Raw genomic sequence first — 48,109 nt, forward strand, 5'->3', positions numbered from 1 at the left:
GGGTGGGTCAATTTTAAATGCAATTGGTGGGTCAGTTATTAATGCAATTCAACAGACTAGTTCATCGTTGGCTGTGCTAAGTAATATTTCTGAATCCAATAAAGCATTATTTGCAATATCTAGCTTGGTTTGTAATTCTTTATCGGCTGGCATGTGAGCCCACTTTATATTGAACTTATGTTCAAAATCTAGGGCGGTAGCCTTAGTAGGCACTAAGGCAGCTCGGAGAGTATTTGTCTTTACGATAGCATGGTTGCGTCACTTAATGTTTTATTTGTTAGCTATAAGTCAAACTCATTAACTGACTAATGTCCACTATTGGCCCGATTCAGAAGTAGATGGGGTCAGCCGGAACGTCCGCTTTGTCCCCCGTTGCTGTCGGACGCACTTGATTGATGAACTTCTGGTTTGGGCCCTTTCTTGCCCACCGACCTACAAAACAGCTTGCCACAAAGCAGACTCTCAAAAAGTTGAATCAACATTATTTGGTAATACTCAAAACGTTACGAATGCCCATTCAATAAAAAGCCCGTACTTGATAACACTCTCAAGTACGGGCTTTGAATAGTAAAGTTTAGGTTACTAAATGGACATTAACTTACAAGCCTAACGCTTTAGCAACACCAGCACTGTAAGCAGGATCTGCTTTTGCAAAGATTGCCAACATGCGTTGCTGAATGGATTCATTTGCTTGGCTTAATCCGCCTGCAATGTTGCCGAACAATTGCGCTTTTTGGTCATCATTCATAATGCGGAATAAATCACCTGCTTGTGTGTAATAGTCTTCTTCATCTTGGCTGTGGTAGCCAATCCAAGCGCTCTCTAACACAGGCATAGGCGGCGCTGCAACACGGGGCGTAGGCACTGGTGCACCGTCAGCAGCTCTATCGTTAGGATAGAAGTTACTCGCTGCAATATGGCTAGCTGCATTTGTGTAGTTAGCTTCACCGCTAGAATGCCCAACAGGACAACCCGTTCCAGCAAAAGCGCCATCACGTTGATAATGGTTCACAGGGCATTTTGGCGCATTCACTGGAATTTGGTTGTAATTCGCGCCAATGCGGTAGCGATGTGCATCTTGATAAGCTAGCAAACGACCTTGCAACATTTTGTCTGGTGACGCTGCAATACCAGGCACGAAGTTACTTGGTGCAAAGGCTACTTGTTCAGTTTCAGCAAAGTAGTTATTCACATTTTTGTTTAACTCTAATCGACCAATCTCAATCACTGGAAAGTCTTTGTATGGCCAAATTTTGGTTAAATCAAACGGATTAATGTGGTAATTTTTGGCTTCATCTTCCGTCATGATTTGCACTTCAACTTTCCAGCTTGGAAATTCACCACGGTCAATCGCATTCACTAAATCTTGTTGCGCACCGAAAGCTGGCATTTTTGCCGCTTCATCGTTGGTTAAAGTTTTAATACCTTGGTTAGTTTTAAAGTGCCATTTACACCAAAAACGCTCACCTTTAGCATTATAAAAACTCAAGGTATGGCTACTAAAGCCATGCACATGGCGATATGACAATGGAATGCCACGATCGCTCATCAATATAGTCATTTGGTGTAATGACTGTGGATGGTTCGCCCAAAACTCAAACGCATTGGCTGGGTTTGGCAAGTTAGTGCGAGGGTCTTTTTTCTGACTGTGGATGAAGTCAGGAAACTTAATCGGGTCATTTAAAAAGAATACGGGTGTGTTATTGCCCACCATGTCCCAATTACCTTCTTTGGTGTAAAACTTCACTGAAAAGCCACGTGGATCGCGCGCATAATCGCTAGAATCTTGACCACCACCTACGGTAGAAAAGCGTAAAAACACTTCTGTTTGTTGACCAACTTCTTGCAAAAAGTCTGCAATGGTGTGATCTTTTAAGCTTTTTGTGACAGTAAATGTGCCGTAAGCAGCTGTACCACGCGCATGCACTACACGCTCAGGAATACGCTCGCGGTTAAAGTGCGCTAATTTTTCAAATAAATAATGGTTATCAAACGTCAATGGTCCGCGATTACCTACAGAAATGCTGTTGTTATCGTCTGCAACTGGTGCACCTGCTGAGGTCGTTAAAGTAGTTTTGCTCATATTTGCTCTCCTAAAATAAAATTGGTTTTCTAATTTGCTGCTGCGTAATTGGCTAGTAGTTCTATCAGTATCTGGCTGGTGGTCTCAAAATTCATATTCATCGTTTTTCTCCTTAAAAAATAATGCATGAATTGCATTTTAGGGAACATAGGCCTATTTGTATAATTGTTTGTTTTGATGAAATTGATAAATATAACTTATCAATGTATGATGGACGTAATTGATAAGCTGCGAGTTAAATGATGAGTCTAACAGAATTAAAATTTATTGTAGCTGTGGCACAAGAGCGCAATTTTAGGCGCGCTGCTGAAAAGTGTTTTGTTTCACAACCCGCACTTAGTCTGGCGATTAAGAAGCTTGAAGAAGAGCTCAATGTGATTATTTTTGAGCGTAGTAGAAGCGAAGTCAGCATGACTGAAATTGGCGAAAAAATAGTTGAGCAGGCTTCAAAAGTATTAGAAGAAGCCGCTTATATTAAACAATTAGCAGAGTTAGGTAAAAATCAGCTGAAAGGTACGTTAAAGCTTGGCATGATTCATTCAGTTGGCCCTTATTTATTGCCAGAGATTATCCCCATATTACGCTGCAGCGCACCCGATATGCCTTTGGAGGTAGAAGAGAACCTGACGGCTAATTTAGAAGTGCAATTGCGTAATGGCGTCATAGATGCGGCCATTATTGCACTACCGTTTAATGTGCCAGGCTTGCAATACCGTGCTTTATATGACGAAGAGTTTGATGTGGTTGTACCTAGTGACCATCATTGGGCAAAGCGTAAGCATATTAAGCCTGAAGAGTTGTCTGATGAAAAAGTACTGTTATTGAATAGCGGTCACTGTTTCAGCAACCAAGTAACACAGGCATGCCCAGAACTCTCCCGTAAAGGTGAAATTTTGCAAGGCAACTCATTAGAAACTATCCGTAATATGGTGGCTTCAAACCTTGGTATTACCGTATTGCCCTGTTCAGCAACAGCGGAGCGCTATAATAATCCGCTGATTAAAGTGATTCCGTTTGCCAGCCCGGCTCCAACACGGCGTATAGCGATTGCGTGGCGTAAGAGCTTTATGCGATTGGAGGCTGTAGAAAAAATAGCCGAGGCGATTAAAGCGATTGATTCAAATTACATGCTGTTGATTAAGTAGTGATATGGCGCGAATAATTAAGCAAATAAAAAAGGCGCACTAGGCGCCTTTTTCGGTACTTAAGAACAATTATTTGTTCATTACGTACATTGTTACTTCAAAACCGAAACGCATTTCAGTAGCTGCTGGTGTTGTCCACATAATAATTCTCCTATAAGTTAATTAATTAAGTCGTACACAATCTATGACTCACATAATACAGAGCGGTTACAATTACCAGCTATGTAAAGCAACTAAATTAGACTAATGATTTTCATTAGTTCAACGTTACAGTCAATATTAATAACTCACTGAAATTCGATAGCCAGCTACCGGTTCATCCTGCGCGGTCAGTGCTAGCTTGACTTTGATTTCAGCGCCAGCTGGCAAGCCGCTTGCAACATCAGTATGCTCAGGTAAATATTCTGCGGGTGTGAATATGCGTCTTAACTTGGGTTTATCTTCAATATCGGTCAGTGTCAGTTCTATATTCGGATAAGTTTGAATAAAACCAGCTTGATTAATCAAGGTGCTCGAAAAATGGATTAAGCCTTCGTGATCAGCATCTTCTTGCATGTCGGAATCATCAATGATGATAAATTCAATTTTCTTAGGTAGCTGGATGCTGCAAGAAAGTTTCTCACACACTTGAGTTAGCAAAGGTTTTAGTTTTGGATAGTAAATAGTAATATCACTGCGCCAAAAATAAATGCTTTGTCCAACTGCGGCGATTAACAAAAGAATAGCAAACAGGCTCATTAGCCATTTGTATAAGTGGCTTTTACGCTCGGCTTTTTGGTCAATTGTTTGAAAGTAGGTAGCTTGACTGTCTTTAAGTAAGGCTTTATTAACAATCTCATTTGCTTCGTCACTTATTTGCGAGTTTTCGTGATCTTCAACGTGGCTATCTTGTACTTGAGTTTCGTCATTGATGTCGGCTAAATCAGCGTCACCTATAACTTCAGCCGCATTTACATCAACTAACTCTTTTGTTGCATCAAACACATGTAAACAATGCCCACAACGTACTTTACCGTTATGTTGATTAAGTTGTTCATCAGTAACAATAAATTGCGTTTGGCAATTGGGGCAATTAGTGACGTTGGTCATTTTTTACTCTATTTTTTAGTGCCGGTGAGCAACACCCAAGAATCCATGGTTTGTGGTGCTTGCATGTTAAACCATTCTGCGTAAATAGCGCTAACGTCAGCGGCTTGCTCTTTCAAAATACCCGAAAGTGCAATCTTACCACCAGTTTTGCAGGATTTTGCCAGTGCAGGCGCCAATACACTTAGTGCGCTTGAGAGTATATTAGCCACTACTATATCAAATTCACGCGATTGGTATTTGCTTGCATGATAAAAGTCAGCCGACACGGCATTCTGTTCGGCGTTGTACACGCTAGATTGAATGGCTTGCGGGTCAATATCTGTACCGATGACTTCAGATGCACCTAGTTTCTTAGCGGCAATCGCTAAAATACCTGAGCCGCAGCCATAATCCAGAACAGAATCTTGCGCTGATACTGTTTCAGTCAGCCATTTCAAGCACAGATGTGTGGTAGGGTGACTGCCTGTGCCAAAAGCTAAGCCCGGATCTAATACGATGTTAATCGCGTCTACATTTGGCGCGCTATGCCATGTAGGCACAATCCACAAATTATCGGTAATTTTAATCGGCTCAAACTGGGATTGCGTGGCGCGCACCCAATCTTGCTCTTGTATTATTTCAGTAGAGTATTGCAGATTGCTTAATTTGGTTTCACGTTCCAAATCAGCGATTACTTTTATAACATCAATACCTTCGTCAAACAAAGCACTGACAAGGTTTTGTTGCCAAATACCGGGCGGCGGGTCTCCTGGCTCACCGAATATTGGCTGCTCGTCCAATGTGTCGGCGTTTGCATCCTCAATAATGGCAGAAAGCGCACCCTGTGCCATTAGCGTATCGCTAATTAGATCCGCCGTATTATCTTGTGCTTCAATTTTTAACGATACCCACGCCATGCAAAACCTACTAACTAATGAAATTATTTATTGTAAATACCGAGCTTTTGTTCAAGGTAATGAATGCTTGTACCACCTAGATGAAAAGCCGCATCCGCCATTAGGTCCGCGTGCAATGCCACATTGGAGCTAATTCCACCAATCATCATTTCCGACAAAGCAATACGCATACGAGCAATGGCTTGTTCACGCGTGTCACCATAAGTAATCAACTTACCTATCATAGAGTCATAATTTGGTGGCACAGTGTAGCCCGCGTAAGCATGCGTATCAATACGCACACCAGGGCCGCCTGGCATGTGGAACGTAGTAATTTTGCCTGGAGATGGTACAAAAGTGTATGGATCTTCTGCGTTTAGACGACACTCAATGGCATGGCCTTTAAGCACAACGTCTTTTTGACGGAATTTGAGTTTTTCACCAGCGGCTACAAAAATCTGTTGCTGCACCAAATCAATGCCAGTAATCATTTCAGTCACTGTATGCTCAACCTGTAAACGAGTATTCATCTCAATGAAGTAGAACTCATTGTTTTCATACAAGAATTCAAAAGTACCCGCGCCACGATATTTAATTTTACGGCAGGCTTCAGCACAGCGTTCGCCAATTTTGTCACGTAATCTTGGATTAAGTAATGGCGCAGGCGCTTCTTCAAGAATTTTTTGGTGACGGCGTTGCATAGAGCAATCACGTTCACCTAAAAATACTGCATTGCCGTGTTGGTCAGCCAATACTTGAATTTCAATGTGGCGTGGTTTTTCTAGGTATTTCTCCATATAAACCACTGGGTTACCAAAGGCTGCTTGCGCCTCGGCTTTTGTCATATTCACTGAGGCAATCAATGCAGCTTCAGTATGCACCACGCGCATACCTCGTCCGCCGCCGCCGCCAGAGGCTTTAATAATGACAGGGTAGCCGACTTTTTTAGCGATTTTAATGATTTCAGCTGGGTCATCTGGCAATGCGCCATCAGAACCTGGTACACAAGGTACGCCGGCTTTTTTCATTGCATCTTTGGCGGATACTTTATCGCCCATTAAGCGGATAGTTTCAGCGCGAGGGCCGATAAATACGAAGCCGCTTTGTTCTACACGTTCAGCAAAGTCAGCATTTTCAGATAAGAAACCGTAACCTGGATGAATTGCTTGTGCATCGGTCACTTCAGCCGCACTAATCACAGCTGGAATATTTAAGTAACTTTGACCAGAAGGTGCAGGGCCAATACATACAGATTCATCTGCTAATTTTACATATTTAGCTTCTCGGTCTGCTTCAGAATGAACAGCAACCGTTCTGATACCAAGTTCGCGACACGCACGCTGAACGCGAAGGGCGATTTCGCCTCGGTTAGCAATTAAGATTTTGTCAAACATAGCCATGTTGTTAACTACCTTTTAAATTTTTATTAGCCAATAATAAATAGTGGCTCGCCGTATTCAACAGCTAAGCCGTTTTCGACTAAGATTTTCTTAACAACGCCAGCTTTATCTGATTCAATTTCATTCAATAGTTTCATGGCTTCAATAATACAAAGCGTATCACCTACAGCTACTGTATCGCCCACTTCTACAAATGGTTTTGCATCTGGTGAAGATGAACGGTAGAACGAGCCTACCATAGGTGATTTAACGGCATGACCTTCTTCAACCACTGGAACTTCAGCCACGGCTGCTTGTGGCGCTTGACCTTGCGGTGCTACAGCATATTGTGCAGGCGCATAATTTGCGTAGTGCTGCTGTGCTGGTGCGCTAGATGTAAAATTACGGCTAATACGTACCGTTTCACCTTCCTCTGTCAGTTCAAGTTCAGCGATGCCCGATTCTTCAACAAGATCGATTAGTTTTTTAAGTTTGCGTAAGTCCATAATAACCTCTAAAAATCTAGGAAAATTTTAGTTAATAACAAGAGTAAATTTAAGAATGATTGATGCGACGAATCGCATAATCAAGCGCTAATGTATAGCCATGTGCGCCTAAGCCGCTGATGACACCAACTGCAATATCCGTAAAATACGAATGATGGCGGAATGCCTCACGTGCATATACATTGGATAAATGCACTTCAATAAATGGTACTTTAACAGCAGAAAGCGCATCGCGCATTGCTACTGATGTATGTGTAAATGCAGCAGGGTTAATAATTACAAAGTCCACTTTTGTAGTTGCAATGGATTGAATTTTAGTCACAAGATCGCCCTCAGTATTGCTTTGAAAGGCTTCTAAAGCTATTCCTGCTTGTGTTGCAATATCCGTTAACGTTTGATTAATTGAACTTAGCGTGTCGCTGCCATAATGCTCAGGTTCACGTAAGCCCAATAAATTAAGGTTTGGACCGTGCAATACTAATATAGATTTAGCTGACATCTTCAACCAATTTTTTGAACGTTTTATATTGTAAATTCGTGTAACTCATTATTGCAAGTTTGCCGAAGTTAGCTGGTTTTGTCCAGCTACTTTAGTGAATTTAAACGAAATTAGATGGCATTCACAATTTAAGTGATTGATATTACAAGCTTAAGTTTAGCTGTAAAATTGAGGTGTTATGGTGCCAATAAAGGGCGTATTGCAGCCTCTAAAAGGGTTTTGTTGATGCGTCCGAAGTAGGTGTCAACGACTACGCCTTGCTGATTAATGATGACGGTATAAGGTAATACACCTTTATCGTTGCCTAAATCATTGCCTAGCACCATGCCATCGTTCTCCGCTGCGAATAAGGGATAGCTTACAGGAGTGGCGACTGAAAACTCTTTCACTAGCGCTAATTCATCTACAGCTAGACCTAGCACCACCACATTTTTATTTTTGTATTCTGTATATAATTCAGAGAGTTCAGGCATTTCTTCGCGGCATGGTGGGCACCAGGTCGCCCAAAAATTAAGCACGATGATTTTGCCTTTGTATTGGCTTAAATCTTGATTGATGCCATCTGGATTAGGAAGTTTGCTAGAAAATAGCGCTTGTGTAGAAAGCTTGCTGTAATCTGCAGCAGAGTTTTTTAATGCGGCATTTGGGCTTAAAACATAATAGTAAATCGCGAAACCAAGCGCCAGCATGATGGCTAAGTAGCCAACAGTAGAGAGTATTTTTTTTAACATAATTTGATGGTGAGTTTGATTAACACTGCGTAGTTGTTTCTTGTTGATTTTTTGGAGCGATAATACAGCTATCGCGTCTAGCTAGCGTCGTGCTAAAACGCTCAGCATCTTGAAATCCGACGGTTTTTAGCGTGGTCATTTCTTTGCCATTACCATTAAAAAAGGCAATACCAGGCGGGCCAAATAAGCCAAAGCGTTTTAGTAGCGCTTTATCTTCATCGGAGTTGGCGGTTACATCTACTTGCAATAGCGTGGTGTTTTTAAGTTGTTGCTGCACTTTGGGGTCGCTGAAAGTCAGCTGCTCAAGTTCTTTACAAGCTACGCACCAATCGGCATAAAAATCTAACATGACAGGTTGATTAGTTGCAGCCAGTTTTTGCTCTAATTCAGCGATGCTAGTAATGCGGGTAAAGCTTAGTTGTGAAGGACTTTTTGTTTGGTTAGCGCTGCTAATCGTAAAATTGCTTAGTGGGTGCAAGGCTGATTTCGCGCCAGAAAGCGCTCCTATAAATAAGGCTACGCCAAATATCAATAGCATAACGGCAACACCTTTCCATAGTTTGGCAAAGTTAGTTGCATGTATAGGTAGGTTGTCTAGCGCACTGTGATAAACCGCTGTCACTATTAATAATATCGCCCATAGCCCCAATTGAACACTCACAGGAATAACTGGCGAAATTAGCCAAATAGCCATGCCTAACATCAACACACCAAAGAAGTTACGCACCGCGTTCATCCAGTCACCAGTTTTAGGTAATAAGCTGCCTGCTGATGCACCAATCAGCAATAAAGGCACACCCATGCCAATGGCGAGCGCAAATAAGCCAACGCCACCTAAAAATACGTTGTGCGTTTGACCAATGTAAATCAGAGCGCCTGCTAGTGGCGCCGCCACGCATGGGCTAACAATTAAGGCTGAAAGCGCACCCATGACGAATACACCAAAAAAGTGCCCACCTTTAAGTTTGTTGCTAGTGTTGAGCATTTTGTCTTCAAAACTTTGCGGGAGTTTTAGTTCATAAAACCCAAACATTGAAAAAGCCAATAAAATGAATATCAAGGCGCTTGCACCAAGCACCCAAGCATTTTGCAACGACTGGCTAAGCAGGTCGCCAGAGAGACCTGCCGCGATTCCAGCCAAGGTGTAGCTTAGTGCCATGCCCAATACATACGCCACAGATAAGCCAAAGGCATGTAATTTTGAAGGCTTCACTTGCTGACTTTGACTACCTACAATAATACTCGACAAGATTGGTATCATCGGCAGCACGCAAGGCGTAAGTGAAAGAAGCAAACCTGCGGCAAAAAAGCCTGCGATAACTAACCATAAATTGCCTGATTTAAGTATTTTTGTCGTGTTATCTGCTTCGTTATCATTCGCGAAAATGGTTTCTTCTGTGGCTTTTTCTGGAGTGTTGACAATATTTTTAGCTGTAGCCAGATCTACAGTAAATGTTTTGGTCATCGGCGCGTAACACAAGCCCTTTTCACTGCAACCTTGATACGTTGCGGCAATCTTAATAGCATTATTTTTAATATTAGCTAAATTGATTTTGGCACTAAAATCATGATGATAGACTTCCATTTTGCCAAAGTTCTTATCGTTTTTAATCTCAGCAATTGGAAACTCAACGTTAGAAATCTCGGCTGGAGTTCCAGGTGCCAATACAAACTTGATGCGCTCTTTGTAAAGATAGTAGCCGGGCGTTACAGTAAAATTGGCTTGAATGCTTTGGGCGTCTTTAGCGGATAAATCTAACTGGAAAGCGGCTTCAGGCGATAAAAAAGTCTCTTCGCTATTCGTTTCAATCAGTGAGTTTGCAAATGAACTGAATTTGTTTTCAGCAGCATAGACGTTAGGTAAAACTCCAATGAAGGCAACAAGGCAGAAAACCAAAGGTTTAAGAAATACCGAATGTTTGAGAAATAAAGGTTTCACTATTTTTTTCACTAATGTTTTTTAAAATGATGGCGCTTTAATGACGTAAGGCTAAATTTTAGCAATTACAATTAAACTATCTTGTATTTTAATTGCTCAGACTCCATTACATAGAGAGTTAATTAGCATCATACGTTCAATATTACTTGTAATCCATTAAGGATAATATACCAATGCGTTTAATACTTACACTGGCCTTGCTTGCCTTTCCGATTGCGGAAATCTGGATTTTAATCAATCTGTTTCAACAATATGGTTGGTGGGTATTATTATACTTAGTCGCCATGTTTTTGCTTGGCTTACAACTTATTCGTGATGAAAAGCTATTATTTTCAGGCCGAATGATGCAAAGCCTTAGCCAAGGTGGCAATCCCATGAAAGCGATGTTTGGCAGTGCGCGTAATATTGTTGCAGGCATACTGCTCATTATTCCGGGCGTGATGACGGATTTAATCGCCGTGGTGTTATTGTTAATACCTGTGGATAAAAGCGCAATAAAATCGACTACATTTAAGCAACAAGCTGCTAATGATGATGTCATAGAGGGTGAATTTCACCGCGAAGATTAATAGAGATCCCAAGTACTAAAGAATAAAAAGAGAGCCTAAATATGAGTCATCAAATCACCATTAAATCTACTCAACATACCTACACCGCAAAAGCATCAGAAACCGTTCTGGAGTCAGCCATAGGTGCGGGTGTGAATATTCCATACGGTTGCCGTAATGGTACTTGCGGTAGTTGTAAGGGCGATATTATTTCAGGCGAAGTGGATTATGGCGATTACGCCTCAAGCGCGCTGACTGAAGCTGAAAAAGCAGCAGGCAAAGCGCTGTTTTGCTGTGCACATCCACTGACAGATTTAACCATAGAATGCCGTGAGATTCATGCAGATGTCATTCAGCCAAGAATTTTGCCTGCACGTGTAGAGCGTAAAGAGCAACTTTCACACGATGTGATGGCATTATTTTTAAAGCTGCCAAGTACTGAACATCTCAAATTTATGGCAGGGCAATACATCGAGTTTTTGCTTAAAGATGGTAAACGCCGCGCTTTTTCACTGGCTAATGCGCCGCATATAGATAACCTATTAGAGCTGCATTTACGTTTGATTCCGGGCGGGCAATTTACCGAATACGTCTTTAACGAAATGCCAGACAAAGCTATCTTGCGCATAGAAGCTCCATTCGGCAGCTTTTTCTTAAGGGAAGAGTCAGACAAACCCATCATCATGGTTGCTGGCGGCACAGGTTTTGCGCCGATTAAAGGCATTATTGAGCATATGTTGCATAACAATATCAATCGCCCGGTGACTTTATATTGGGGGGCACATAGTTTGAAGGATCTTTACATGCCAGCGCTGCCAGAGGCTTGGGCAAAAGAATATCCCCACATTAAATTCATTCCAGTATTGTCTGACGCTACCTCAGAAGACAACTGGCAAGGCCGCACAGGCTATGTGCATCAGGCCGTGCTAGAGGATTTCGCCCGAACAGGTTTAGCTGACTATGAAGTATATTGCTGTGGCGCACCAGCCATGGTGGAAGTCGCGCATGCCAGTTTTGTTAAAGCAGGTTTGCCAGAAGATGAATTTTTCTCAGATGCCTTTAATTATGCAAAGCCAACGCCTAAGGTAGCAACTGCTTAGATTGAAGTACGTAGAGTGCGGCACTGGTGACTTACGCTACAAGACTGGTTGTTAGTTAGTATAATTTGGTCTAATGTGTAACTTATACAATGCGCGGCTATCTAACAATAGTTAGGGTGTAGTGTTTAGATATCTGATTCTAGTGAGGTGCTGATATGAGTGACTTATCTGCTCTAAAAGGTATTTTGTTTGATTTGGATGGTGTGCTTTACACAGGTTCTAGCGCGATTGAAGGTGCTGTAGAAGCAATTGAAAAGCTACGCGCCAGCCATATATGCCGCTTTGTTACCAACACTAGCACCTTATCTTTGACTAGTCTTCAGCAAAAAATCAATAAGCTAGGCTTTGCAATTCCCATCAATGAAATTATCAGCGCCCCGCAAGCGACATTATTTTATTTACAGCGCCAACAAAATCCAGTTTGTCGTTTGTTATTAGCTGATGATGTAAAACAGGACTTCAAAGAATTCCATCAATCTGAGATGGCTGCAAATTATATCGTCATTGGCGATATTGGTAGCACGTGGTCTTACACGCTTTTAAATCAAGTGTTCAATGATTTGATGCAGGGCGCGAAACTCATCGCGATTCATAAAAATAAGTTTTGGCAGACTGAACATGGTTTACAGATGGATATTGGCGGGTTTGTTGAGGCTTTAGAATACGCCAGCGGAGTCAAAGCCATGATTATTGGTAAGCCTTCTGCTGATTTCTTTCAAATTGCTTTAGATGATATGGGGCTTAAATCGTCTGAGGTTGCCATGATAGGCGATGATATTGATGTGGACGTTGGTGGAAGCCAACAAATTGGACTAACAGGCATATTGGTGAAAACAGGTAAATATCGCCAAAATTATACCGAGGCATCTCAAGTTAAACCTGATTTACTGATAGATTCGATTGTCGATTTACCTAAATTACTTGGCTTATGACACTTTGTTGAGCTAAGCGCGTTCGACAAGATTAGCCATTACTTAAATAAAAATCCCTGCTTATTTTTTTCTAAAGCTAGTGCTGCCAGTAGCTTTTCATGGTCGGCATTTTGAATTAAATCATGCGCATTTGTAATGGCAGTTTCAGCGCTTGCGAAATCACCTTCTGCAAGTGCATGCATGCCTTCCAGCAGCCAGTCGTTGCTGGCTTTTAGGCGTTGTGCTTCTTGTTTGTTGCGTCTATTGGCGGGTAAGAATCGTAAAAAATGCACAAATCTTAAAAAGTAATGGAGTAGTAAAAACCCCAATACAATCAAAATTAGTAAAAAATTGAATGAAAATTGCAGGCGGTAGGGTGGTCGCACAATCAGCACGTAACCTTGATTATTACTGGCTATTAACACCACGGCTATTAGCAGTAACGCCATGAATAACCACCAAAATATTTTGCGTTTTATCATGATTGATTGCTGATTTAATCGGTTTTTTCTAGGCTTAATTTGTAACGGTTCACTGCCGCAATGCTTTCGGTCAGTTGTGGCAACTGAATATCAATGTTGTTGCCAGATAGTTTCTTTAATAACTTAAATGCTTGTGTGGCATTTGGATGTTTGGCGTCAAAATATTGATTGATCCATGCAGTAACCGTTGCAAGATCGGCTTTATAGCTAGTTTCGTCATGTTGCAATAAGGCAATTCGGGCTGTGAGTAAGCGCAATTTTAAATTCTCGCGCAGATAAAATGCGTGATCTGTTGATAATAGTGGCGGCTCTGGTTTATCAATGCGCTCTACCGTGACTAGATTTTTAATATCGTTCCAAATGGGGTAGGCGACTTTTTGCAAAGCGTTTAGGGGTGTAGTTTTGGCCACATTTTGCTGAGCCGCTTTTGCATTGAAAGTAGGTTGGCGCTCGCTGATTAACGGTATGGTGGCACATAAATCAGCCAAAGTTTCTAGTTGGGCACTCATGCTTACAACATCTACTTGTGGTAATTTTCTTAGATTTTCAATTTCAAGTGCGAGTGTTTCTCGTAGCTGATTTGCTCGCGGTAAATTGAGTGGCTCCAAGCGTTTATCCGCCGCCTGTAACGCTAATAAAGCAGTTTTTACATTGCCTACAAGTTGTAGTTGTTGATTGGCAATTGTTAATAGCTGCTCAACTTCAGCCACAGCAGTAGCTTCGCGGTTCTCAGCGAGCTGATCATACAATGTTTGCAATACATCTTGTTGGTCGCGTGACTCTTCTAGCTTTTGTTCTAAAATCACCGTGCGGGCGTTGGCTTCAGTACTTCGTTCTTCTGCTTGTTTAGCAAGTGCCAAGCTTTGTTGGTTGTTTGCTTGGTAGTCTTCAAGTTTTTGGCTAAGCGATTTTTCCACTTCATTAAATCGCTGGCGTGTATTTATCCATTGCCATGCCAGTGTTAGTAAAGCGATTACAACCAGTATCAGCGCGGTATTTGCGAAGAGTGAGGGCTTACGTCTATCTGAGGTTGGTGTGTTTGAAGTGTCAGCCATTATAATTAATCACTTATTTAATTCACTACTTGAGCTAAAGCTAATTTTGACAAACATTTAATCATAGCATCATCGCCCGGTGCTTCAGTCACTAATACTTTAAAACCAAATTGCAGGGGCAACTCGGCGATTCTGGCATGATTAACACACAGCGTGACGTGGCGCAGCCATTCGGATTCGCCTGCCATGCTTAGCAAATTGCGCATGGCTTCACTGCTCGTCACGATGACTGCATTTAAATGACCTTGCTGCCATTCACTATTAAGAAATTGTGCGTCAGTTTGTGGGTTAATGCGGCGATAACATTCTGCAAACGTGACGTTAGCGCCGCGAGATTTAAGTGTATTTGCCAATACGTCGCGCCCGCCAACTCCACGAAAAATGACGATATTCTTATTTTCAACATCGTGCATTTCAGCCAGCGCCAATAAAGTTTCGCTGTCAAAACGGGTATGTGGTATCAGTACTTGATGGACACCATACAGACTGAGTTCTTTAGCCGTTTGATGACCAATGGCGGCAAATTTCAGATTTTCAGGCACATTGCCAAATTTTTTGAGGATTCTCGGTAATGAGTTATCAACCGCATTGGTGCTAATGAAGATTGCCCAGTCAGTTCGCTCAAGGTCAGCAATGGCATTTTCAAACTCATGATAATCGTCTAAAGGCGAAATGGCGAGCAACGGAAATAAAATCGCATCACCACCATGATATTCAATCGCCTCGCAGATACTTTCAGCTTGATTGACTGGTCTAGTGACCGCAACATGCAAACCTTTTAGTAAGTTATCTGCCATCATGAATAATGACTACTTTCGCTACTTACTTATGACCGTCAAGCGCAGAGAGAATCTCGTTAGCGCCTTTTGCCAACAATTGGTTGGCTAATGCTTTGCCTAAAGCATCGGCTTGGTTTCTGTTGCCGCTGGCAGTTTCTATTAGCATTTGCTTGCCATCTACACTCGCAACAAAGCCAGTAATGTGAATATCTTCACCTTTGCAAGTAGCATAAGCCCCAAGCGGCACTGTGCAGCTGCCTGCAAGCGCACGGCTCATGGCACGTTCTGCTTCAACACACACTTGTGTATCTGGGTGATTTAAAGGCGCTAAAACCGCTAACAAATCAGGGCGGTTTGCATTGATTTCTATGCCTAAAGCCCCTTGGCCAACTGCAGGAATACTTAATTCAGGTGAAATCACATTGCGGATTCTGGCGCTAAGGCCTAAGCGAATCAAACCTGCTGCGGCGAGGATAATCGCGGCGTATTGACCTTCATCCAGTTTGCGAAGGCGCGTTTGCAAATTACCACGTAAGGATTCGATTTTTAAATGCGGTAAACGTGCTTGTAATTGGCTCTGACGGCGTAGGCTAGAGGTGCCAACAATGCTACCTTCAGGCAGGTCTTCAAGCGAGTTAAAGTCATTTGAAACAAAGGCATCGCGCGGGTCTTCACGCTCACCAGTGGCAGCCATCATAAAACCTTCTGGCAGATTCATAGGTACATCTTTCATGCTATGAACAGCCAAGTCTGCACGGCCATCTTCTAGTGCAGTTTCTAACTCTTTTACAAACAAACCTTTGCCGCCGACTTTTGCCAATGGCATATCTAAAATTTGATCACCAGTAGTGGTCATGCCTAAAATTTCCACAATAGTGGAAGGGTAAAGCGCTTGCAAGCGGCTTTGAATATGCAAGGCTTGCCACATGGCTAATGGGCTTTCACGCGAGGCAATCACAAGTTTACTCGGGGTTTGAAAAGAAATAGGGCTAGAAGTGTTCATATGCTTAAAATGGGCAGTTTAATGGGTAGGTTTTATTTTAGCACAAGCCGCGATATCGCTTTAGTTTGCGCGGATGAGATGTTGTTGCCGACGGCTGACTGCAATCGTCTCATCGGTATTTTTTAATAAGGCGACCCAATGTTTTTCGCAGCTTTTATTGCCATCTTCATCAAACTCTTGATGGCGTTTTTCATAGCCTAAAATATAGGCTTTTGCCACCAAACAGTTGCGATGTAAGCGAATAAAAGTATTCTTAAATTCGTGCTCTAAATTATTAAGCGATTCCTCCAGAAGGTACTCTTTTTCTGCGGTGCGTACGGTGATGTACTTAAGCTCAGCACGCAAATAAATTACATCAGTAACAGGAATCAATAAAATTCGCCCACGCTCAGTAATGCTGAAGTGAGTCTTTTGCGGACTCAGTGGCACTATTGCCTCTAGTTGACTAGGCAATAAAGCACGTGCTTTTTGTATGGCGGTTTGCAGTCTCTCCGAGCGGATTGGCTTTAATAAGTAATCTACTGCGCTCATATCAAACGCTTGTATGGCGTAGCTATCAAAAGCCGTGGTAAAGATAATAGCTGGCGGTTTAATCATTTTTTGCAAATGTTGAGCCGCTTCAATACCGTCTATGCCTGGCATGCGAATATCGAGTAACACAATGTCAGGCTGATACGTGTTGGCTAAGCTGAGCGCCTCTTGTCCATTTTTAGCTTCTGCAACAACGTTAATGTGGCTCATGTCGCTTAAAAGTTCACGTAAGCGATTGCGCGCGGGCGCTTCGTCGTCTGCGATTAGTATGCTTAGCGAGTTTGTCATTTAGTCGTATGTGGCAAAATGATATGGACCTGATACTCACCATTTGACAGGCTGCTTTTCAATGACGCTTCAAGGTCAAAATGCAAAGTTAAACGCTCCTTAATGTTCTTCAGCGCCATTTGGTTGCCAATATGTTTAGTGTTTTTGATGCTGTAAGGGTTGCTGAGTACTAAATGCACTTCATTACGTTTGGTGTAGATTTGAATGGTAATTTTGCCACCGGTCGCTAACGGTTCTATGCCGTGATAGACCGCATTTTCAATCAGCGGCTGTAATAGTAACGGCGGTATAAGTGCATCCGGTGGCATATCATCCACTTTCCACTCAATAATCAGCCGCTCTTCTAGGCGTAACTTTTCTAACGCCAAATATTGTCTACATAAAGCGATTTCTTGCGCTAAAGGGACTAAATCACGATTATCTGCCATCAGTACGCGAAATAGATCCGCCATATCTTCGAGAGCGGTTTCAGCGCGCTTGGGCTGGCTGCGAATCAATGATAATACTGCGTTGATGCAATTAAATAAAAAATGTGGGCGAATGCGTGATTGCAGGGCTTGTAGTCTTGCTTCATCAATCGCTGGTGAATAAGCGCGCTCTTGAAGGTTGAAGTAATACAAGATGATCGTACATAGAATAAATGCATAAAAAAGCGAGCGTTTAACCGATAATAGATTGTCGAATATCAAGGCTTGCGTCAGCAGCCAATGTAAACTAAAACAAGTGAATAAAACGATGGTAAAAATGACGATTATGCCGTGCCAATAGCGTAGTTTTTTGAGTAGTGGGTAGCTTGTGTATAACATTAACAAGCTCAATAACAGCATGGGTTGCGCAATCGCTGAAATGTTTGTCACAAGTGTTACAAACTCAGCAGCATTAGTGCTTAAGATGATCGTAATGAGTGCTAGTAACGTATTAGTGATGACTAAAATGCGTAACGCTACGCCTAAGTTACGTAAATTAGGAAGGCGGTTACTTTTTCTCATGGCATGATTCATGCATATGAAATTGTGTTGTTTGGTCTTTTTTGATCATTAGTTAAATCGTAATCCTTGCAATATGCATTATACTAATCACATAAGTGTATTATTATTAAGCAATAATTGATATAAAAAGTCAAAGTAGTGATTAAAAGTGGTGTCATACACCGCACTAAAAATTAATCTGGAAAATTGAAACAGACATTCAAGTAGCACGATAAGAAAGAAAAAGTGAAAGTGACAAAAAAGACAAGCGCATTAAATAACAAAAATACCAGTTGGTCAGGCAGATTTAACGAGCCTGTCGCTGAGTTAGTAAAGAAATACACAGCTTCTGTAAGTTTTGATCAACGCTTGGCGGCGTTTGATATTCAAGGCTCTATTGCCCATGCGCAAATGTTGGGCGCACAAAAAATTATTAGTTTGGATGACGTTAAATCAATCGAAACAGGCTTAGCGGAGATTTTGCAAGAAATCGAGAGCGGTCAATTTGAATGGTTGTTAGATTTAGAAGACGTACATTTAAATATTGAAAAGCGTTTAACCGACAAGATTGGTGACGCAGGTAAGCGCTTACATACTGGCAGAAGCCGTAACGACCAAGTGGCAACAGATGTCAGGTTATGGTTGCGAGCCACTACAGATGATGTCATTGCCGGCTTAAAAGGTCTGCAACTTAGCTTGCTAGATTTAGCTGAAGCACATTTCGACACGGTGATGCCAGGTTTTACGCATTTACAAGTAGCGCAACCAGTAACCTTTGGTCACCATTTAATGGCTTATGTTGAGATGCTGACACGTGATATTGGACGTTTTGTCGATTGTAGAAAGCGTATCAATAAACTGCCTTTAGGCGCCGCGGCACTAGCGGGCACTAGCTACCCAATTGATAGAGAGTTAGTTGCAAAAAAATTGGGTTTCGATGGTGTTTGTGAAAACTCACTAGATGCGGTTTCTGACCGTGATTTTGCCATTGAATTTACTTTTGCTGCTTCATTGGTGATGACGCATTTATCACGATTATCCGAAGAGCTGATTTTGTGGAGTTCGCCAAGATTCGCTTTTATCGACATTGCCGATAGATTTTGCACCGGCTCATCTATCATGCCGCAAAAAAAGAACCCAGATGTACCAGAATTGGTACGTGGTAAAACAGGTAGAGTTTATGGGCATTTAACCGCGCTACTCACTTTGATGAAAGGCCAGCCACTAGCCTACAACAAAGATAACCAAGAAGACAAAGAGCCGTTATTTGATACGGCTGATACTTTGTTAGTCACTCTGCAAATTTACGCAGATATGCTGCGTTTGCCAGTGGTAGAAAACGGCGTGGTAGTTAAAAAAGGCTTTATAGTCAATAAAGACAATATGCGCCAAGCGGCTTTTGAAGGTTATGCCACAGCTACAGATTTAGCCGATTATTTAGCTAAAAAAGGCATGCCGTTTAGAGATGCGCATGAGGCCGTAGCTTTGGCTGTGCGATACGCGGTAGATAAAAAGGTAGATTTAAGCGATTTGCCACTGACAACTTTACAAGAATTTGCAATTGAAATTGGTGAAGATGTTTATGCTGTATTAACTTTAGAAGGTTCATTAAACAGCCGTAACCATATTGGTGGCACTGCACCTGTGCAAGTTAAAGCAGCCATTGCTCGCGTTAGAAAATCAATGAGTTAAAAGATTATAAAATGAAGGTGTGAATTGATTTTTAGCGAAAAAAAATTTAAAAAAACTAACCTAGCATTGGCTTTATTAGTCGCAATGCATGCTAATTTTTCGCTGGCACAAGATCTTCCACAAGAAATACCCGCACCACAAGATACCACGTTGCAACAGCCAGATGACCGCGAATCAACTACAATTACTTGGCCGCTGTTATCTGGTGAAAGTGTGCAAAGCTTATCTCGTCTGTTTTACCCAAAAAACAAAAGAATGCAGCGTTTATTTATTCAGAGAACGCTACATTTAAGCCAAGAAATTCGCCCTAATCTGAATGCTTATACCACGACCAATCAGGCTAGCTTGATTGTGATACCCAATATTAAATATTTGGCTAAGCATAGTGGCAGAATTAGGCATGCATCTACAAAAGCAGCGCATCACAACAAGCCTGCAACTCAGCCAGAATTACACATGAGCTATGGCCTGAAAGATGCTAATCAATTTGCGCTCACTTCAGAAATGCAGACTAAATATGTAGATTTGGTGAAAAGAAATGAACAGCTCAAGCAGGATTTAGAAAAGCTAAATGCAAAGTTGGCGCATTTGCAAGAGGTGATGGCGGCACTTAACATAGAAGCTAAACGTGTGCAAAGCTTGCCTGCAGCACCTCAAATACCTAAAGTATTACCAACACCAACACCAACACCAACACCAACACCAACACCAACACCAACACCAACATCAGTCGCGCCAGTTGTAGCTCAAGCCCCTGTGGTTGTTGCAGACGTGCCAGAACTAGCAAAACCAAAGCCTAAAGTCATTAAGCACGTGGTATCGCCAGCTACTCAAACGCCGGCTAGTACAACAACAGCATCAATGACAGAGCAAGAAACTCTTATTTCTCAATATGGCTTACTAATTCTTTTAGCATTATTTGTTTTTGGCTCAATATTTGCTGCCTATCGATATAGACGTAAACAAACAGAAGCTTTTAGTTATTTCACCGCAGATAAATTAGAGCCTATGGATAAAAAAGAATTCATGAGTGCGGTTGATGAAGATGACGAACCGCCCGCTACAGTAGACTTTTCACTAACGTCGAGTGAGTTCTCAGGCAGTATTTCAGATAACGATTTAGATGCCATCATGTCTTTGAAAAACAAAGAAGAGGGCGATTTGGTGCTTGAGCAAGCTAGAATTTACGTCAATATTGATCGTGAAAAAGAAGCGATTCTGATATTGAAGGCACAAATTCAATCTGCACCTAAAGCGTCTTTAGATCATTGGTTGGCATTGTTAGATATTTACAGAAAAACTAATCAAAAAGAAGCATTTTCAGAAAGCGCACACCAATTCCATCAAACCTTTAATGTGATTAAGCCCACTTGGGATAACTTACCGCTACCGATGGTCATCGCGACCAGTTTGCTAGAGTTTCCGCACATTATTGAGCCTTTAATGAAGCTTTGGAGTGAGTGTGATAAGAGCTTAGAAAAGCTGATAGAAACCAAAGTTTATCTAGATACGCTATTAACAGATAATCGTGACAGTGAACGCGGTGGCTTTGGTTTAGAAGTGCTGTTGGAAATTAAGTTATTGCGTGATATTTTGGATCTTCGCGACAAATTTTCTAATCAAGAATAACTCTGAATTTAAGCCTCAATTAAGGCAGAAACAGTTCTAAAAGCTCATTCAAAAAGCGCTGGCCTAATAAAGTCGGTCGCATATTGCCAGCTTCAATGATTAATAATTTCTTGCTTTGAGCGGATTTAATCGTGGCTTCTAGTGTGTGAATATTTAAACCTGTGCGCTGCTGAAATAAAGCCACAGGTACGCCATCAATCAGCCTTAGCGCATTCATCATAAACTCAAAACCGAGTTCATCTTGCGGTATTAGCCATTCGCGCTCGACGGCCTTGCCTTGTAACGCCTGCTCCATATAAGCTTTTGGATGCTTAGGGCGAACTTCGCGGGTGATTTTATCGTGATAACTGAGCTTGCTGTGCGCGCCTGCACCTATGCCTAAATAATCACCAAACTGCCAGTAGTTAAGATTATGTTTGGCCTGTTTGCCTTTTTTTGCAAAAGCAGAGGTCTCGTAATGTTCGTAACCATTTTCAGCCAACAGTGCTTCAATGGAAATTTGCATATCGCTGCTAGTGTCATCATCAGGCAAGCTAGGCGGTGTGCGGTAAAACGGTGTATTTGGCTCTAAAGTTAAATGGTAAAAAGACAAATGTGTCGGGCTTAAGCGCACCGCAGCTTCTGCGTCCTGCATGGCATCTTCCAAGCTTTGATTGGGCAAGCCATACATAATGTCGCAATTGACTTGCTCGAAGGTTTTCATTGCAAGCTCAACAGCTGCAAAAGCCTGTGCGCTGTCGTGAATGCGTCCTAAAGCTTTTAAATAGTCACTATTAAAACTTTGTATGCCTAGCGACAGTCGAGTTACACCTGCTTGCTTGTAACCAACAAAGTTGGCAGCATCGACAGTGCCGGGGTTGGCTTCTAGCGTAATTTCAGCATCAAACTCTAGCGGTGTAAGCATGCGCACATGGTTCAAAATTCGGTCTATCGCTTCCGCAGAAAACAGACTAGGCGTGCCGCCGCCAAAGAATACACTTTTGATTTTCCGCCCCCACACTTTAGGCGTAGCAAGCTCCAAATCTGCAATTAATGCATCCACATAAGCGCTTTCTGGAATCTCGCCATCTTTATGCCGACTTTCATGCGAGTTAAAATCGCAATAAGGACATTTTTTAACGCACCATGGAATATGGATATATAGAGACAGCGGCGGTGGGTTCATCAGGCCAGATAAAGTCGCCTCGCCTGCTAATGGCGCAATGGTATTAATCGGCTTTGGATCAAACGATGCCGCAGGTTTTATTTCAATGATTTTTTTGATAAGGATTCACCAGCATATCAACAAGACGATGCAATGCCTCACGCATCTGCTCTTCAGAAACTTCCATCAACAAGCCATCTTCAAATGCGTCTTGGGCGATTTGTTTAATTTCATCAAAGTTTTCAGTCATCACTTTGACTTTTTCGGTGCATGCAACAACGCTGTCGTCGTCGCGCACCCATTTTGGCCATACAGATTTTTCAGGCGTACTCATGTGCTTAATCGCTCTATTTTTTGCAATAATTTTGCCATTGCGTGTCCACGGTGGCTGATGCGGCTTTTAATTTCCATCGACAATTCAGCCACAGTTTTACCCGTTTTGGCATCTAAAAATATTGGGTCGTAACCAAAGCCTTCATTGCCACGATACTCGCTTAATATCTCGCCTACCCATTGGCCTTCTGCGATAATAGGCTCTGGATCATGCTCATGGCGCACTAGCACCATCACACAGTAAAAATGTGCATGGCGATTTTTTTCGTTTGTCATGACTTCAAGTAGTTTTTGGTTATTAGCTTCGTCTGACTTTGGTTCGCCTGCATATCTAGCAGAAAGCACACCAGGTGCGCCTTGTAGCGCATCAACGCACAAACCAGAGTCATCAGCTAGTGCTGGTAAGCCTGTGTGTTTACTGGCGTGACGTGCTTTGGCAAGTGCATTTTCTATAAAGGTACAAAAAGGCTCATCGCACTCAGGTACATTAAGCACGTTTTGTGGAATGATTTCAATTTTTAGCGGCGCAAGTATGTGCTCAATTTCGCGCAACTTGCCTTTATTGCCTGATGCGATGACCAGCTTGCTAAACACTTAATACCTCATTTTGTTTGATAATGAGTTGATTGATGCCGTGCGCAGCTAAATCTAGCATGGCGTTCATTGCATCGCGGCTAAATGGCTCACCTTCTGCGGTGCCTTGAATCTCAACAAAACCGCCATCTGCAGTCATCACTACATTCATGTCAGTATCGCAGTCAGAATCTTCTATGTAATCTAAATCAAGTACTGGCGTGTCTTTATAAACACCTACAGAAATTGCCGCTACGCCTTGTTTTAGTGGGCTTGTAGTAAGTTTGCCACTTTTTAATAAGGTTGAAATGGCATCATGCAAGGCTACATAAGCACCTGTGATGCTGGCGGTGCGGGTGCCACCATCGGCTTGAATCACGTCGCAATCCATATGAATACTACGTTCGCCTAGTTTTTCTAAATCAATAATAGCGCGTAGTGAGCGGCCAATTAAACGTTGAATCTCTTGCGTACGGCCAGATTGCTTGCCTTTTGCGGCTTCTCTATCCATGCGGCTACCAGTTGAACGTGGCAACATACCATATTCAGCCGTCACCCAGCCTTGCCCTTTGCCTTTTAAAAAGCCTGGTACTTTTTCTTCTACACTGGCTGTGCATAGCACGTGCGTGTCACCAAATTTTACTAATACTGAACCTTCAGCATGCTTAGTGTAATGGCGAATGATTTCGACATTGCGTAATTGATTATTAGCGCGTTGGCTAGGTCTTGAGTTGCTTGATTGCATGCTTCTAAATCCTGATTAATCTTTTGAGGTACGTATTATACGTTTAGTTCTATATTCGTTTGGTTTTAAGCAACGCACGTTGAATTTCAGCAATGGTATTTTCAATTTCATCATCGGTAAAATCGCCATCCATCGCCCCGTCTTGAGTATTTTGCGGATTTGGGTATGTGGTTGGATTCATGATGGTCGTAGTTAAGCCCATTGCCATCGAGATGGTTGAAACGGCAAGGCCATTGCTTTGTTTATCACCCCATTGCAAGCCGATAGCACTCATATTATCGCCTTGGTCTTGACTGGTATTCTCGGCGACATCTAACAGGGTAGTTACGCCGTCAGTAATAGAAGGGCTGTTGAGTATGCGTTTAATCTGTTCGTCCGTCACTGCCCCCCAAACACCGTCAGTACACAATAAAATGGTATCGCCTTCAGCTAATTCTTGTCGATCAGAAAGGTCGATTTTCGGTGGCACATCACCGCCTAGGCAGCTATAAACTTTGTGTCGATAAGGGTGCGTAGACATATCATCTTTATTGATAATGCCTTTTGAATAGAGGGATTGCACAATGGAATGGTCTTCGGTGCGATATAGCAAATGCCCATCTCTAAAATGATAAAGCCGCGAATCGCCAACATGCGCGCAATACAATACACCGCGCTGCACTACCGCAGCGACAATGGTGGTGCGCGGCGCTTCAATCAGTTCTCGTTCTTGCGTGAGCTGGTCTATCATGTCGTGAATCTGTTGCATGTGGTCAATTAAAAACTTAGCTGGGCTAGAAAGCATAGGCACTGCTAAACGCTGAAAAGCATCTGTCATTGTGGTTACGGCTAATTGTGCGGCTATTTCGCCGTGGCGATGGCCACCCATACCATCAGCCACCACTAGCAATAGCGCATCTTTACTATATGAGTAAGCCAGCCTGTCTTGGTTATATTGGCGTGGACCCTGACGGCTATTTTGAAAAATAGTAAATTTCATGATGGTTGATGAGCGTTAAATAGTTGTTGTATGCGTAATAGCCGCTTTTTGAGGGGGTGTTTTTTTCATCAAAATAGGTTTATTGAGCGCAAGCACTATTTTATTGACCAAACTAGACTTTTTCTTAGGAAGTGGTTTAGATTCAAGCAAAGCCTTTTGCAGCGAAAACACACTTTGTGGGCGTTCAAGATAATCTAAACTCAAGCAGCTATCGATAATTTCAAGCAAGCTTTGCGAGTAGTTGTCTTTACCTAATTTGACTGCTGGAATAAGCAAATCATTTTTAATGCGCTGATTGGCAGCAGGTGGCGAAGTGCGCGTTAAGCATGAATACATGGTTGCGCCTATGCTGTAAATATCGCTCCAAGGCCCAAGTAATTTTCTGTCGTAATATTGCTCAGGCGAGGCAAAGCCGGGTGTGTAACTAGGTGAGAATTTTGCTAAATTCTCACTCAAAGCTTGTCTTGCCGAGCCAAAATCCAGTAGAACAGGCGAACCATCTAGCCGAATGTAAATGTTGGCGGGTTTAATATCTAAGTGCAAAAGTTTCTGTGTGTGCACTTCTCTTAAGCCATTGGAAAGCTCACCAAAAACGCGCCTGATAAACTGCTCAGAAACCAAACTTTGCTGACCTAATATATATTCTTGTAATGATTTTCCACGCTCGTACTGCATCACCATGTAAACGGTTTCATTAGCCCGAAAAAAGTTAAGCACTCGAACGATATTTTTGTGGTCAATTTTAGCGAGTGATAAGCCTTCATCAAAAAAGCATTTTAGGCCACGCCTAAATAAGGCTACATCGTCAGCATTTGGTTGAACTGTTGCGCTCTCTGTACGCAAAGCTATTGAGGTAGGCAAATACTCTTTAATGGCTACGGTATTTTTATCTTTATCTCGCGCCAAATAGACAAAGCTAAACCCACCAGAGCTCAAGACTTTTCTAATTTCGTAATCTTGTAACTGGTAACCAGTAGGTAACGCTAAATTATCGGCAGATGACACTATATATATTTTTCTATTTACTTGTTTTATTAAGGGTAAATTAACTCAAATAATGCATTCAGGCTTGGAATATGTCCAGCAATATAACGCGTAATTGATTGTACTTAAAGTTATTTGTGAAGTTATTTAGTGGTTTATTTTGGCATCTATTGGCTGGTATTTGATAACATGCTGTTAATTTATTAGTTTTAGCTAACGCAGCTTCAGGAATTTCCATTATGACTTTCAGTATGACGGGCTTTGCAGCCCTTGAGCAATCGATCAATTCACCTATAGATAATGCAACTTTAATACTAGAGTTGCGCGCGGTAAATAGCCGTTATTTAGATCTACACTTTAAGCTGGATGAAAATTTAAGAAGCTTCGAACCCGCTATTCGTGAGCTGATTAGTGCAAAACTCAGTCGCGGTAAAATTGAATGCAAAGTTAATTTAATTCAACGCACTCAAGCAGGACAGGCAACACAGTTGGATGATGCCTTAATGCAGCAATTGGCTGCGATGCAAATTAAAGCGCAGCAATATTTTCCGCAAAGCCGACCGCTCAGTGTTGCGGATATTTTGCGTTGGCCTGGCGTAGTGTTAAGCGATGCGTTGAGCCAAGACTCATTGTTGGAAGATGTGAAAAAGCTACTCCAAAAAGGCTTGCAAGATCTGAATGCATCGCGCGCGCGTGAGGGTGAGAAATTAAAAACGCTAGTGCTAGAACGGTTAAGCCAAATTGAAGCTTTAGTGATTAAAGTCAAGCCGTTATTACCTGCGCTCACCAAAGAGTATCAAGCAAAGCTCGAAAATAAACTGCAAGAAAACTTAAAAAGCATTGACCCAGAACGCGTTGCACAGGAGCTTGTGATGTTTGCGCAACGTATTGATGTCGATGAAGAGCTCACTAGATTAACTGCACATATTTCAGAAGTGAAACGTATTTTGAGTAGTGATGCACCCGCAGGAAAACGCCTAGACTTTTTGATGCAGGAACTTAATCGTGAAGCGAATACTTTGGGCTCAAAATCTGTTTCAGTGCAAACCACCCAAGTATCCATGGAGTTGAAAGTGCTTATCGAGCAAATGCGTGAGCAAATTCAAAATATTGAATAGGCAAAACACATGATTCAGCTAAATTTAGAATAAAATACGGGTATGACGACAGGCAATCTTTTTATTATCACTGCAGCTTCCGGCGCAGGCAAAACTAGCTTGATTAAAGCGTTGCTGGCTAAAGACGAGCATTTGAAACTTTCCATCTCTCACACCACGCGCAAGCCGCGGCTTAGTGAGGCGAATGGCGTGGATTATCACTTTGTGGATGACACGACATTTTTGCGTATGCTGGGCGAGGCGCAATTTTTAGAAAGTGCAGAAGTGCATGAGGCGCGTTATGGTACTTCGCAATCAGCCATTGAGGCGCCATTAGCAGCAGGCTTTGATATTATTTTAGAAATTGACTGGCAGGGCGCCGAGCAAGTACGTCGTTTGTATCCGCATGCCGTGAGTATTTTTGTGTTGCCACCCTCTATTGAAGCACTAGAGCGCAGGTTGAATGGCCGAGGCCAAGATAGCGCAGAAGTCATTGCTAAGCGAGTAGCTGCGGCGCGAACTGAAATGCGCCACGTGAGCGAGTTCGATTATGTTACAATCAATGATGATTTTGATGTGGCATTACAAGACATTACCGCAATCATTCGAGCACAACGGCTTGTAGGTTCAGTTCAACTACAACGTTATGCAGATTTAATTCAAACACTTACATAAATTTCTAGATTGAAGTGCATTAGACTCTTTCAATATAGAAGCTTTATTTCTCATTATTAATTAGGAAACACCATCATGGCACGTATTACAGTAGATGATTGCTTAGACCAAATTCCAAATCGTTTTCAATTGACATTAGTTGCTGCGTACCGCGCACGTCAATTACACAATGGCGCAGAGCCACTCATTAATACACAAGGTTTGCGTGACAAAACAACTGTATTAGCTTTGCGTGAAATCGCCGCTGGTAAAATTGGCGTAGAAATTCTAGCGCGTATCCATCCTTAATATCTGGCGTCATTTAGAATTTTATTACCTAATTTCTTAGAAAAAGCCTAGTGAAAGTGGTATGTCAAAAACCGCAACACATCAAAACGCGGAGTTATTCAAACCTAGTTCAGCACTAGCTTCAGCCCCCTTGCTGCCTGCGGACAGCGAGGATTCGGCGCTTAGTTTACGTCTTAAAGAATATTTAAAGCCACAAGATATTGCCCAAGTTTGGGAGGCGTATCGTTACGCCTATCAAGCGCATGAGGGCGTGGTGCGCAAAACGGGTGAGCCTTATATTACGCATCCCGTTTCTGTCGCATGTATTTTGGCTGATTTACACTTAGATGTACCAACACTACTCGCGGCTTTATTGCATGATGTAGTGGAAGATACTGACGTTTCCACACACGACATTAAAGAAAAATTTGGCCTGCAAGTGGCTGAATTGGTCGATGGCGTGACCAAGCTAGATAAAATTGAGTTTCAAAGCGCCAGTGTTGCGCAGGCAGAGAACTTCAGAAAAATGCTGCTCGCCATGTCGCAAGATGTGCGGGTGATTTTGGTGAAATTGGCAGATCGTTTGCACAATATGCAAACTTTGGAGGCCATGCGACCAGAAAAGCAAAAGCTCATTGCTAAAGAAACGTTAGAGATTTATGCGCCGATTGCCAATCGGCTCGGTTTAAATGATATCTACCAATCGCTTGAAGATTTAAGTTTTCAGTATCTTTACCCAATGCGGTTTCGAGCGATTTCAAAAGCCATTTTAGCTGCACGTGGTAACCGTAAAGAAGTCGTTAGCAAGATATTAGAATCCATTAAGCAGCAACTGATTACCTTGAATATTGACGCGGAAGTGTCTGGACGTGAAAAGCATCTTTACAGCATTTACAAGAAGATGTCGGGTAAAACCACAGCGTTCTCGCAAATTTACGACATTTATGGCTTTAGGGTCGTTGTTAAAGATTTATCGAGTTGTTATGTAGCACTAGGCGCTTTGCACGCTTTATATAAACCCATCCCAAGCAAATTCAAAGACTATATCGCCATTCCAAAAGCCAATGGTTATCAGTCGTTGCACACCACTTTGTTTGGCCCATTTGGAACGCCTATTGAGGTACAGATTCGCAGCACCGAGATGCACAACATTGCCGATGCCGGCGTGGCCGCACATTGGCTATATAAAGCCAGCGATGCGCAGTTAACCGCATTGCAGCAGCAAACCCATCAGTGGTTGCAGCGTTTATTAGAAATACAAAGTGAAAGTGTGGATTCACTCGATTTTCTTGAACATCTTAAAATTGATCTGTTTCCAGATGAAGTGTATGTATTTACGCCTAAAGGTAAGATTTTTGCTTTGCCTAAGGGTGCAACCGCAGTTGATTTTGCCTATGCCGTGCATTCAGATATTGGAAATAGTTGTGTGGCAGTACGTATCAATCAAGAATTGGCGCCACTGCGTACAGAGTTACATAATGGCGATCACGTAGAAATTATCACGGGCTCACTCGCAAAACCTAACCCTGCCTGGCTGAATTATGTAGTGACAGGTCGTGCGCGAGCGCATATCCGACATTTCTTAAAATCGCAACAATCGACTGAGTCAGCGCACCTTGGTGAACGTATGCTCAATCAAGCGTTACGCGCCTTACATGTTGAACCTAGCCAAGTCACTGAAGAGCATTGGCAAAAGCTGATACGCGATTATGGATTGAAAAAGAAGTCACAAATATTGACTGAAATTGGTTTGGGCAAACGCCAAAATGTCATGGTTGCGCACCAATTATTAGCCATGCTCGAGGTGCAAGAAGTGCCAGAAGAGGGCGCCATAGGTAAGTTCTTGGGTGGCAAGTTCTTCGACAAGATTTTTGGCAAAACAGTTAAGCCATTAGATACCATTACCATACGCGGTTCAGAAGGTATGGCTGTACAGTTTGCGCAATGTTGCAGGCCGATACCTGGTGACCCAATTCTAGGCTTTATTAATAAAGATAAAGGCTTAGTGGTACATACGCACGATTGCCCAGCGATACGTAAATTCCGTTTAGACCCAGACAAATGGCTAGATGTGGAATGGGAGCCAGAAAGTCAGCGTCTGTACAAAACTAACCTTAACCTCACCGTGGCCAATCAGCCCGGTATGTTAGCAAAAATCGCTTCAGGCATTGCCGATGCAGGCTCTAACATTGATAACGTGAGTGTTGAAGAAGAAGATGGCAGCGCTTATGCTAATCTTTACTTCACGGTGCAAGTGAAAGACCGCATCCATTTGGCTGAGCTCATGCGTAGCTTACGCAAAATACCTGATGTAGTGCGGATTAACCGAACTAAAGGTAATGCTGCTGGCAATGGTGCGAAAAAATCCTCTCAATAAACTCGGGTAAAAGATTCATTTCAGATGAATATTAACCTAAACACTTTACCCGAAGGCTTACCAATCCCTTTAGATGACGGTTTGGCGGCACATTTAGAAGGTTTGCAATTACCTGAAATATCATTAGCATCCACAAATGGTAGTGATGTTAATTTAAGCGCTATCCAAGGTCGGTTGGTAATTTATATTTACCCCTTAACTGGCCGCCCAGGCGCCGCATTGCCTGATGGATGGGATGAAATACCAGGGGCGAGGGGTTGTACGCCGCAGGCTTGCGATTTCAGTAATCATTATCTTGAGCTACAGCAGCTCAACGCGACAGTTTTTGGGCTTAGCTCGCAAACCACAGATTATCAGTTAGAGCTTAAAAAGCGTTTGCATTTACCCTTTGATTTGCTGAGTGATGATGCATTTCACTTAAAAAGTCATTTGAATTTGCCAGTATTTAAAGTGGGTGATTTATTGCTGTATAAGCGCTTAACCATGATTGTCGAAAATCGCATGATTAAAAAAGTCTTTTATCCAGTTTTCCCGCCCAATCAAAATGGTTTACAAGTAGTAGACTGGCTGAAAATTAATCAGCTGGTATGACAAATCTTTCTGAAATAAAAACCTTTAGCAAACCGCTAGTGGCCAATCTGAATAAGCTTGGCGTCAATACCATTCAAGCTTTATTGCTGCACCTACCTTTACGCTACATCGATGAAACGCATATGACTAGTGTGCGCGATTTACGAGTTGGCGAGCCATCACAGGTTGAAGGCGAGATTGTCCATGCGGAGGTCACTTACAAGCCGCGTAAAGCTTTAATCGCAAGGCTGGAAGATGCAAGCGGGCAACTCACTTTACGTTTTCTGCATTTTTATCCTAGCCAAATTTCCGCACTTAAAGTTGGTAATAAGCTGCGAGTGTATGGTGAGGTGCGCAGTGGTTTTTTCGGTTATGAGATGGTGCATCCTACATGTAAAGCTGTCGGCGAGAAAACTACGGTGGCTGACACATTAACGCCTGTTTACCCAACGGTGGCAGGGTTGACGCAAGTGAATTTGCGCAAAGCGATTGCGACGGCATTAAAGCAAAATGTGCTGAATGAAACCTTGCCAGTTAGTGTCTATCAGCAGTATCAATTTCCAAGTTTTTCTGCAAGTTTAAAAGCTTTGCACAATCCCTCACCAGATGCTGATTTACAAGGTTTGGAAGAAAAAACTACACCAGAATGGCAACGCCTCGCCTTTGATGAGTTGCTTGCACAGCAGCTTTCTATGCGTAAACACTATGCGCGCCGTCGTAGTGTGGATGCGCCACAGTTTAAGCAATCCAAACAGTTGGTTTCAGCTTTGCTTAAAAGCTTGCCGTTTGCCCTAACGCAAGCGCAGCAAAAAGTCGCGGTTGAGATTCAGAGCGATTTAACGCAACCGCACCCCATGCAACGCTTATTGCAGGGCGATGTGGGTAGCGGTAAAACCATAGTCGCGTGTATGGCGGCATTGCAGAGTATAGAAAGCGGTTGGCAAGTAGCGCTGATGGCGCCAACTGAGATTTTGGCAGAGCAACATTTTCGCAAAATGATAGGCTGGCTAACGCCTTTGAATATAAAAATTGCTTGGCTCACGGGCAGCCAGTCTAAAAAAGACCGTGAAGCTTCGATGCAAATAATCGCTGATGGTAGCGCGCAATTAGTCATTGGAACGCATGCGCTGTTTCAAGAAGCGGTGCAGTTTAAAAAATTGGGTTTAGCGATTATTGATGAACAGCATCGATTTGGCGTACATCAGCGTTTGGCTTTGCGGCAAAAAGGCCAGCCTGAGCCACACCAACTGATGATGACGGCCACGCCAATTCCGCGCACTTTATCCATGAGCTATTACGCCGATTTAGATGTTTCAGTGATTGATGAATTGCCGCCAGGGCGCACGCCGATTGTGACTAAGCTGGTGTCAGACGTGCGTCGTGATGAAATTCTGCAACGTGTGCGCGAAGCCTGTGCGCAAGGTAATCAAGCCTATTGGGTATGCCCGCTGATTGAAGAGTCTGAAGCTTTGCAGCTTGCTACAGCCAATGACACCTATGCATTAATGCAGAGCGAATTTCCGGAATTAAAAATTGGGCTAGTGCATGGCCGTATGAAACCAGCAGAAAAGCAAGCCGTAATGGCAGCTTTCAGCGCAGGTGAAACGCAATTGCTGGTGGCAACCACAGTGATTGAAGTCGGTGTAGACGTGCCCAATGCCAGTTTGATGGTCATAGAGCACGCCGAACGCATGGGTTTGAGTCAGTTGCATCAATTACGCGGCCGCGTCGGTCGTGGCGCCGCAAAAAGCACCTGTATCCTGCTTTATCAAAACAAGCTTTCCGAAACTGCCCGAGCAAGGTTAAAAGTGATTTATGAAAGCAATGATGGATTTGCTATCGCCCAAGCTGATCTCAATTTACGTGGACCAGGTGAATATTTAGGCACACGTCAAAGTGGCGTGCCTATGCTGAAAATCGCAGATTTAAATCGTGATGCAGATTTGTTAAACGTCGCTAAAACTATCGCAGATCGCTTAATTAAAGAGCATCCGTCTGCAGTAGAAAAGCATTTGGAAAGATGGATGGGACGAGCAGATGAACTGGTCAAGGTTTAATATCGATAATGTCTGCCCTAAGTGGCGCATGGATATTGGCTCGTAGACCATCCCATTTATGCGATAATTCCTTTCGTGAAAATTCAAAAAAATCTTTCTAGCACCCGCCAGCGCTGGCTTAATAGGCCTATACAAGCTTATAAGCTGCAACTCTGGCTAATTGATAATGGCTCTCTTACTGCGCGCCTACAGCAGCGTTTCAACAAATTTGCAGTGGAGGCTATCGAAGTAAAATACGCCAAGATAATTCAAGATGAAACTGCTTTATTGCGCCAACCAAATTACCAATATGCTTTAATACGCGAGGTTTTACTCATGGGTAATAATCAAGCTGTCGTGTTTGCGCACAGCGTATTACCTAGAGCTAGCCTGAGAGGCGCATGGAATGGGCTTGGTAGGTTAGGTAATAAGCCACTTGGCGCGACTTTATTTGCTAATCCTAAAGTTAAACGTACGGCTTTGAGCTATAAGAAACTCACGCCAAACCATGCGCTTTATCAACATACAACGCGACATTTAGCGCAAGAGCCTGATGTGAGGAAGCTAGGTTACTTGTGGGCGCGACGTTCCATTTTTAGCTTAAGTTGCGCTAATATTATGGTCACCGAGGTGTTTTTGCCGCAATTGCTCATTGAAGATTTAGACAAAAATTAAAATACCGGTCATGCTAAAGCGGAAGTGACTAGGGAAGAGTTGGGCTATCAAATTATGAATATACAAAATATCATCAAGAAACTAGACGCCTATGAACGCCTAATGCGTTTAGATAAGCCCATCGGTATTTTATTGCTGCTATGGCCAACGCTTTGGGCGTTGCTGATTGCAGGGCACGGCAAGCCAGACTGGATAGTTGTAATGATATTTGTGACGGGTACCGTGCTAATGCGCAGTGCAGGTTGTGTGATGAATGATATTGCCGATAGTGAATATGATGGCTTGGTCGAGCGGACGCGGCATCGACCTTTAGTGAATCACGAAGTGAGCAAAAAAGAAGCTTATCTTTTGGCTGCGTGCTTAAGTTTGGTTGCGTTTGGCTTGGTGTGTACGCTCAATACATTAACGATTAAATTATCTGTGTTAGCCTTATTCTTGGCTGCGAGTTACCCTTTTACCAAGCGATTTTTTGCGATTCCACAAGCTTATTTAGGCATTGCTTTTGGTGCAGGAATCCCAATGGCATTCGCAGCTATTTTGGGCTATGTGCCGCCAGTGGCGTGGCTGTTATTGTTAGCCAACGTATTTTGGGCGATTGCTTATGACACTGAATATGCCATGGTGGATAGGGAGGACGATTTAAAAATTGGCATTAAATCTTCTGCTATTACCTTTGGTAAGTTTGACGTAGTGATAGTGATGATTTGTTATGCACTCACGTTGCTTATACTTGTGATGTGTGGCATTTGGTTAATCATGGGATACGCCTACTATATTGGCTTAATAGCCGCGGCGGCAGTGGCTATTTACCATTATTATTTGATACGAGCGCGTGAAAAAACTAACTGCTTTAAAGCTTTTCTAAATAACAGTTGGTTTGGTTTTGCGGTGTTTGCTGGGTTGGGTGTGCAGTACTTAGTCAAATAATTACTGATTAGACTTAGGATCTATTTCAGGCTCAATAGCTGGCAAATCCCACTCAATCTCGTTTGATTCAGATTGATTTTTGGCAGAGCTGGTTTTGGTTTTGTTCTTGGTTTTTGGTTTATCTTCATTTGGAAACTCTAGAGAAAAATCTAGGTGACCGTTTGTATCTGTAGTCAGATTCTCGCTGTCACCTAATACAATCTCTTCATTCAGTATATTGGCTTTTAGCCCTGTCGCATACTCAACCTTTTCTGTAGGCAAGCTAAAGTTGATTTCTTCGGCTGCAAACAATGGGTCATCATCTTTAGCAATAACGACCTTCTCAGGCATTTCAAACGCTAATGCTTCATCTTTAGTGTTGAGCGCTGGCTGTATTTCATCATGCGGTATCATATTCACTTCGTATGATGTTTCATCACCAAATGAATTAAAGTTAGCTTTAGTGCCGATCTGGCTATTGCTAAATTCGGCTTCAGACTCAGCGCTGACGTCTGTAAGCGGCTCAATATCAGTAAACAATGCATCATTAAACTTAGTATTTTCAATATTAACGGCAGTTACGCTAGGCTGATTAGCTTTAATCGGGCTTTGTTGATATGCGCTAGATTGATTCGAATCAGGCTGGTCTGAGCTGGCCTTAAATATCGTAGGGTTGGCATACTCTAGATTTTTGGCGATATTTTTCAGGAAGAAAAGGTCATTAAATGCGCGTTGATCAAGGCCTTCTCTCGGCTGTGAACGTTTGTTGAAAATTAAGTCATTTAAAAAACCAACTGCATAAGGAGAGCCCCAAACGCCCTCTAAGCGTGTGACGATGTGTGGGTAGTCTTCTATCGATGCGCCATCTGTAGCTGGGTCAACACCAAATTTGGCGGCTTTAATATTAAAGTGTTTGTTACATTCAATGACCGCTGAGTCATATTCAGTTTCTGAACCTTCTTTAGACAATAAGCTTAGCAGTTTGAGCCAGATTGCAGGCGAGTCAGCCGGTGAGTCGCTCAAGTGGTTTTGCAACAGCTGAATAGCCAGCGCAGGCCGTCCATGCTCAATAAATACGTCGGCGTCTTCAATAATGCTGCCGTGCTCCTCTTTTTCTGCGATGCCCATTGCTTGAGCGTCAGCAGCATTAAGATGATGCATTGGAGTTTCGTTAAAGTTAGGTTCGTCAAAAGACGGAGCATTTGCATTAAGTGTGCTAAATACGCTTGCAGAATTAGCACTTAATTTGTTAGGTTTGCCATCAGTGTCATCGGGATTTTCATCGTCAAACCAAGTATCTTTAACGTGAATTTCTCGGTTAGCAAATTTGCGGCGTAGCCATTCAAATAAAGCAATAGCTACAAGAATGACAAGCGCTATTTTCAAGAATTTCAACCAATCAAAACGCTCGTTTTCCTCTTTAGCCATTTGAGCTTCTGTAACTAGTTGTGCATTGCGTGATTGCAAGCTGGCAATTTGTTTTTCTAAGTGAGCTAAACGATTGGACATTACGGTCACTTCATCCATCGTGTCTGTTGAAGTTTGCGCAAGTGCCACTTCATCTGGCCTAGCTACATCGATTTCAGTCGCTAATCTCAACGATAAGCCAGGTTTATCGCTACCCTCAGCCACGTTGGTATTGCCCGTAGAAATCACCAAAAATGGTTTATCGACCGATGGCTTATGTTCATTCACATCTACACTAACTTTACTTTCTGGACTCGAGCTAGACTGAGAGGCTGGGCTAGTGTTTTGTTTGCCGGTATAAGCCTCACTCAGTTTTTCATCAACTGAACTGATCTTTTTAGGTTTCTTTTTCTTAGGGAATTTTTTTACTACAGCTTGCTCTGGAATGGCTTCGTCAACTTGTTTTGCTGCTTCGGGTGATTTCTTGCTGCTGGTTTGCTGTGATTTGCGATTTTGCTTTTTTGTATCGCTAGCGTTTGGTTCGATATTAGTGCTGTCATCACTAGCGCTGGCTTTTTCAGTAGCCGAAATTGGTGCTGGATCGAGCAGTAACACGTATTCACGATTTACATTAGGCTCGCAATGAAATGAAACACGTAAATTGACAATCGGTTCTGTAATCACGTCATTAGTACTAATCGTCAGCTGGTAGTTGCCATTGACCACTTTCAGATTAACTGACGCTCGCTTGAAAGCCGGAGCATCGCCAACATCGGTTGCACTAAAGCAACTAGATTCAGGTGCAGCCTCAATGTCTGTCACATTAACTTTAGCTAAAAATCTTTCACCTAAATTAGATTTAAGTTCAGCATCACCCAAACCCAAGGCGAAACTCAGGTTTGCATAACAAAATAATGATAAAAGCGTGAAAAATCTCAATTTGTAAGTATGCTTCCAAAAATGTGTATTACTTTAGATTAAAGCTGAGTATAAAGAACGACTTTACCTATAAACTTAAATATTATTTTAATATCCTAGCATAAGTCACGTAAAACAATATAATAATGCTGGCTAAAACACCCAAAAGGGTTATACTTTTTTGAATGAAATTCACCGAATATGTTAGTGAGATTTTCCAGTGAAAAAGTAATAGCTCATTAATTTTGGCAAACTAGACTGCCTTTACGTTACAAATTTCGTTAAATCTAAAATATTTAATAAATTTCATTCATATACTGAACATATTGTTTGACAAAGCACTAGGCTTCAGCATAAAATCCGCCTCTTAATTTTTTTAGCTCATAGTATTGGTTACATGATGAAAACCTTTTCAGCAAAATCACATGAAGTGAAGCGTGACTGGTTTGTGGTAGATGCCACAGACTTAGTGCTAGGCCGTTTGGCTAGTGGCATTGCGCATCGTTTACGTGGTAAACATAAAACTATTTATACACCTCACGTTGATACAGGTGATTATATTGTCGTGATTAATGCCGACAAATTAAAAGTAACTGGTAATAAGGCTGATGGTAAGCTTTACCACAGTCACTCTGGTTACCCAGGTGGTATCAGTACAACAACATTCTCTAAAATGCAAGACAAGTTTCCAGGTCGCGCTTTAGAAAAAGCAGTAAAAGGTATGTTACCTAAAGGTCCTTTAGGTTATGCAATGATCAAAAAAATGAAAGTTTATGCTGGCGACAAGCATGAACATGCGGCGCAACAACCGCAAACATTGAAAATCTAAGGGTATATAAAGATGATCGGTAAATATAATTATGGTACAGGCCGCCGCAAGAGTTCAGTAGCGCGCGTGTTTTTAAAAACAGGTAAAGGTAACATCGTTGTTAACGATAAACCTGTTGATGAATATTTCTCACGTGTAACTGCACGTATGATTTTACGTCAACCACTTGAATTGACTAACAACTTAACTAGCTTTGATATCATGGTTAATGTTATCGGTGGTGGTGAATCCGGCCAAGCTGGTGCAGTGCGTCATGGTATTACACGTGCTTTGATTGACTTTGATGCTAATTTGAAAAGTGCATTGTCACACGCTGGTTTCGTAACACGCGATGCTCGTGAAGTAGAACGTAAAAAAGTTGGTTTCCGCAAAGCGCGTCGTCGTAAACAATTCTCTAAACGCTAAGCTTTTAATAAGTTTTGGGCGGTTGAGGTACGAAAAGGTCGCTATTGCGACCTTTTTTGTTTTGGTTTTTGCACATAGTTTTGTTATGCTAAGTTTATTATGATGCTCTAATGAGTGATAAAAATTGACGAATAAAAAATTAAAAGTTGGTATTGTTGGCGGCACTGGTTACACGGGCGTAGAGTTGTTGCGTCTGTTGAGTATTCATCCCGGTGTTGAGATAACAGCAATCACCTCGCGTGGTGACGCTGGCTTGCCTGTTGCTGACATGTTTCCTAGTTTGCGTGGTTATATAGATTTGAAATTCACAGACCCAGCACAATCAAACCTAACTGAATGCAATGTGGTATTCTTTGCAACTCCGCATGGTGTAGCGATGAGTCAAGCGCAAGAGTTGTTAGATGGGAATGTGAAGGTGGTTGATCTGGCTGCAGATTTCCGTCTGCAAGATACAGCCATTTTTGAAAAATGGTACAAAATGCCACATAGCTGCCCTAATATCCTTAAAAAAGCAGTGTACGGAATCCCTGAACTGTATCGTGAGCAGATTAAATCAGCAGAAGTGATAGGCAACCCTGGCTGTTATCCAACCACTGTATTATTAGGTTTGGCACCGCTGCTAGAGCAAGGCTTGATTGATTTTACTGCGCCGATTATCGCTGACTCGAAATCTGGTGTTTCTGGCGCTGGTAGAAAAGCTGAAGTGGCGACTCTGTTTGCTGAATCTAGTGACAATATGAAGGCTTATGGTGTGAGTGGGCATAGACATCACCCAGAAATTCACGCGCAGTTGATGCAATTGGCGGGTGAAAACGTGCAATTTATTTTTGTGCCGCATTTGATACCGATGATACGCGGTATGCTTTCTACTATTTACGTTAAACTGTCAGAAAAAGCAAAATCACTGGACCTGCAAGCGCTGTTTGAGCAACGTTATCTGCACGAGCGTTTTGTTGATGTATTACCAGTTGGCGTACTGCCAGAAACTCGTTCAGTGCGTGGTTCGAATCAAATTCGGATCGCGCTGCACAAGCAAGATGAAGCTGGTTATTTAACGCTCATTGTGGTGCAGGATAATTTAGTCAAGGGCGCTGCTGGTCAGGCTGTTCAGAATATGAACATTATGTTTGGTATTGCTGAAAATACGGGCTTAGAGGTTGTGCCACTTTTACCATAAGTGTCAGAATATTAACTAATGAAGCCAGTCAGAAGAAGAATTCGTCGCCACTTTGGTTTAACCGCCAAACAGGTGGCGGTGCGGTCGCAACGTCCTTGGTATTTCCAGTGGGTTGTGGCTACACTATTTGTGATGATAGGTTATTTAGCTGCATATTGGCAGTTTACTGGCGGTGAAAATTTAACTGTAAAATTAAATCAGGCTATACTTGAAAATCAAGCATTTCAGACCAAGATTATACAAGTGGAGCAACAAATTAAGATTGAACAAGCTTCACAAAAGAATCTTAATGAAGAGCTGAAGCTCGTGCATGATGAAAACATCAAGCTTAAGGAAGATTTGTTGTTCTACAAAAATATGTTGGGTAAAAAGTAAGCACCTAGTAAACTTGATATGAGTGGCATTAAGCTATTGAATTAAAATAGGAAATTAAATGTTTTTTAAAAAAAGCAATCGAATTCAAAATAGCATAGATACACTAATAGGTGCGGATACACGCATAGAAGGCGACATTCATTTTTCTGGTGGTTTGCGTGTTGATGGCACGATTCGCGGTAAGGTTAGTGAACCAATTGCGAGCCCTAGTACACTAATACTTAGTGAGCATGGCAGCATTGAAGGTGCGGTGAGCGCATCTAAAATTGTCATCAATGGCAAAGTGACAGGTCCAGTAAGAGCGGGCCAGTTTATAGAGCTGCAACCGAAAGCGCATATTACTGGCGACGTTTACTATAAATCCTTAGAAATGCATACAGGCGCGGTGATTGAAGGCAGGTTAGTGTATTTAGGTGAGAGTGCGCAAGAACAAGACAGCAGCGCGAATTGAGATTGATTTTAAATATTGATTGACCTTGCTACCACACAGTAGCACAATGATTTTATTAAGAAATTTAGGAGTACGTAATGAATACAGTAACTGATGTACAAAATTTAGATTTGGGCGAAATGCCAGCACCATTGGTGTTTACTGATAATGCGGCGAAAAAAGTGAAAGAGCTGATTGAAGAAGAAGGCTCTCCTGACCTTAAACTGCGCGTATTTGTGAGTGGTGGCGGCTGTTCAGGTTTTCAATACGGGTTTACTTTTGAAGAAGAAGTGAATGACGATGATACACAAGTGCAAAAAGACACGGTGACATTACTAATCGATCCGATGAGCTTGCAATACTTGATGGGTGCTGAAATTGATTATCAAGATAGCTTACAAGGTTCACAGTTTGTGATTCGTAACCCACAAGCGACGACGACTTGCGGTTGCGGTTCATCATTCTCAGTTTAATAATGAGTTGTACTCGTTAACAAAAAAGCCAAGCTGATGCTTGGCTTTTTTGTTGCCATAATAGACCTATTTAAAATAACAGCGGTGCAATAAAAGCAAAGAATCCGCCTACTAAAAATATCAACACCGAGAATACGTAGACTCTAAACGAAGTTTTACGTGTCGCTATACAAGTTGCTGCTAGTGCTGGGTCTGCTGGACAGGGTAAGCTCCTTGCTCGCCATTGCATGATGCCAGAAACTAGTAACATCAAAGTGGCAAAGGTAAATACACCTAGCTTATGTTCAGAAAACCAAACAAGCTGCGGCACATTTGATACCAAAGTTGACATCGCCGCGCCGACGCCTATGCCGACTAATAAAGCCGGCAGGGCGCAGCATATTAGAGTGCCTCCGCTGGTAAATAGTGATAATACAGATGCAGCTTTAGTTTGTTTGAGACTAGTCATTTCATCCGCGCTATATGCTGCCATTTACTTTGCCTCCTTTTCCGTAGCTTCGTAGCCAGCTTTAATATGTGCGATAGGGTGTTCAGTGATTTCAATAGATGTCACTTCGTAGCCTGCATCTTTAATTAAGTCTTTCACGGTGTCATTCGATAAAGTTTGACCTTCTTTAAGCTCAACGGCTACTACACGTTGTTTCAAGTTGACGTATACATCTTTAGTTTGTGAAAGTGCGCGCATTTTTTTCTCGATGCCCTGTGCGCAAAATGCACACACCATGCCGTTTACATTGGCTTTAATGGTTTGTGTAGCAAACGCCACATTGCTTAATAGTGTAGATAAAATGAGTGAAGTGAATAATAATTTTTTCATGATAAAAATCCTTAAATAATGGTTTTTAATGGTTTAAAAAATATACATAAAGTTAAATCGTGGTTCGCGCGAGTTATTTACGCCGGCCTCGACAAAGAAGTTTTTGTTAATGAAACGCAACATGGGTGTGATTTCAATTTTTTCAGATAAGCCGTTCATATTACGCGCTTCCAAAATGAACCACGGCTGGGTTTTATCGTACTCAGTCTCATAAAATGAAAAGCCAGTACGTACTGCGCTGTAATCATGGTTAATGTCAGATGCACGATAGAAGCGATGCGTTGCAGCAAAGTAAACGCGCGTGGTTTCATAATCAAACTGCACCCCAGGGGTTACCATTATTTTGTCAAAACTCTGGTCGTTGCCTGCTTGCTTGTCTTCGCCTTGTAGCATGCCTAGCCCACCCATAAACCATAAATTGGCTTGAGCGTGCGGCATATTCCAGCGATTGAGCAAGCGTGTGTAGGTCACCTCTTCTAAAGTGCGCGTTTTGGATTTGTCATCAGCGCGCATATAGGTCGCGCTCACACCAAATGCATCGCGTGGTGTAATGGCGTAGTTAATAAACGTTTCACGCCAGTTATTGTTGAAATCACCCATGGTCATGGCTGATCCACTAAATCCCATAGGCCCAGCAGTGGCATATTGATTGCTTAGTAATAATCCCAAGCAAGGTATTATTACGTTTAATGGTTTGATAAACATGGTTATCCTTTCTTAACTAGTAGCTAAAAAATCACGCCTATTTGAATGCTACAGGCGTGACAAGGCTTAGTCTAAGAAAGGCGTATGGGTGGGCGTTGCAGGTTGGGAAGTGTGATTGAAGCGTAAGGTTGGTAAGCTGAACTAAACGTTTGTGCTGAAGGTTCTAAAGCTTCAGATTTCAAATGACTAGGCAATGCCGCCATTGCACACATACTGGCGCAATGAGCGCAGTTGGCTTTGCAGACATCTTTATATTTTCTGCTATGACTAGCATCACTGTCATGTTTCTGGCTGATGCTATTTGAAACCATGCTATTCATATGCTCGTGGCATGGCATTATTTGCGATTTTTCGCTAACTTTACCCATATACATCATGCTGTTACAGATAAGCATGTTTGCCGCAGCGATGCTTTGCAACGGCATTAAAACCAATAGCAGGTAAATTGCAAAATTTGAAAAACGTTTTAACATGCAATTTAGGATAGTTGAAGTAAATTAAAAGTTCAATTTATTTTAGGCATGGCGATTGCCATGCCTAAGTGTGGCTTAGCGTTTGTCCATAGGCACTAAATCTCTACGTAAATTACCTTTGTAGAGTTGACGAGGTCTGCCGATTTTGTGCTCCTCATCTGAAATCATTTCAGACCATTGTGCAATCCAGCCTGCAGTTCTGGCAAGTGCAAAAATAGCAGTAAACATCGAGTTAGGAATGCCCATCGCGCGCATAACAATGCCGCTGTAGAAGTCTACATTTGGGTAAAGTTTGCGTGAAACGAAGTATTCGTCTTCCAGTGCAATTTTCTCAAGCTCCATGGCTAATTTAAACATAGGGTCGTCGTGTAGACCCAACTCGTCCAGTACTTCATGGCAGGTGGTGCGCATGATTTTTGCGCGTGGATCCATATTACGATAAACGCGATGCCCAAAGCCCATTAAGCGGAAGGTGTCAGTTTTGTCTTTGGCACGTTTAATAAACTCGCCTATACGTGATACATCACCAATTTCTTCTAACATTTTGAGTGTGGCTTCGTTAGCTCCACCATGCGCAGGACCCCATAGTGAGGCAATACCGGCAGAAATACAGGCGAATGGGTTGGCGCCACTAGAGCCAACTAACCTTACTGTTGAGGTCGATGCGTTTTGTTCATGATCAGCATGTAAAATCAAAATACGCTCGAAAGCTTTCGCTAGTACTGGGTTTGGCACATAGGTTTCGCATGGCGTGGCAAACATCATATGCATGAAGTTTTCAGCATAGTTAAGATGATTTTGCGGATACATAAATGGCTGACCCAAGTTGTATTTATAGCTCCAAGCCGCAATAGTGGGCACTTTAGCCAACAAGCGATGCGCAGAAATCTCACGATGTTTTGCGTCACGAATATCCATCGCATCAAAATAGAATGCCGAGAGTGAGCCTACAACACCAACCATGACCGCCATTGGGTGAGCGTCACGTCTGAACCCGCGGAAGATATTACTTAACTGATCATGCAGCATAGTGCTACCACTGATTGTGTCGGTAAACTCTTTTGTTTGCGTTGCATTTGGCAACTCGCCATGCAGCAACAGGTATGAAACTTCCATGAAATTACAGTGTTCGGCTAATTGCTCAATTGGATAGCCGCGATAGTAAAGTAGACCTTCTTCACCATCAATAAACGTAATATTAGAGTTACAGGCGGCGGTAGACAAAAAGCCAGGGTCGTAAGTGAATACGCCGTGTTTGCCTAGGCTGCGAATGTCAATGACATCGTTGCCAAGGGTGCTAGTCAGAATCGGCAGTTCTATAGGGGTTGCACCGTTATCAAACGTAAGGGTGGCTTTTGTTGCTTTGGTCATGTTGGCGCGCCTTGTAGGTTAGTCTAGAGTTAAATTAATTATACTTTATAGATATGCATAATTGCTTAATCAAACGTAGCTAAATCACAAGAAGATGAGCTGAAGTTAAATCTTAGTCGCTAACGTCAGCGTTGATAGATAGCACCCAAGATCCGCGCGCCTTTCGCGCCAGTGACTTCTGGTAAGCTGGCTGTTTGTTGTTTCAGGCATAGTTCAGCCAACCATGCGAAGGCGATTGCCTCTACCCAATCCACGCCGATGCCAAGTTGGTCGGTAGTTTCAATTTTTACATCGCCCAATAGGCTTTGTAATTGCTTTATCAGCAAGGCATTATGTGCGCCGCCGCCGCATAGATAGACTTCATCAACGCCTCTACAATGTTGTAGAAGTGCGTTATGAATAGAGTGTGCGGTGAGTGAAACTAAAGTAAACGCAACATCTTCAGGCGCGTAATCGCGACCCGCCAAGTGCTCTGCCAGCCATGCATCATTAAATAAGTCACGCCCAGTACTTTTAGGTGGCATTAAGGCAAAGTAGGGTTCTGCGAGCATGGCTAATAATAATGGCGGAATGAGTTGCCCAGTGCTAGCCCATGCGCCATTGGCATCATAGTTTAAGTTTTTATGTTGTTTAATCCATGCATCAAGCAGCATATTGCCTGGACCAGAATCAAAGCCGATTAAATCGCTGCTGCTGGCAAGGTAGGTGATGTTGGCAATACCACCGATATTGATAACCGCGCGATTGAGTTGAGGGTGTGAAAATATTGCTTGATGAAAGGCTGGTACTAGAGGCGCACCTTGGCCGCCAGCCGCAATGTCTCGGCTTCTAAAGTCACTTATTACAGTAATACCTGTGAGTTCCGCTAGTAGTGCAGGATTGCCAATTTGTAAGGTAAAACCAAGCTCTGGCCTATGCCGTATGGTTTGACCATGACAGCCAATTGCGGAAATTTCATTTGGGGATAATGTTGTGATGGCTAGCAATTGATTAACCGCATCTGCGTATAGCCTAGCCAATGTATTAGCCATTAGCGCCGTAGTTTCTAGCTCGTTTTCGGTTGGGTGTTGTAGTGCTAAAATTTGTGTGCGAAGTTCAGGCGGGTACGCTAAGAAGTGTGTTTGCAGCACATTGGGCTTGTGTGTACTTTGAAATTCGACTAGTGCAGCATCTACTCCATCAAGGCTGGTGCCAGACATCAGCCCAATGAAAAGTGCGCCAGCCATGATATTTAGAGTGAGTTGCTAAAGCTTGGTTATTCTAATGCGGCAATATTGCTGTTTCCAAGCAAATCTATTTGCGCAGTTAATTCACGGCTAATTGCGTCAAATGCCACTTTGTTCTGACCAGTAATCGGGTCAGCTTTAGGTAAAGCCACTGTCATAGGGTCTCTATGTTCACCATTCACCATAAACTCATAATGTAAATGCGGACCTGTGGCTAAGCCTGTCATACCTACAAACCCAATGACATCACCTTGCGCAACTTTTTCGCCTCTATGCAAGCCATCTGCAAAGCGTGATAAATGACCGTACACCGTACTGACGCCATTTTCATGCTTGAGAACAATCACATTGCCATAGCCACCTTTTAGACCAACAAAATCAACAACGGCATCGCCAGAGGCTTTAACACGTGTGCCTGTAGGCGCAGCTAAATCAACGCCTTGATGCGCTTTAATGCGTTGCAAAATCGGGTGAAAGCGGCCAGTACTGAAGCTAGAGCTGACACGTGTAAATTCTAAAGGTGAGCGTAAAAATGATTTATGCAGGCTTTTGCCATCGGGTGTGTAGTATTGCATTTCACCTGTCGCATCGCGATAACCAATGGCTTGGTAAGTCTTGCCATTGTTCACAAATTCAGCAGCTAGCACATCACCTGTTTTTACCAGTTCACCTTCATCGTAGCTACCTTCGTAAATCACGTTGAAGTGGTCGCCACGACGTAAATCTGTATTAAAGTCAATTTGGCTTTCAAACATTTCAGCAACCTGTATGGCAACGTCATCAGGGATGTTGGCGTCATCAGTCGCGCCAAACAAAGAACTTTTGATTTTTGCTGATTTTAAAATCGGGCGAATTTCTAACTTGTGGGTGACTTTACTGGCGGTATAGCCAGAAGGTGTTTGGTTAACATTAATAAATTGGTCAGTATCTAATTGATACTCTAGTGAAATTAAATTGCCGTCACCATCCGTTTGCGCTTCCATGTTATGGCTAGGTTTTAATGCGGAAGTAATCTCGCTAGCAACGGCATCGCTACGTATAAAGTTAATCGCATCACGGTTATGAACGTTTAAGCGAGACAATACATTGTTCAACGTATCATCCCGGCGCACATGATCTTTGTACCAAAAATGTTGTTCAGCAGCATTTGTTTGAGTATTCGCCGTGCTAGGTAACGCAATCTCTTCAACCACGGCAGCCGTCGCAATAGTGCCTGTCAATGTCTGTGGTGCAATACCAAAAGCAGCGTAAATGCCAAATAAAGGTAGGCAAGAAATAGCTAAAATCCAGCGCAATTTAAGCTTGCGCTCAGCTTTATCGGCGATTTGCGCTAAAATAGCGCTTTGCTCATAAGCTGGTATTAAATTCTGTTTAGTTGAATGATCAAATTCAGCTTGATGTTGATTAGGCTCGTTAATATCCACGGGCTGACCTCTAAAAGAGTTGATACGGTTTTGGATAATAACAGAAAACTCAATTAGAACAAGTAAATGAACTGTAAATGTTAATCGCTTACAGTAAAGATTAAGGATGTAAATTAAGTGAATATTGACGACCTAAGTACCGATATCAAGCAGCAGCTTGCAGTCATTAAGCGTGGCGCGGATGAGCTTTTAATTGAAGCTGAGCTTATCGAGAAGTTAAAAAAAGGCCAGCCGCTAAGAATTAAAGCTGGTTTTGATCCTACCGCACCTGATTTGCATTTGGGGCATACCGTGCTTATCAATAAGCTACGTCAATTTCAAGAGCTTGGTCATCAAGTCTTATTCTTAATTGGTGACTTTACTGGCATGATAGGTGACCCGACTGGTAAAAGTACTACCCGCCCACCGCTAACCGCAGAACAAGTGCAAGAGAATGCCAAGTCATACACAGCGCAGGTATTTAAAATTCTTAAACCAGAGCAAACAGAAGTGGTTTTTAATTCTAAATGGCTCACTGAATTAGGCGCAGCGGGTATGTTGAAGCTTGCGGCTAGCCACACCGTGGCGCGTATGTTGGAGCGCGATGACTTTACTAAAAGATATAAAGCTAATCAGCCAATCGCGATCCATGAGTTTTTATATCCTTTACTGCAAGGCTACGACTCTGTTGCATTAAAAGCTGATGTTGAATTGGGCGGAACAGACCAAAAATTCAATCTCTTAATGGGGCGTGAGCTACAAAAGCAAGCCGGCATGTCGCAACAGTGCGTGCTCACCATGCCGTTGCTAGAAGGTTTGGATGGTGTGAATAAAATGTCCAAGTCGCTTGGTAACTATATAGGTATCGCCGAAGCGCCTGAAGTCATCTTCGCAAAAATCATGTCTATTTCAGATGACTTGATGTGGCGTTATATAGAGTTACTCTCGTTTGAGAGCTTAGAAACCATTGCAAAATGGAAAGCACAAGTTGGAGCAGGTGATAATCCACGCAATATTAAAGTAGGTTTCGCGCAAGAAATCGTTACACGCTTCCATAGTCAAGCTGATGCAGAAAAAGCCTTGGCTGACTTTCAAACGCGAGCAAAAGGCGGTATTCCTGATGATGTGCCAGAAGTTAGTATTAATATAGAAGGCGAAAATATTGGCATTGCGCAATTACTCAAGCTTGCAGGCTTGGTAGAAAGCACTTCAGAAGCCTATCGTGCCATAGAGCAAGGTGGCGTTAAATTGGATAGTGATAAAGTGACAGATAGAAACTTACAGTTGCCGAAAGGTATGAAAATAGTAGCGCAAGTCGGTAAGCGAAAATTTGCAAATGTAACAATTGTGTAACGGCGAAGGTTTGTGCTTGACCATTTGGTGAACCCCTGTAGAATGCGCACCTCGCTGACAGAACAACGCAGTGAGTAGTAGTAAGAAGTACCAAATATCGTGTGTATTAATACCGTTAATAATAAATGTGAAATGTTTCAAATTTATGATTGAC

50 protein-coding genes are annotated in these 48,109 nt (G+C 42.4%); 21 read left to right on the forward strand and 29 right to left on the reverse strand.

What is annotated here, in order from left to right; genetic code table 11:
• Nucleotides 1-598 precede the first annotated feature (598 nt).
• On the reverse strand, nucleotides 599-2,083 hold the full coding sequence (locus PSU72_RS00670; RefSeq protein WP_300429628.1) for a catalase: 1,485 nt from the start codon (nucleotides 2,081-2,083) through the stop codon (nucleotides 599-601).
• 242 nt (nucleotides 2,084-2,325) lie between these two features.
• On the opposite strand from PSU72_RS00670, the gene PSU72_RS00675 reads away from it, so the two are divergent.
• A complete protein-coding gene (locus tag PSU72_RS00675) occupies nucleotides 2,326-3,228 on the forward strand; it encodes a hydrogen peroxide-inducible genes activator (RefSeq protein WP_300429727.1) in 903 nt (300 codons plus the stop codon).
• 69 nt (nucleotides 3,229-3,297) lie between these two features.
• Here the strand turns inward: PSU72_RS00675 and pqqA are convergent, their stop codons facing one another.
• The 8 genes from pqqA to dsbD form a co-directional block, all read right to left on the reverse strand.
• Nucleotides 3,298-3,369 (reverse strand): pyrroloquinoline quinone precursor peptide PqqA, encoded by a 72-nt coding sequence (pqqA, locus tag PSU72_RS00680; protein ID WP_012777389.1) that lies wholly within the window; start codon nucleotides 3,367-3,369, stop codon nucleotides 3,298-3,300.
• Between the two features lie 138 nt (nucleotides 3,370-3,507).
• Nucleotides 3,508-4,317: a DUF3426 domain-containing protein gene (locus tag PSU72_RS00685; RefSeq protein ID WP_300429630.1), complete on the reverse strand. Its 810-nt coding sequence runs from the start codon at nucleotides 4,315-4,317 to the stop codon at nucleotides 3,508-3,510.
• Between the two features lie 8 nt (nucleotides 4,318-4,325).
• Entirely contained in the window at nucleotides 4,326-5,213 is an 888-nt protein-coding gene (prmA, locus tag PSU72_RS00690) for a 50S ribosomal protein L11 methyltransferase (RefSeq protein ID WP_300429632.1), read from the reverse strand.
• 23 nt (nucleotides 5,214-5,236) lie between these two features.
• Nucleotides 5,237-6,586, reverse strand: a complete 1,350-nt coding sequence (gene accC / locus PSU72_RS00695) for an acetyl-CoA carboxylase biotin carboxylase subunit (RefSeq protein WP_300429729.1) — start codon at nucleotides 6,584-6,586, stop codon at nucleotides 5,237-5,239.
• 32 nt (nucleotides 6,587-6,618) lie between these two features.
• Nucleotides 6,619-7,077, reverse strand: a complete 459-nt coding sequence (gene accB / locus PSU72_RS00700) for an acetyl-CoA carboxylase biotin carboxyl carrier protein (RefSeq protein ID WP_300429633.1) — start codon at nucleotides 7,075-7,077, stop codon at nucleotides 6,619-6,621.
• 49 nt (nucleotides 7,078-7,126) lie between these two features.
• The gene (aroQ, locus tag PSU72_RS00705) at nucleotides 7,127-7,576 is read right to left on the reverse strand and encodes a type II 3-dehydroquinate dehydratase (RefSeq protein WP_300429635.1); all 450 of its coding nucleotides are present in this window, start codon (nucleotides 7,574-7,576) and stop codon (nucleotides 7,127-7,129) included.
• A 176-nt stretch (nucleotides 7,577-7,752) separates the two neighbouring features.
• Complete coding sequence (locus PSU72_RS00710; RefSeq protein WP_300429638.1) at nucleotides 7,753-8,307, reverse strand: TlpA disulfide reductase family protein; 555 nt, start codon at nucleotides 8,305-8,307, stop codon at nucleotides 7,753-7,755.
• A gap of 19 nt (nucleotides 8,308-8,326) precedes the next feature.
• The gene (dsbD, locus tag PSU72_RS00715) at nucleotides 8,327-10,258 is read right to left on the reverse strand and encodes a protein-disulfide reductase DsbD (protein ID WP_300429640.1); all 1,932 of its coding nucleotides are present in this window, start codon (nucleotides 10,256-10,258) and stop codon (nucleotides 8,327-8,329) included.
• 161 nt (nucleotides 10,259-10,419) lie between these two features.
• On the opposite strand from dsbD, the gene PSU72_RS00720 reads away from it, so the two are divergent.
• The 3 genes from PSU72_RS00720 (at nucleotide 10,420) to PSU72_RS00730 (ending at nucleotide 12,826) form a co-directional block, all read left to right on the forward strand.
• Nucleotides 10,420-10,815, forward strand: a complete 396-nt coding sequence (locus PSU72_RS00720) for an FxsA family protein (RefSeq protein WP_300429642.1) — start codon at nucleotides 10,420-10,422, stop codon at nucleotides 10,813-10,815.
• A gap of 41 nt (nucleotides 10,816-10,856) precedes the next feature.
• Nucleotides 10,857-11,894 carry a CDP-6-deoxy-delta-3,4-glucoseen reductase gene (locus tag PSU72_RS00725; protein WP_300429645.1) on the forward strand — a complete coding sequence of 346 codons (1,038 nt, stop codon included), beginning with the start codon at nucleotides 10,857-10,859 and terminating at the stop codon, nucleotides 11,892-11,894.
• A 155-nt stretch (nucleotides 11,895-12,049) separates the two neighbouring features.
• Complete coding sequence (locus PSU72_RS00730) at nucleotides 12,050-12,826, forward strand: TIGR01458 family HAD-type hydrolase (protein WP_300429647.1); 777 nt, start codon at nucleotides 12,050-12,052, stop codon at nucleotides 12,824-12,826.
• 38 nt (nucleotides 12,827-12,864) lie between these two features.
• Here the strand turns inward: PSU72_RS00730 and PSU72_RS00735 are convergent, their stop codons facing one another.
• From PSU72_RS00735 to PSU72_RS00760, 6 genes are read right to left on the reverse strand one after another with little or no spacing between them, the layout of a single operon-like run.
• Nucleotides 12,865-13,287: a heme biosynthesis HemY N-terminal domain-containing protein gene (locus PSU72_RS00735; RefSeq protein ID WP_300429649.1), complete on the reverse strand. Its 423-nt coding sequence runs from the start codon at nucleotides 13,285-13,287 to the stop codon at nucleotides 12,865-12,867.
• Between the two features lie 14 nt (nucleotides 13,288-13,301).
• Nucleotides 13,302-14,342: a uroporphyrinogen-III C-methyltransferase gene (locus PSU72_RS00740; RefSeq protein WP_300429651.1), complete on the reverse strand. Its 1,041-nt coding sequence runs from the start codon at nucleotides 14,340-14,342 to the stop codon at nucleotides 13,302-13,304.
• 17 nt (nucleotides 14,343-14,359) lie between these two features.
• A complete protein-coding gene (locus PSU72_RS00745; RefSeq protein WP_300429653.1) occupies nucleotides 14,360-15,142 on the reverse strand; it encodes a uroporphyrinogen-III synthase in 783 nt (260 codons plus the stop codon).
• A 22-nt stretch (nucleotides 15,143-15,164) separates the two neighbouring features.
• Nucleotides 15,165-16,124, reverse strand: coding sequence for a hydroxymethylbilane synthase (hemC, locus tag PSU72_RS00750; protein ID WP_300429655.1), 960 nt, complete (start codon nucleotides 16,122-16,124; stop codon nucleotides 15,165-15,167).
• A 60-nt stretch (nucleotides 16,125-16,184) separates the two neighbouring features.
• Nucleotides 16,185-16,943 carry a LytTR family DNA-binding domain-containing protein gene (locus PSU72_RS00755; RefSeq protein WP_300429658.1) on the reverse strand — a complete coding sequence of 253 codons (759 nt, stop codon included), beginning with the start codon at nucleotides 16,941-16,943 and terminating at the stop codon, nucleotides 16,185-16,187.
• Nucleotides 16,940-17,932 carry a sensor histidine kinase gene (locus tag PSU72_RS00760; protein ID WP_300429661.1) on the reverse strand — a complete coding sequence of 331 codons (993 nt, stop codon included), beginning with the start codon at nucleotides 17,930-17,932 and terminating at the stop codon, nucleotides 16,940-16,942. Before PSU72_RS00760 ends, PSU72_RS00755 begins: the two co-directional genes overlap by 4 nt.
• A 231-nt stretch (nucleotides 17,933-18,163) precedes the next feature.
• Here PSU72_RS00760 and argH point away from each other — a divergent pair, with 231 nt between their 5' ends.
• Together argH and PSU72_RS00770 are read left to right on the forward strand one after the other, a co-directional pair.
• The gene (gene argH, locus PSU72_RS00765) at nucleotides 18,164-19,603 is read left to right on the forward strand and encodes an argininosuccinate lyase (protein WP_300429663.1); all 1,440 of its coding nucleotides are present in this window, start codon (nucleotides 18,164-18,166) and stop codon (nucleotides 19,601-19,603) included.
• A gap of 24 nt (nucleotides 19,604-19,627) precedes the next feature.
• Nucleotides 19,628-21,232 (forward strand): hypothetical protein, encoded by a 1,605-nt coding sequence (locus PSU72_RS00770; RefSeq protein ID WP_300429665.1) that lies wholly within the window; start codon nucleotides 19,628-19,630, stop codon nucleotides 21,230-21,232.
• Between the two features lie 19 nt (nucleotides 21,233-21,251).
• Here PSU72_RS00770 and hemW read toward each other — a convergent pair whose 3' ends face one another.
• The 6 genes from hemW to PSU72_RS00800 all read right to left on the reverse strand — a co-directional run bounded on the left by hemW (nucleotide 21,252) and on the right by PSU72_RS00800 (nucleotide 26,011).
• The gene (gene hemW, locus PSU72_RS00775) at nucleotides 21,252-22,397 is read right to left on the reverse strand and encodes a radical SAM family heme chaperone HemW (RefSeq protein WP_300429667.1); all 1,146 of its coding nucleotides are present in this window, start codon (nucleotides 22,395-22,397) and stop codon (nucleotides 21,252-21,254) included.
• 82 nt (nucleotides 22,398-22,479) lie between these two features.
• Entirely contained in the window at nucleotides 22,480-22,710 is a 231-nt protein-coding gene (locus tag PSU72_RS00780) for a hypothetical protein (protein ID WP_300429669.1), read from the reverse strand.
• Nucleotides 22,707-23,303 (reverse strand): RdgB/HAM1 family non-canonical purine NTP pyrophosphatase, encoded by a 597-nt coding sequence (gene rdgB / locus PSU72_RS00785; protein WP_300429671.1) that lies wholly within the window; start codon nucleotides 23,301-23,303, stop codon nucleotides 22,707-22,709. The genes PSU72_RS00780 and rdgB overlap by 4 nt, the downstream gene beginning before the upstream one ends.
• On the reverse strand, nucleotides 23,296-24,027 hold the full coding sequence (rph, locus tag PSU72_RS00790) for a ribonuclease PH (RefSeq protein WP_300429673.1): 732 nt from the start codon (nucleotides 24,025-24,027) through the stop codon (nucleotides 23,296-23,298). The genes rdgB and rph overlap by 8 nt, the downstream gene beginning before the upstream one ends.
• A gap of 49 nt (nucleotides 24,028-24,076) precedes the next feature.
• A complete protein-coding gene (locus PSU72_RS00795) occupies nucleotides 24,077-25,006 on the reverse strand; it encodes a protein phosphatase 2C domain-containing protein (protein ID WP_300429675.1) in 930 nt (309 codons plus the stop codon).
• 15 nt (nucleotides 25,007-25,021) lie between these two features.
• On the reverse strand, nucleotides 25,022-26,011 hold the full coding sequence (locus PSU72_RS00800; protein WP_300429677.1) for a serine/threonine-protein kinase: 990 nt from the start codon (nucleotides 26,009-26,011) through the stop codon (nucleotides 25,022-25,024).
• Nucleotides 26,012-26,229: 218 nt separating this feature from the next.
• Between PSU72_RS00800 and PSU72_RS00805 the strand changes: the two genes are divergently transcribed.
• The 8 genes from PSU72_RS00805 to ubiA all read left to right on the forward strand — a co-directional run bounded on the left by PSU72_RS00805 (nucleotide 26,230) and on the right by ubiA (nucleotide 34,614).
• Nucleotides 26,230-27,108, forward strand: coding sequence for a YicC/YloC family endoribonuclease (locus PSU72_RS00805; protein ID WP_300429680.1), 879 nt, complete (start codon nucleotides 26,230-26,232; stop codon nucleotides 27,106-27,108).
• A gap of 42 nt (nucleotides 27,109-27,150) precedes the next feature.
• Nucleotides 27,151-27,762, forward strand: a complete 612-nt coding sequence (gene gmk, locus PSU72_RS00810; protein WP_300429683.1) for a guanylate kinase — start codon at nucleotides 27,151-27,153, stop codon at nucleotides 27,760-27,762.
• Nucleotides 27,763-27,837: 75 nt separating this feature from the next.
• Nucleotides 27,838-28,050: a DNA-directed RNA polymerase subunit omega gene (gene rpoZ / locus PSU72_RS00815; protein ID WP_013146791.1), complete on the forward strand. Its 213-nt coding sequence runs from the start codon at nucleotides 27,838-27,840 to the stop codon at nucleotides 28,048-28,050.
• Between the two features lie 61 nt (nucleotides 28,051-28,111).
• Nucleotides 28,112-30,406 (forward strand): bifunctional (p)ppGpp synthetase/guanosine-3',5'-bis(diphosphate) 3'-pyrophosphohydrolase, encoded by a 2,295-nt coding sequence (locus PSU72_RS00820; protein ID WP_300429686.1) that lies wholly within the window; start codon nucleotides 28,112-28,114, stop codon nucleotides 30,404-30,406.
• Between the two features lie 24 nt (nucleotides 30,407-30,430).
• On the forward strand, nucleotides 30,431-30,997 hold the full coding sequence (locus tag PSU72_RS00825; protein ID WP_300429688.1) for a peroxiredoxin: 567 nt from the start codon (nucleotides 30,431-30,433) through the stop codon (nucleotides 30,995-30,997).
• Complete coding sequence (recG, locus tag PSU72_RS00830; protein WP_300429690.1) at nucleotides 30,994-33,033, forward strand: ATP-dependent DNA helicase RecG; 2,040 nt, start codon at nucleotides 30,994-30,996, stop codon at nucleotides 33,031-33,033. Before PSU72_RS00825 ends, recG begins: the two co-directional genes overlap by 4 nt.
• A gap of 75 nt (nucleotides 33,034-33,108) precedes the next feature.
• Nucleotides 33,109-33,687 carry a chorismate lyase gene (locus PSU72_RS00835; protein WP_300429692.1) on the forward strand — a complete coding sequence of 193 codons (579 nt, stop codon included), beginning with the start codon at nucleotides 33,109-33,111 and terminating at the stop codon, nucleotides 33,685-33,687.
• 54 nt (nucleotides 33,688-33,741) lie between these two features.
• Nucleotides 33,742-34,614: a 4-hydroxybenzoate octaprenyltransferase gene (gene ubiA / locus PSU72_RS00840; protein WP_300429694.1), complete on the forward strand. Its 873-nt coding sequence runs from the start codon at nucleotides 33,742-33,744 to the stop codon at nucleotides 34,612-34,614.
• Here the strand turns inward: ubiA and PSU72_RS00845 are convergent, their stop codons facing one another.
• Entirely contained in the window at nucleotides 34,615-36,939 is a 2,325-nt protein-coding gene (locus tag PSU72_RS00845) for a hypothetical protein (RefSeq protein ID WP_300429696.1), read from the reverse strand.
• 379 nt (nucleotides 36,940-37,318) lie between these two features.
• Between PSU72_RS00845 and rplM the strand changes: the two genes are divergently transcribed.
• The 6 genes from rplM (at nucleotide 37,319) to erpA (ending at nucleotide 40,607) form a co-directional block, all read left to right on the forward strand.
• On the forward strand, nucleotides 37,319-37,747 hold the full coding sequence (rplM, locus tag PSU72_RS00850) for a 50S ribosomal protein L13 (RefSeq protein WP_041359574.1): 429 nt from the start codon (nucleotides 37,319-37,321) through the stop codon (nucleotides 37,745-37,747).
• A 12-nt stretch (nucleotides 37,748-37,759) separates the two neighbouring features.
• Nucleotides 37,760-38,152 carry a 30S ribosomal protein S9 gene (gene rpsI, locus PSU72_RS00855; protein WP_013146798.1) on the forward strand — a complete coding sequence of 131 codons (393 nt, stop codon included), beginning with the start codon at nucleotides 37,760-37,762 and terminating at the stop codon, nucleotides 38,150-38,152.
• A gap of 124 nt (nucleotides 38,153-38,276) precedes the next feature.
• Entirely contained in the window at nucleotides 38,277-39,329 is a 1,053-nt protein-coding gene (gene argC / locus PSU72_RS00860) for an N-acetyl-gamma-glutamyl-phosphate reductase (protein WP_300429700.1), read from the forward strand.
• A gap of 18 nt (nucleotides 39,330-39,347) precedes the next feature.
• Nucleotides 39,348-39,704: a hypothetical protein gene (locus PSU72_RS00865; RefSeq protein ID WP_300429702.1), complete on the forward strand. Its 357-nt coding sequence runs from the start codon at nucleotides 39,348-39,350 to the stop codon at nucleotides 39,702-39,704.
• A 58-nt stretch (nucleotides 39,705-39,762) separates the two neighbouring features.
• Nucleotides 39,763-40,155 carry a polymer-forming cytoskeletal protein gene (locus tag PSU72_RS00870; protein ID WP_300429705.1) on the forward strand — a complete coding sequence of 131 codons (393 nt, stop codon included), beginning with the start codon at nucleotides 39,763-39,765 and terminating at the stop codon, nucleotides 40,153-40,155.
• 77 nt (nucleotides 40,156-40,232) lie between these two features.
• Nucleotides 40,233-40,607, forward strand: a complete 375-nt coding sequence (gene erpA / locus PSU72_RS00875; RefSeq protein WP_013146802.1) for an iron-sulfur cluster insertion protein ErpA — start codon at nucleotides 40,233-40,235, stop codon at nucleotides 40,605-40,607.
• Between the two features lie 70 nt (nucleotides 40,608-40,677).
• Here the strand turns inward: erpA and PSU72_RS00880 are convergent, their stop codons facing one another.
• The 7 genes from PSU72_RS00880 to PSU72_RS00910 form a co-directional block, all read right to left on the reverse strand.
• Nucleotides 40,678-41,079: a hypothetical protein gene (locus PSU72_RS00880; RefSeq protein ID WP_300429708.1), complete on the reverse strand. Its 402-nt coding sequence runs from the start codon at nucleotides 41,077-41,079 to the stop codon at nucleotides 40,678-40,680.
• Nucleotides 41,080-41,424 carry a heavy metal-associated domain-containing protein gene (locus PSU72_RS00885; RefSeq protein WP_300429710.1) on the reverse strand — a complete coding sequence of 115 codons (345 nt, stop codon included), beginning with the start codon at nucleotides 41,422-41,424 and terminating at the stop codon, nucleotides 41,080-41,082.
• A 33-nt stretch (nucleotides 41,425-41,457) separates the two neighbouring features.
• Nucleotides 41,458-42,129 (reverse strand): hypothetical protein, encoded by a 672-nt coding sequence (locus PSU72_RS00890; RefSeq protein ID WP_300429713.1) that lies wholly within the window; start codon nucleotides 42,127-42,129, stop codon nucleotides 41,458-41,460.
• Nucleotides 42,130-42,200: 71 nt separating this feature from the next.
• On the reverse strand, nucleotides 42,201-42,554 hold the full coding sequence (locus tag PSU72_RS00895) for a hypothetical protein (protein WP_300429715.1): 354 nt from the start codon (nucleotides 42,552-42,554) through the stop codon (nucleotides 42,201-42,203).
• Nucleotides 42,555-42,677: 123 nt separating this feature from the next.
• A complete protein-coding gene (gltA, locus tag PSU72_RS00900; protein ID WP_300429717.1) occupies nucleotides 42,678-43,973 on the reverse strand; it encodes a citrate synthase in 1,296 nt (431 codons plus the stop codon).
• 125 nt (nucleotides 43,974-44,098) lie between these two features.
• Complete coding sequence (locus PSU72_RS00905) at nucleotides 44,099-45,199, reverse strand: anhydro-N-acetylmuramic acid kinase (protein ID WP_300429718.1); 1,101 nt, start codon at nucleotides 45,197-45,199, stop codon at nucleotides 44,099-44,101.
• A gap of 29 nt (nucleotides 45,200-45,228) precedes the next feature.
• The gene (locus PSU72_RS00910) at nucleotides 45,229-46,623 is read right to left on the reverse strand and encodes a M23 family metallopeptidase (protein WP_300429721.1); all 1,395 of its coding nucleotides are present in this window, start codon (nucleotides 46,621-46,623) and stop codon (nucleotides 45,229-45,231) included.
• A gap of 117 nt (nucleotides 46,624-46,740) precedes the next feature.
• Between PSU72_RS00910 and tyrS the strand changes: the two genes are divergently transcribed.
• Entirely contained in the window at nucleotides 46,741-47,955 is a 1,215-nt protein-coding gene (tyrS, locus tag PSU72_RS00915) for a tyrosine--tRNA ligase (protein WP_300429724.1), read from the forward strand.
• Nucleotides 47,956-48,109 lie beyond the last annotated feature (154 nt).

It is taken from the genome of Methylotenera sp., from assembly GCF_029945535.1.
GTDB lineage: Bacteria > Pseudomonadota > Gammaproteobacteria > Burkholderiales > Methylophilaceae > Methylotenera.

Bases quoted from the DNA above. Each gene is read 5' to 3' on its own strand.
- PSU72_RS00670 (WP_300429628.1), bottom strand. From the start codon at position 2,083: ATGAGCAAAACTACTTTAACGACCTCAGCAGGTGCACCAGTTGCAGAC.
- PSU72_RS00675 (WP_300429727.1), top strand. From the start codon at position 2,326: ATGAGTCTAACAGAATTAAAATTTATTGTAGCTGTGGCACAAGAGCGC.
- PSU72_RS00685 (WP_300429630.1), bottom strand. From the start codon at position 4,317: ATGACCAACGTCACTAATTGCCCCAATTGCCAAACGCAATTTATTGTT.
- prmA (WP_300429632.1), bottom strand. From the start codon at position 5,213: ATGGCGTGGGTATCGTTAAAAATTGAAGCACAAGATAATACGGCGGAT.
- accC (WP_300429729.1), bottom strand. From the start codon at position 6,586: ATGTTTGACAAAATCTTAATTGCTAACCGAGGCGAAATCGCCCTTCGC.
- accB (WP_300429633.1), bottom strand. From the start codon at position 7,077: ATGGACTTACGCAAACTTAAAAAACTAATCGATCTTGTTGAAGAATCG.
- aroQ (WP_300429635.1), bottom strand. From the start codon at position 7,576: ATGTCAGCTAAATCTATATTAGTATTGCACGGTCCAAACCTTAATTTA.
- PSU72_RS00710 (WP_300429638.1), bottom strand. From the start codon at position 8,307: ATGTTAAAAAAAATACTCTCTACTGTTGGCTACTTAGCCATCATGCTG.
- PSU72_RS00720 (WP_300429642.1), top strand. From the start codon at position 10,420: ATGCGTTTAATACTTACACTGGCCTTGCTTGCCTTTCCGATTGCGGAA.
- PSU72_RS00725 (WP_300429645.1), top strand. From the start codon at position 10,857: ATGAGTCATCAAATCACCATTAAATCTACTCAACATACCTACACCGCA.
- PSU72_RS00730 (WP_300429647.1), top strand. From the start codon at position 12,050: ATGAGTGACTTATCTGCTCTAAAAGGTATTTTGTTTGATTTGGATGGT.
- PSU72_RS00735 (WP_300429649.1), bottom strand. From the start codon at position 13,287: ATGATAAAACGCAAAATATTTTGGTGGTTATTCATGGCGTTACTGCTA.
- PSU72_RS00740 (WP_300429651.1), bottom strand. From the start codon at position 14,342: ATGGCTGACACTTCAAACACACCAACCTCAGATAGACGTAAGCCCTCA.
- PSU72_RS00745 (WP_300429653.1), bottom strand. From the start codon at position 15,142: ATGATGGCAGATAACTTACTAAAAGGTTTGCATGTTGCGGTCACTAGA.
- hemC (WP_300429655.1), bottom strand. From the start codon at position 16,124: ATGAACACTTCTAGCCCTATTTCTTTTCAAACCCCGAGTAAACTTGTG.
- PSU72_RS00755 (WP_300429658.1), bottom strand. From the start codon at position 16,943: ATGACAAACTCGCTAAGCATACTAATCGCAGACGACGAAGCGCCCGCG.
- PSU72_RS00760 (WP_300429661.1), bottom strand. From the start codon at position 17,932: ATGAGAAAAAGTAACCGCCTTCCTAATTTACGTAACTTAGGCGTAGCG.
- hemW (WP_300429667.1), bottom strand. From the start codon at position 22,397: ATGAACCCACCGCCGCTGTCTCTATATATCCATATTCCATGGTGCGTT.
- PSU72_RS00780 (WP_300429669.1), bottom strand. From the start codon at position 22,710: ATGAGTACGCCTGAAAAATCTGTATGGCCAAAATGGGTGCGCGACGAC.
- rph (WP_300429673.1), bottom strand. From the start codon at position 24,027: ATGCAATCAAGCAACTCAAGACCTAGCCAACGCGCTAATAATCAATTA.
- PSU72_RS00795 (WP_300429675.1), bottom strand. From the start codon at position 25,006: ATGAAATTTACTATTTTTCAAAATAGCCGTCAGGGTCCACGCCAATAT.
- PSU72_RS00805 (WP_300429680.1), top strand. From the start codon at position 26,230: ATGACTTTCAGTATGACGGGCTTTGCAGCCCTTGAGCAATCGATCAAT.
- gmk (WP_300429683.1), top strand. From the start codon at position 27,151: ATGACGACAGGCAATCTTTTTATTATCACTGCAGCTTCCGGCGCAGGC.
- rpoZ (WP_013146791.1), top strand. From the start codon at position 27,838: ATGGCACGTATTACAGTAGATGATTGCTTAGACCAAATTCCAAATCGT.
- PSU72_RS00820 (WP_300429686.1), top strand. From the start codon at position 28,112: ATGTCAAAAACCGCAACACATCAAAACGCGGAGTTATTCAAACCTAGT.
- PSU72_RS00825 (WP_300429688.1), top strand. From the start codon at position 30,431: ATGAATATTAACCTAAACACTTTACCCGAAGGCTTACCAATCCCTTTA.
- recG (WP_300429690.1), top strand. From the start codon at position 30,994: ATGACAAATCTTTCTGAAATAAAAACCTTTAGCAAACCGCTAGTGGCC.
- ubiA (WP_300429694.1), top strand. From the start codon at position 33,742: ATGAATATACAAAATATCATCAAGAAACTAGACGCCTATGAACGCCTA.
- rplM (WP_041359574.1), top strand. From the start codon at position 37,319: ATGAAAACCTTTTCAGCAAAATCACATGAAGTGAAGCGTGACTGGTTT.
- rpsI (WP_013146798.1), top strand. From the start codon at position 37,760: ATGATCGGTAAATATAATTATGGTACAGGCCGCCGCAAGAGTTCAGTA.
- PSU72_RS00865 (WP_300429702.1), top strand. From the start codon at position 39,348: ATGAAGCCAGTCAGAAGAAGAATTCGTCGCCACTTTGGTTTAACCGCC.
- PSU72_RS00870 (WP_300429705.1), top strand. From the start codon at position 39,763: ATGTTTTTTAAAAAAAGCAATCGAATTCAAAATAGCATAGATACACTA.
- erpA (WP_013146802.1), top strand. From the start codon at position 40,233: ATGAATACAGTAACTGATGTACAAAATTTAGATTTGGGCGAAATGCCA.
- PSU72_RS00880 (WP_300429708.1), bottom strand. From the start codon at position 41,079: ATGGCAGCATATAGCGCGGATGAAATGACTAGTCTCAAACAAACTAAA.
- PSU72_RS00885 (WP_300429710.1), bottom strand. From the start codon at position 41,424: ATGAAAAAATTATTATTCACTTCACTCATTTTATCTACACTATTAAGC.
- PSU72_RS00890 (WP_300429713.1), bottom strand. From the start codon at position 42,129: ATGTTTATCAAACCATTAAACGTAATAATACCTTGCTTGGGATTATTA.
- PSU72_RS00895 (WP_300429715.1), bottom strand. From the start codon at position 42,554: ATGCCGTTGCAAAGCATCGCTGCGGCAAACATGCTTATCTGTAACAGC.
- gltA (WP_300429717.1), bottom strand. From the start codon at position 43,973: ATGACCAAAGCAACAAAAGCCACCCTTACGTTTGATAACGGTGCAACC.
- PSU72_RS00905 (WP_300429718.1), bottom strand. From the start codon at position 45,199: ATGGCTGGCGCACTTTTCATTGGGCTGATGTCTGGCACCAGCCTTGAT.